This is a genomic window from Pseudomaricurvus hydrocarbonicus (assembly GCF_011602365.1).
GTDB lineage: Bacteria > Pseudomonadota > Gammaproteobacteria > Pseudomonadales > Cellvibrionaceae > Pseudomaricurvus > Pseudomaricurvus hydrocarbonicus.
On the sequence record NZ_JAAONZ010000009.1, the window covers coordinates 1 to 57671 of the forward strand.

A 57671-nucleotide genomic window follows, 5' to 3' on the forward strand; every position below is an offset into this window, starting at 1 on the left:
CGAGACCGATGCAGGTCCGTTCAACGTGACCATCACGGCGACGGATGACGGCGAAGGCACGCTGACCGATACGCAGAACATCCAGGTGGGTGTGAACAACGTGATCGAAAACACCGCGCCGGTGTTGGGTGCGGACGTTGTGACGGCGATCGATGAAAACACGACGGTGGTGGGCACCTACGCGGCGACCGATGTCGATGGAGACAACATCAGCTACAGCCTGAGCGGTGCCGATGCGGCGCTGTTCAACATCAGCGCGACGGGCGAGTTGAGCTTCAAGGTTGCGCCGGACTACGAGACCGATGCAGGTCCGTTCAACGTGACCATCACGGCGACGGATGACGGCGAAGGCACGCTGACCGATACGCAGAACATCCAGGTGGGTGTGAACAACGTGATCGAAAACACCGCGCCGGCACTAACCATAACCCTCATAAACAACTTTATCGAAGACAGCGGTGCGGCCGTGGGCGATGTGGTGGCGAGCTATACCACCAGCGATGAGGATGGTGACACGGTCACCGTGAATCTGAGTGACACCATTCATTACGCGCTAGATGGCGCGGGTAATGTGACCCTGACCGTGGCTGGTTTGGCGCTAGTGAACAGTGGTGCAGATTTACCGGCGTTTACGCTGACGCCAAACGATGGCACGGTGGATGGTGCCCCGGCGACGGCGGATCCTTCGGTGACCGCAGTCAACGATGCCCCGGTAAACACCGTTCCCGGTTCTCAAACTGTCACCGAAGCGACGCAGCTGTTCATTACCGGTTTAAGCACTTCTGATGTAGATGCAGGCAGTAAGGATATCCAATATACCCTGTCCGTAGGCGATGGCACCTTAACGGTTGGGGCTGTAGGAGCAGCCACTGTCGTTGGCAGTGGTACAGGTACGGTGGTAATTGCCGGTACCGTGTCTGAAATTAATGCTGTGTTATCAGCGACTGACAACGTGTCTTACACCAGCAATGATGATTTTGTGGGCGATGAGACGCTGACCGTAACGACCAGCGATTTGGGAAATACTGGTTCGGGTGGTACCAAGACAGATGTGGACACGGTAACCATTACCGTTGAAGAAGATGTGCCGATTGCCAATGATGATCGTCACGGAGATGACCTGAACACGAATGTTGCGACAAGTGGCAACGTGATTGACGGTACCGCCGGAGGTTCAGACGCTGCGGATACGACCCACACTGACGGTCCTTTGGCGATTCAGAAATTTACTTACACAGACAGTGTGGGCAACCAGCAAACCATACAGTTTGGCGTAGACGCAGTCTCAGGGACGGATGCGACACACGGGGATTATTTTGCGGTTCAGACGGAGTGGGGCGCTCTCACTTTTTATGCAGACGGCGAGTATAGTTACGAAGCTTACCAGAAAACGAATTATACCTTTGGGGTAGCTGATACGGACGACGCCGACGTTTATGCCTACTCATCCTTTGATTACACTGCAGGCTTGAGCCTGACCAATGGCATTCCCGATGCAGCGGATACTTTGGCTGCGACGGCTGCTGGTTTGGGCGTCAGCGGAGGCTCCGATGGTGACAGCATCGGCAGTGATGGCACGAGCAATGAATTTATTGTCTTTAATTTAGGCGTTTCAACCACCAGTGCGGTGCTCACCACGTCAAAGCTCGACGGTAATGATAATATCCGGGTCTCGGCTTACGCCGAAGACGGTACTTACCTGGGCTCTGTGTTAGACCCCACAGGCTTTGCTGTCAGTGCCAGTGACTTTACGGCAACGAATGCCAGCGGTTCTGATTTCTATTATCTGGCGATTGGTGCTGCCGACAGCTCGGACGTTTTCTTCGTAACCGGTTTGACGATCACGCCAACCAACATTAACCCCGGCGATATTGTTGATACCGTGAATTACACTGTGATTGATAACGATGGCGATACCGCCTCGGCCGATTTGAATTTGTTGCCTTATACCTCGCCGAATGCGGTGCCGGTAGCGAATGACGATACGGCAACCGTCGATGAAGGCACCACCCAAACGATTGATCTGGTGGGTAATGACACGGATGCGGACGATGCGGTCGATCCGGGTAGTATCGTGATTGTTTCCGGGCCCAGCAATGGCACCATCACGGTCAATAGCGATGGCACGGTGGCTTACAGCCACGACGGCAGTGAAACCACAGCCGACAGCTTTACCTACACTGTCCGAGATCAGTTAGGGCAATTGTCGAACACCGCTACGGTCAATCTGACAATCGCGCCACAAAACGATGCTCCGGTTTTGACCGATCTGGCCAGTACCCTGACTTATGATGAAGGTGATGTGGCCCAGCTGCTCGATAGCACCATCACTCTCAGTGATATTGATGATACGTATCTGGAAAGCGCAACCGTAAAAATCACCGGGAATTATATCAGCGGTCAAGATGTCCTGAGTATCAGTGGCGGCGATCTGGTGACTGGGGTAACCGCAACCTGGGATGCGGTGAGTGGCACACTCACACTGACGGCCGATGCAGCGGATACCATAACAGTTGCGCAGTTTGAGGCAATGCTGGAAGCGATCCTCTACGAAAATACCGCAGTGTCTCCTGAACTGGATAGCAGTGACCGGACGATCAGCTGGACGGTCAATGATGGCGACACCGACAGTAATGTCGGTACCTCTATCATAGAGATTACGGCCTCCACGGAACAACAGATTACGGCAGGGGATGACACGGGATCCGTGGTTGAAGACGTGGACACCGATGCTGTTACCGCCGGTGTTCAGCTGGAGCAGAGCGGTACGCTGAGTACCAATTTCGGTGATTTCAATACGGCAGTAAATTTCACCAATTCAACCCATACCAGTGGTGTTCAACTGGGCAATCTGGTCATCGATGCCTCGGGTAACTGGTCTTTTGATATTGACAATGACGCGGTGCAGTTCCTTGACGAGGGCGAAACCATCGTTGAAACCTATACCGTGCAAACCGCAGACGGGCAAGATACGCAAGACATCACCATCACCATCACCGGTGCCGACGATGTACCTCAAGTCAGCGTCCCTGACAACCAAATCAACATCGCACCGGACAGTACTCATACCTTAAGCGTGGGTGACTTTGGTTTCAGTGATGTGGATGGCAGTGATAAATTGATAAGCATTACCGTGACCAGTCTCGAAACAGATGGTCAGTTAATGCATTTCGATGGCAGTGACTGGGTCGCCGTAACTTTAAATCAGGTCATCAGTGCCGCGGATATTGAAAGCGGCTACCTGGTCTTTTTGCCGGATGCGGGGGAAAACAACAGTACTGCTGGCGATCCAGATTCCTACGCCTCTTTTGGCTTTAGCGTGTATGACGGTACCAGCAGCAGTGACCCGGCAACGATTACCTACAGCGTAAAAAACGTACTCTCGGTGTCAGATCCGCTACCTGTTGATGAAGGGGCATCGGCCGTATTCGTGCTTGAGCTAAGCAGTGTCCGTGGGGCGGATACGATCCTGGACCTCAGTGTCGGTGGTGATGTGACAGCAGATGACTACGAGACGCCTTTACAGTACCGGCTGCAGAATGCGGACGGCTCCTACACAGACTGGGCTGATGTGAGCAGTGATCAAATTACCGTGGGGGCTGGACTGACTAAAGCCGAGGTCAAAGTAAAATCCGTCAGTGATGCAATCGCTGGTGAGTTAGAGGGCTTATCGCTCACGGCCAGTATCAATGGTTCTGCTACGGATATGGCCAATACCTCGGCTACGGGTTCAACCACCATCAACGACAATCCCTCGTTGATCATCAATGAATCTTCCTACATCAGCGAAGGCCAAGTGGGTGTTTTCGAAATCGGTCTGACCGATGTGAAGGCCTCGGCCACCCTGGTGACGATTAGCTTCAGTGGTGCGGCAGAGCTTGGAGTGGATTTTGATTACAGTATTGATGGTGGTACGACCTGGATTACCGCCAGCAGCAGTGTCATTGCGATACCTGCCGATGCGGATTTCATTCCGTCGTTTGACGTCTATGTCCGTACCACGTCGGATGGCCTTGCCGAGCTGGATGAAAAGCTAATCATCAACGCTACAAGCAATGATAACGGCATTGCCAATCAGGGTGAGTCTGTTGTTGCTGTCACCACCATTGTTGATGGTGTTGTGCTCTCCATGGATGAAGACGGTGGCAGTGTGACCACTCCGGCTGACAGCCTTTACGACTATGAATTGTTAGGTTCGGCGAACAACGGCACTGTTGTGGTGAATGCCGATGGCACATTGACCTACACTCCCAACCCTGACTTTTCAGGGACAGACAGCTTTACCTACACCAAAACCAATGCGGTCGGGCAGACCACCACGGCGGTGGCAACGGTTAATGTCACTGCTGTAGCCGATGTACCCACGGTCACTATGAGTATCAGTGAGGCAATACAGGGAGAAGAGTTTACCGACCAAACCAACTATATCGTCAATGGCAGCTTTGAAAATTACAGCGGCACGCCATCGGCTTTGGACGATGGCGATGAAACGGTAGGCCTATTGGACTGGACAACCACGTCTAACGGTAACAATGCCAGCGAATTGGTGAACGGATTTTCCGGGGCGACGGGCAGTTATGTGTTCGATACCGGGGCGGGATCGAACAAAAATGTGACGCTGAGTCAATCCATAAACGGCCTGACGGCAGGGGAAACCTATGTGCTGAGCTTTGATTATGGTATTCCTGCAGGTATAGATGGTGGTTTAAAAGTGATCATGAACGATGGCGTCAGCGATATTGATATCACTGATCTCATTTTTGATGGCACTCAAACTGCTGATGTTGCTATGAGCGGGGTGTCCTTTAGCTTTGTAGCCGGAGCTACCAACAGTATTCGTTTCGAAGCCTATGGCAACAATAACCCAGCAGATGACGCCGGCATATACATTGATAATGTATCGCTTACGACTCAGGATCCGGTACAAACTTACGATTACGCCATTAACATTGATGTTGAACTGAACGATACCGATGGCAGTGAGTTTTTGCAGGATATTTTGATTACGTCAACCGATGTACCGGCGGATGCTGTACTGAAACTTGCCGATGGAACGGCAGTCTCCAAAGTTCTGAATGCGGACGGTATCACTTTTGAATGGCTGGTTGCAGCCGCCGACCTGTCGGGTTTGATTTTAACCCTCAACCAACCGAGTACCGCTGGAAGTTTCAACCTGACGGCAACGGCCATCGCCGAAGAGTTGAGCAACGGAGATGCGGCAGAGGCAAGCGCCACCGTCTCGGCAACGATGCCTCTGGCTGCCGCCAATGACGCCCCCAGAATTGGCGACGGTGAAATCCTGATTTCCAATGAAGCCAGTTTCAGTGGCACGGCCACCAATACGATTCCGACCTACTTTTCAGAAGATGAACCCAATGTCTTCTCCTGGAATGTGGATGATTCCATTCTGCCGAATATGGTCGCCGGTGGTGAGCCGGTGCAGCTCACCTACAGTGTCGACAGCACTGGACTGATAGGCACAGTTACGGGTGAGACCTCAGCCGGTACGGTCTTCACCCTGGTGATCACCCTCGATCCGGTGACGGGTGAGACCTCGGTGAGCTACACCCAGGATGCCGATCTGATCGGAGTGGAAACCGCTGTTGATGGCGGCTTGGTACTGCCGGGTGGTGGCAACAGCAGCGATCTGGTGCTGGGGCTGGAGGACGCCGATGGCAATGTGGTGATGGATGCGGTGCTGACCTCTGAAAACACCATTGAAGGCACCACCAATCATTCGGTGAATACCAACAGTTACTATGCCGGCGTCGACAGTAACAACATGAACCCTGGCGATAAGCTCACTCTGGATTTTGCGGCTGCGGGAATTGCCTACCCCGATGGCAGTGGGAATACCTCACAGGCCAATTATGTGGGTGTTATGAAGATCAAACTGTTTAACTTTGACAGTGCATCCAGCAGCAATCCCGATGAGCTGCTGATTACGGTCACTGAACTGGATGGCGATGTTTACAGCTTTTACATCAGTAATGCCGATCTGGATGCAGAAGGCTTTTATACGATCCAGTCGCCAACCGGTGAGCCCATTACCAAACTGGAATTCCTGGCGGGCAGCTCCAGTTCTTTCAAGCTGGGTGTTGAGTCGGTTACGCAGATCAGCTACGACGTTGATTTCGATATGCAGCTGTCCTATGCCGTGACCGACGGTAACGGCGATACTGATTCTGGGAGAGTTACCGTGACTCTGGATGGGGACGATGCCTTTATCTATGACAGTAATGACCGGTTAATCGATGGCGGCAACGGCGAAGACACCTTGATGTTGATGACTTCGGAATCGATCAATTTTGGTGCTGTGGATGACGACCGTATCCGCAACATGGAGGTGATTGATCTCAATACCGACGCTGATGGTAGCAACAGTGCTCATACTCTCGGAGGACTGACGTTAGCGGATGTCAGCGGTATGACGGATGCGGATAATGAGCTGACAATCCTGGGTGACAGTGGTGACACGGTCGCGTTAGCCGACGATGGTGCGAGTGAGTGGTACCTGGCTGGTACAGAAACTTCCGGGGGTATTAGCTATGATATTTACCTGCACCCTGAGGACAGCAGCGTACCGCTTAAAATTCAGCAGGGTATCGTTGTCACCAATGACAGCCTGGAACTGACAGGCACAGCGGCAAGTGACACTCTGGTGGGAGGCGCGTCTGATGATGTGCTGATCGGTAGCCAGGGAGATGACAGTTTGACCGGAGGCAGTGGCTCGGATATTTTCAAATGGCAGCTGAGTGATCAGGGGGCCGTGGGGACTCCTGCTGTTGATCAGGTGGCCGATCTAATCGAAGGGGTCGATGTGCTGGACATCAGTGATCTGCTGGTCGGTGAAAACACCGACAATCTGACGGATTATTTACACTTTGAGCAGGATGGTCCGGATACCTTGGTGCACATTAGCTCTGAGGGCGGTTTTGCGGGCGATTATGCCACCAACAGTGGTCAAGAGGATCAAACCATTCGGTTGCAGGGCGTTGATTTGTCGGGGTACGGCAGTGATCAGCAGATCCTTGATGCACTGAAGCTGTCCGAGACACTTATTACTGACTAAATGGGGAAACCCAGCTTGGGGCCGGGAGTGGATGTCCTGATTGGTTTAGGGCACCCACGACCAAGCTCGGGGTATGTGGTCCGCGGTTAAATATGAAGCTACTTTCGCTGGCCAAGCGGCCTGTTGGTTGGTGGCTGAGTGAATGGGCTTGTTGAGCTTTCCGTAATGCACCGGTTACGGCTTCAGTGGCAGAACGCGGCCATTAGCGTGTCCTGGAAAACAGGTCTACCAACCGATCATCAATCCAGCTCTGCATTTTAAAATTCTTCAGGAACGCGCAATGTGACCCATAACGTGTCACTTCCAGGGACAAGTTATCAGTGAGCGGTTGCCGCGGCAGCATTTTGACCCGGACGATGGGGTCGTCCTCGCTGGTGATGATGGTGGTGGGAACCGGAAGCTCTTTTAAGCGGTTTTCCCTAAGGTGATAGGCATCGAAATAGCTGCTGGTGTCACTGTATGGGGTGTAGCCGGGAATAAAAAACTCATTCATGTCTTTTAGGGTTTTGACCAGTTTCAACTGGTTTTGGTAGGTATACTCCGGAAAATGGGTGGTCTTCTTGAGCAGCGATTGTTTCCACTTCTTCACAAAATATCGTTCGTAAAAACCTTTACTCAGGGCCTCCATCGTGTCGCTGGGACAGATGACAGGACATACTGCCACGGCCCTGTCAATTCGGTATGCGTTGTTTGTTTGTGCCATGGTGGTACGCAGTGCAAAATTCCCGCCCAGTGAAAAACCTGCCAATGAATAGTGCGTGTGGGGCAGTTGTTGCTGTAAGTCGGTGAGGGCGCCGGTGATGTCACTCAATCGGGTGGAATTAAAGAGTTCCTGGTTCAAGTGGTGGCTGTCGCCGTGATCGCGAAAATTTAACCGAAAAATCGCATGCCCCTGGTCAAACAAGGCTTGTGTTGCGGACAATATGTAAGCGGAATCACTGCTGCCTTCCCAGCCGTGTAGCAGGATGACCAGCGAATCGGTATTTTTTTGCGGCAGATAAAACCCCTGCAGCCGGGCGCTGTCCGGTCCCTGCAAAATGATTTCTTGCGATTGGCTTAACAGCGACTGGGTGCGTTGCTTAACCAGCCATTTGCGCAATCCCACACTGGAAACAATGTTTTGCACATGGGGGTTTCGAAGTCCGCGGGGAGGGAGAAAGGGTTCGACTGCTGTTTTGAGTGGGGATAAATCTGTCATAGGCTTCTGTGAGCGTGTGATTTTTCAGGGAGCTCTGTGCTAGGCTTCACCTATTCAATGCGGGCTCATCGGGAGCCTTGTGTAAAGTATAGAGCACAAGAGCCCACAAGGGTTAATCGCCCGTATGGGGTATTCGCGATTGGGGGTTTATAGAAAGCAAGGGGTTATGGAAGCAGCATTATAACCTGACGGATTGAGCCGACAAACGTTGAGCGGTGAGCTCAGAATACAGCGGTAACGGGCCAGGATCCAGTTTTTAGCTGAACCTGTCAATCACAGAGAGTGTCAAAAACCCTGAGTAGAGAATGGTCTCAAATACAGTTGGTAACAAGCGGAGAGAGGTATGTCGTTGAAAATGTTAAGCCGCCTGATGAGTGTGTTGTTTTTATTGGGTTCCGGGACGTCTGCAGTTGCGGTGGCAGACATTGCCCGCCCCTCCGTCGACAGCGATTGGCAGCAGGGGGCGGTATTGCGTGGCCAGTTGGCCAAAGGGGAGAAACTCTATTTTTTGGAGCGTGAAGTGCCAGTCAGTGAGGACGGTCACTTCGTGCTGGGATTAGGGCGGGATTTCCCTGAAACCGCTCGTCTAAAGGTCGTCGATGAAACAGGTCAGTCGGTGGTGTTTACTTATCCGGTCAAACAGCGGAAATACAACATACAAAAGGTAGAAGGTGTTCCGGCCAGGACTGTCAATCCGGACCCGAAAGATTTGCAGCGTATTCGCCGGGAGTCGGCGCAAACCGCCGCAGCTCGCAAGGTCATCAGTGAACGACAGGATTTCCGTCAATCGTTTCAGTGGCCACTGTTGGGGCGCATTTCAGGCGTATATGGCAGTCAGCGCTACTATAATGGCGAGCCGCGCCGGCCCCATTTTGGGGTGGATGTCGCCAGACCCACCGGTACTCCGGTGGCTGCCCCCGTTGATGGTATTGTGAGATTGGCGCACAAGGATATGTTTTATTCTGGCGGTACATTGATTTTGGATCATGGCCAGGGGTTGTCTTCTACTTTTCTGCACCTCAGTAAAGTTCTGGTGGAAGAGGGGCAGGAGGTAAAGCAGGGTGAGCTGATTGCCGAAGTCGGGGCGACGGGCCGGGCGACAGGTCCGCACCTGGACTGGCGAATGAACTGGTTTGATCAGCGGGTGGACCCGCAATTACTGGTGCCGCCAATGTCAGAAGCGGAATCTCAGGCCAAAACTGCAGGTCAGTGATGTTCTTGTTGACGTGTCTGGTGGGGCAGATAAAGACGCAGACAAGCCTTTGCCGGTTGAGTAAGATAAGCGCCAATAAGCTATTGGTCGCGAATTTAGGTAAAAAAGATGATTGATAAGAAGTTGTTAAGTTTGTTGGTGTGCCCGGTCAGTAAAGCCCCTGTGGAGTATGACAAAGAGAAACAGGAGTTGGTGTGTTGGGCGAGTGGACTGGCGTATCCTGTACGCGACGGTATTCCCGTCATGCTGGAAGGCGAGGCGCGCCAACTGACACTTGAGGAAAAAGAGGCACATCAAGCCAAATCCTAGTTTGTATGGCTCACTCTGAACCGCTTATTTAAGCTGCGAAAGCCTTTCCTGAGCCCCCCTTCGAGCCAAGTTAAGTTACCAAGCTTGCCCGGGGCCAGGTGAGGCAGTAAACATTGATTGATGAGGGATTAAAAAATGACGGATGTCTCCATATTTACACGTATCATGAACGGTGAAATACCCTCTGATAAAGTTTATGAGGACGATGATTGCATCTGCATCAAAGATATTTCCCCCAAAGCTCCGGTCCACCTGTTGTTGATTCCGCGCAAACAAATCCCTCGACTGGTCGATGCCACGGCCGAAGACCAGGCTTTGTTGGGGCAGTTGATGATCAAGGCGGGAGATATCGCACGTGAAAATGGTGTGGGCGACGCCTTCCGACTGATCGTGAATAATGGAGAGGAAGCCGGACAGACCGTTTTCCATCTGCATTTACACATTTTGGGGGGTAAGCAGTTCACCGAATCTCAGCTGGGCTTTTAATCGAGACTCAGATGGATTTTAATTGAGATTAAGCATTATCGGCCCCGGGGATAACCAGGCCGCTATCGGAAAAAGGGGAAATGCGATACTTTCATATTGCTACCCCTTTACCGTTCTCCTCCAGCAGGTTGCACCTTCTCCACGCCATTAGGCCCGATTGTGCCCATCTCTGTGCATAATCGTCGATAGCCTGACAGATGTGGGTAATTCCAGTGTAAAGGACCTTCTTATCATTTTAACGACTTCGTGCAGATTGTTGAATAATGTGCCAACTGGTTATCAATCTCGAAAAGTCGTTGATTGCAGTGCCTGACTAATCGTACCCAGTCACATAAACGTCATTATTCATCTCATATACTCGGGATGCAATTACAATAACGGATGCAGTAAATGAGTACAGTGACACTTAGTCGCTGGCAAAGGACAGCCTGGCAAGCAAAACGGCTATTGATGGCCTCTTACAACAGATTTCAGCTGGACACCTTAACTGTTAATCAGAAGTCTTTAATTCTTCTTATCTCGGTAGCTTTCACCGCTGCAGCCTGGCTGTCGATGGCCTGGTGGCAGGAGGCGGTGAATAAAGCGAGCTCTCAAACCCCCTCGGTGGGATTGGGTGGCTACAGCTTGGTCGGTCCTCCGGTTGAGCTGACGCAAATGAGTTATAACGCCTCGGGAATTACCTATAGCCCGGAAACGGACTCTTTGTTTGCAATTGCCAATAACCCGACTTACATCGTTGAACTGAACAAGCAGGGGAGCGAATTACGCAAGATTCCTTTGCACGGGTACGATGATACCGAAGGTCTGGTGTTTCTCGGTGGGGGGCGTTTTGCGATCCTCGAAGAGGATACCCGCAGTGTGGTATTGGTGGATATCGACCCATCTACGGAGAGTCTAAGCCGTGAGCACGGTAAAATTGTGTCATTCCCGATAACGTATAAGCGCAATAAAGGTTTTGAAGGGGTTGCCTTTAACCCACAGGATCAGAGCTTGTTTGTGGTTAATGAAAGGCAGCCAAGAGCGCTCTACCACATTCAGGGAGCTGTGAATCCGGAGGCGGTCAATTTCTCCATCAGCAGCCCTTGGTCCCTGGAAGAGAACTCGCTCAACAAAAGCGATTTGTCCGGCTTGCATTTTGATCAACGTACCGGCCATTTGCTGATTCTGAGCGACGAGTCGAAATCCCTGACCGAGGCCAACCTCAATGGTGAGTGGGTTTCTCGCCTGTCCCTTTCGAGCTCCAAAGCGGGGTTTGAGCGCGGGGTGCCCCAGGCAGAGGGGGTGACGATGGATGATGATGGAATGCTTTACATTCTCAGTGAGCCAAATCTTCTTTATCGTTTGGCGCCTCCCAGTGCACCGGTTCGCGCCCAAGGTACCTGAAAAACAATGGGTGACGAGCCAAATTCAAGCAAAATCCGGTTAAAACCTCGTTAAAAGTCTCGCAGGGGTCTCGGTGTTTGGGCTGGGTTCTTATATACTTAGGCCCTTTTTAAATCGGGCAAGCTCAGCCATGTACTGTCTTGCTCAATGGCCAGCCATCGGATCGAGACTTTATGAAGAGCGCAGAAATACGCGACGCCTATTTGCAGTTTTTCCAGAGCAAAGGACATGAGATTGTCCCCAGCAGTTCGCTAATCCCCGGAAATGATCCCACCCTGCTGTTTACCAACGCCGGTATGGTGCAGTTTAAAGACGTTTTCCTTGGCGATGATGTGCGCAGCTATTCTCGTGCGACCAGCTCCCAGCGCTGTGTACGTGCTGGCGGTAAGCACAACGATCTGGAAAATGTAGGCTATACCGCTCGCCATCACACTTTCTTCGAAATGCTGGGCAATTTCAGCTTTGGCGACTACTTCAAGCAGGACGCCATACATTATGCCTGGGAGTTTTTGACCTCTCCCGAGTGGCTTAATATCTCGGCCGACAAGCTCACGGTCACCGTATACCAGGAAGACGATGAGGCCTACGCTATCTGGAAAGACCAGGTGGGTGTGCCCGCAGATCGTATTATCCGTATTGGAGATAAAGGCGGCCGTTACCAGTCTGATAATTTCTGGGCCATGGGTGATACGGGCCCTTGCGGCCCCTGTACGGAAATTTTTTACGATCATGGCGAAGACATCTGGGGCGGCCCCCCTGGCTCGCCAGAAGAAGACGGCGACCGGTTTATTGAAATCTGGAACGTGGTCTTCATGCAGTATAACCGCAGTGCCGATGGCCAAATGGCACAGCTGCCTAAGCCATCCGTCGATACCGGGATGGGGCTGGAACGGATTGCGGCAGTCATGCAGGACGTTCATTCCAACTACGAAATAGACATGTTTCAGGCGCTTTTGAAAGACGCCGCGGAAAAAACCGGTACCACGGATCTGGAGAACAAGTCTCTGCGCGTGATTGCTGATCATATCCGTTCGTGTTCGTTCCTGATTGCGGATGGTGTCTTGCCTTCCAACGAGGGGCGAGGCTATGTCCTGCGCCGAATTATTCGTCGTGCGGTTCGTCATGGTCACAAGCTGGGGCAGAAAGCAGCCTTCTTTCACAAGTTGGTTGCCGGCCTGGCAGGCCAGATGGGTGAGGCCTACCCGGAGCTTTACAGCCTGCAAGCGCAGATTGAAAAAGTTTTGCTGGCTGAAGAGCAGCAGTTCGAAAAGACCCTGGACAAAGGCATGTCCGTGCTGGAAGACGCATTGAAAAACCTGAAGGGTGCCGTTGTACCCGGTGACGTGTTATTTACGCTCTATGATACCTATGGTTTTCCGCTGGATTTAACCGCGGATATTGCCCGCGAGCGCGAGCTGTCAGTGGATGAAGCCGGGTACGAAGCCGCCATGGCTGAGCAGCGCGCTCGAGCGCGCGCCGCCGGAGCCTTCAAGGTCGATTACACGGCGGGCCTGAAGTTGCAGGGTGAGACGGCTTTTACCGGCTACAACGCCCTGGTGGGTGAAAGTCGTATTACAGCTCTCTATAAAGACGGTGATGAAGTCAGTGTTTTGGCGGAAGGCGATGAAGGGGTGATTTTGTTGGATAGCACACCTTTTTATGCGGAGTCTGGTGGTCAGGTGGGAGATGCGGGTTATCTGTCATCGGCGGCTGGTCGGTTTGAGGTGCGCGACTGCACCAAACAAAGCAATAATCATTTGCACGTAGGTGTTGTTTTACAGGGGACCTTGAAGAAGGGCGATGTCGTTGCAACCCAGGTGGATCCGGACGTCCGCCAGGCCACAGCCCTGAATCACTCAGCCACACATTTGCTGCACGCGGCCTTGCGGGAAATTCTGGGCGACCATGTCACCCAAAAAGGCTCGTTGGTAGACTCCGAGCGATTGCGCTTTGATTTCTCTCATTTTGAAGCCGTAAAGCCGGACGAGTTGAAAGCCATCGAAGCCCGGGTCAATCAACAGATCCTGGCGAACAGTGCCGTTGAGACCGAGCTGTGCAATATGGAGCGGGCCCAGGAGAAGGGGGCAATGGCTCTGTTTGGTGAGAAGTACGGTGATGAAGTCCGGGTGCTTTCCATGGGGGATGGCTTCTCCGTGGAGCTGTGTGGTGGTACTCATGTACAGCGAACCGGCGATATTGGTCAAATCCGCATTGTCTCCGAATCCGGGGTGGCCTCGGGCGTGCGCCGTATTGAAGCAATTACTGGCAGCAAGGCGCTGGCGTTGTTTGACGAGACAGAAGCTCTTGTGGCCCAGGTCAGTCAGCTGGTCAAGGCGCGTCCCGATACTTTGACTGACAAGGTGACTCAGCTGGTGAGTCACAACCGTCAATTGGAAAAAGAGCTCGAGCAGTTGAAAGCCAAGCTGGCATCCGCTGCCAGTGGCGACATCCTGTCACAGGCCGTGGACGTTAACGGTGTGAAAGTATTGGCCAGCCAGCTTGAGGGTGCAGATATGAAGGCGCTGGACAGCAGTGTGGCGCAACTGAAAGACAAATTGGGCAGTTCGGTGGTGCTATTGGCCAGTCCGAGCGATGAAAAGATCAACCTGATTGCCGGTGTCTCGGCAGACTTGCAGGGTAAGATCTCGGCTGGAAACCTGATCAAGTACTTTGCCCCGCTGGTTGGCGGTAAAGGTGGTGGTAAGCCTGACAAGGCGAAAGGGGCCGGTACCGATGTGGCTGCACTGCCTGAGGCGCTAAAGACTGTAGAGGCGTGGGTTAAAGAGCAGTTAGCCTGATTTACACCTGTTAATACTTCTGGATGGGCATGTCGTTGGTGTCGCTGGGACTTTTTTACTTGGAAAGGTCTCCAGACCATTCATTCTGTTTAACTTTTAGGCCAATTTAGTGTTTAATTGGCGCCCATTTTTTATGTCTCTTACTCGTAAGAGCCCCTGTTAGATTGATGCAGGTCGACAATGAGTTTATTTGTACAAAAATACGGCGGTACCTCGGTGGGTACGGTTGAGCGAATTGAGTCTGTTGCTGAAAAAGTAGCCGGATTTCGTGAGCAGGGCCATGATATGGTTGTGGTCGTGTCGGCGATGAGTGGCGAAACCAACCGGTTAATCGGTATGGCCAACCAGATTCAGGAGACCCCGGACCCCCGAGAAATGGACGTTCTGGTTTCAACGGGCGAACAGGTAACCATTGCTTTGCTGTGTATGGCACTGAAAAAGCGTGGTTGGGATGCTCGCTCCTATACCGGCACCCAGGTGAAAATACTAACCGACAACGCCCACACCAAGGCACGAATCCAGGATATTGATGTCTCAAACATGAGAGATGATCTGGACGCCGGGCGGGTGGTTGTCGTGGCTGGCTTCCAGGGTGTGGACGAGAACGGCAATATTACGACTTTGGGTCGTGGTGGTTCAGACACCACCGGTGTTGCCCTGGCTGCAGCGTTAAAGGCTGATGAGTGCCAGATTTATACTGATGTGGACGGTGTATATACGACCGACCCCCGTGTTTGTGAAGGTGCTCGCCGACTAGAGAAGATCACCTTCGAAGAAATGCTGGAAATGGCCAGTCAGGGCTCAAAAGTCTTACAGATTCGAGCCGTAGAATTCGCGGGCAAATACAATGTGCCGCTGCGTGTATTGCACAGTTTCCAGGATGGACCTGGAACCTTGATCACTCTCGATGAGGATTTTTCCGATATGGAGCAACCAGTCGTATCCGGTATTGCGTTCAACCGTGATGAAGCAAAAGTAACTGTTGTAGGCGTTCCTGATACCCCAGGGGTTGCCGCGCGGATTTTGGCCCCGATAGGGGCTGCTAACATCGAAATCGATGTGATTGTGCAAAACGTGTCAGCAGATGGCACAACCGATATGACCTTTACCGTTCACCGGAATGATGTGGCGAAGGCCAGGGAAGTCTTGGGGAAAGTATGCGCCGATGTGAAGGCACGTGAAGTCATCACCGACGATAAGATTGCTAAAGTGTCAATTGTCGGTGTTGGCATGCGTTCCCATGCTGGCGTAGCATCAAAGATGTTTGATGCATTGGCAGAAGACAATATTAATATTCAGATGATTACTACGTCCGAAATTAAAATTGCTGTCATTATCGACGAGCGCTATTTAGAACTGGCTGTGCGCAGTTTGCACAAAGCTTTTGGGCTGGATGCGATCGAAAGTTAAGCCTCAGAGAAAAAGGATTCATAGTGCTTGGATGGCGTTTTGAGCCAATTTAGACTCATGAATCGCACATTATTGTGATGATTTGTGGTCTAAGGTGCCATTGAGGTCTTTCTTTTCTGAAAAGCTGGACAATACTTACATGAATACTGGTGACTCGTTTATATAAAAAGCCAGGAGTGGTAAGGACTAGGGTAAGAAACCGACAACGGTACCGCCGCTGGTATTGTCCGTTGTACTCACAGGATGCTTGAAGGAGATTTGTAATGTTGATTTTGACCCGCCGTATTGGCGAGACCCTTATGGTCGGCGATGAGGTTACCGTGACAGTATTAGGCGTTAAAGGTAATCAGGTCCGTATCGGGGTTAATGCTCCGAAAGAGATCGCTGTCCACCGTGAAGAGATTTACCAGCGTATTCAGCGAGAGAAAGAAGACCAGGATCAGCAGGATTAATAGGTTTTTCCTGCTGTGAAGCCAAAAGGCCCGCCCTCGCTGCGGGCTTTTTTGTGTCAGTGTTTTGCAGTTTCAACGGGAGGATTTGGGTAACATTTGCCCAAGCCGGGCAGGGTTTGCCCATTCATCAGTGGCGTAGGAATTAATTTCATTCCAAGCCTTTGATTCTCTGAAGAATATGGTATTATGCCGCCCGTTGCTGACGTAGCCGCGAGGTAAAACGTTGTGTAACCTGGAGAAGTGGCCGAGTGGCTGAAGGCGTGCCCCTGCTAAGGGTATATATGGGAAACTGTATCGAGGGTTCGAATCCCTCCTTCTCCGCCATTTAATAAAAAAGGGCTTACCCGCAAGGGTAGGCCCTTTTTTATTAACCGAAGGAAAGAGAGATTTAACAAATTCCTCCGGTTCGACAAATCGCACCGCGATTTAGACTCCGCAGGAGCCCGCAGGGGGATTTACAGCCCACAGGCTGAAAATCATCAATCCCGACGGCTGCGTAGGTGCGGAAGTATTCCTCTGCAAGGGTAGGCCCTTTTTTATTAACCGAAGGAAAGGAAGATTTAACAAATTCCTCCGGTTCGACAAATCGCACCGCGATTTAGACTCCGCAGGGGGATTTACAGCCCACAGGCTGAAAATCATCAATCCCGACGAGTGGTTCAGGCCGGGTGTCCCCTCCTGCAAGACCAAGCCTTTTTCCTTCTCCTGTCGTCCGATCATGACTTCCAGAAGCCGACCTTTTAGTTAGTAGCTCTGCAAACTATGCTCAAATGGGTGTTAGTTCAATGGCTTGAACACTTATGCCTCTATCCGATATTCCAATACCGCAAGTCCAGCCTCTGAACCCGAAGCATTACCGCAACTGCTGAAAACACTTCAGGACGCCAATATCAGGCGAATTACCCGGTATCTCCTTCAGTGGGCAGCTTCATACGATGACACGGCCTGGTGAAGCCTGTGGTGCTCGCTGGGAGGAAATAGATCTGGAACAGGGGACTTGGGCGATCCCGGCCGAGCGAATCAAAAAGCAACGTGAACACCTTGTACCACTTATCCCTCAAGTTCACGAGACCCTGAAAATGCTGGAGCCCTCAGTGGCAAAAGCCCGTTTTTATTCCCCAGTGACATAGATCCACGTAAACACACCAATGCGTCAACGGCTAATGTGCTTTAAAGCGCATGGGTTTCCATGGGCGACTGACCGCTCATGGACTGCGATCTTTAGCCAGTAAAACCTTAAATGAAGAGGGCCTTGATCCTGACGTCATCGAGGCGGCTTTGGTTCATGTCGACAAAAACGCGGTTCGTGCCGCGTATAACCGCGCCGACTACCTAAAACGTGGGCGTACGCTGATGGAGTGGTGGGGCGCCCATATTGAGAGATCAGCGGTGGCTCGTCTGATTCGATCCGAGCCTGAAGTGGGGATTTTCAGTGTTAGTGACAGCGCCCTAAGGGGGCGGTCACCCTTGGGGTGGTGAGCGGCTAAAGTGAATCGCCAGAATGTTGTGGCAAGATCCAATGTATTCTATGGCATTGTAGATCGTCAATTTGGCAGCAAAGATTCCAAGACCGTCTCGTCAGCGATGAGCTGCTGGTCAAAGTGTCATCCGACAAGCCTTGAGTTACAAGGGGCGTTTGGTTTGCGCCGGGAAGAAGCGATCAAGTTCGTTCCCGCATACGCTGACCAAGATAATCGTAGAGGGTTGAAGGCGTCGTGGACCAAAGGCGGTAAAGCCCGCGAGATCCCGGTTCTCACACCTGAGCAACGGTCTGTGCTTGACCGAGCGCATCGCCTGGCCGGATTCGCTGATCCCGGCACAGAACACGTACATACAACAGCTTCGACTGTACGAACGGCACACGGCCATGGCGGGGTTGTCCAAATTGAACGGATTGCGGCATGCCTATACCCAATAGCGCGACCAGCAATTGACGGGCTGGGCTTGTCCGGCTTTGGGCGGTCCTGTGGCGAGCCGTCGGGCACAGGATCATCAGGCAAGGCTCACCGTCAGCTTTGAGCTCGGTCACGCCCACAAGCAGATCAGTACCGTATATCTCGGTCGATAATTACCCTCAAAAACACGACACAGCGACTAGAGATTTACCGTTCTTGCGCAGAAGCCCTTCGGTAATGATGATCGGATTCATCATTACCGAAGGGCCGAATCGTGTGTATCCATCGTTTATTCACAGCGCGGCTGGCCGTCTTGCTCGGCAGTCTGACGGTTGTGGCTGCGAATATGGCAGCCCTTGGCGTCACGCCAACCCTCCCGACGTTCACCCGTGAGATTCAGATCAGTTGTTACACGTCTGCCGCGACGACCCTCGGGCAACGTGACCTGCTGACCGTCGCGGCCACCATTACCCTCCCGAAGGTTGTAGGCAATCTCGGTGAGGTGCTGCACCGGTTTTTACGGGGATCCGGGTATCGCTTGGCCGCCAGCGCCTTCCTGTATGAAGAGGCTCGCGCCATGCTCAGTCTGCCGGGAAAGTTTGTTTGTATATCACTGCCCCCAAGAAAGCCGCCATGCAGTTGATCATCATGGCTTGGGTATTTTATCTGGCGTTGCCGTTCAGTGGGTACCTGTCATGGATCATCTTAGCTTTCGTCGTCGCCTTCTGTGTTGCGATTACCATTACGGTCAGTATTTTCAAAAAGTATCTCTGATCCAAGATGAGATAGATTTGGTGGCCAGTTGATCATTAAGGGTTGATTGTAGAGTTGTTACCGCATAACCGGGTGCCTGCTGACAGGGTGTGAAGGCAGGACGCTTACGCTCAAATTGGTTGTGGAGCTGGGTAATTTGTCTAAAGCCTGTAAAGCAATGGGCGTATATCCCTGATTATTTCATTGTTTGAATAAGAGCTAGTCAGAATAGGACCTTTTTCGGATGTGTGGCTGCGTTGTACCATTCATAAAAGGTATCGAAGTAGTGAGTATGGCGTTCCGTAATATAAACAATGATTTATATTAACTTCCTAAAGCAGAGAATAAATGCCGTAAAACTGGCATTTATTCAGTGTGGAGTGTGGTTCTAGTAATTTATGTTTTAGAGCATGCAGCAACTATATAATTTTAATAATGTAATGAGATAGGGTAAATAATCTATGTTTATAAAAAAAATTACACCTAAAGCGGTGATTTCCACCAGTCTGATTCATATGATGTATTTCGGTATGAATTCGGCGACTGCGCAGACTTCTCAGCTTTCGAAAATTCAATTAGAAGAAATAGTGGTGACAGCTCAGAGAAGGGCTGAAAACTTAAGCGATGTGCCCGTTGCAATTTCGGCATTTACAGAAGATTCTCTCAGCCGGTTGGGTATTGATAATGTGCTGGATATTTCTGCTTCTATACCAAATACCCAAGTATCGGCATCACTTGGAGTTACATCGATCTTTTTACGTGGTATTGGTTCCAATGTGTTAGGAGTTGGAGCTGATTCAAGCATCGCATACCATTTGAATGGTGTTTACGTGGCTAGAGCTCGCGCTCAAACCGGTGGTTTTTTTGATGTAGAACGTATCGAAATTGTACGTGGCCCTCAAGGTGATCTATACGGCCGAAATGCGACTGGTGGATCCGTAAACGTTATTACGCGTAAGCCGACCGAAGAATTGACGGGAGGCTTATCGATATCCTACGGCAATTATAATGCTAGACGCCTTGAGGGCGTTGTCAGTGGCCCCATCGTAGAAAATACTGTACTGGCACGGTTCGCAGGTTTTTCCAGTCAGCGAGATGGTTATGGGGAGAACATCATCACTGGGAGTGAGGTCGATAATCTAGATGAATATGGTGGGCGTTTTAGTTTAGATATCACACCTACTTCAGAGCTTTCAATTGGCCTGGTTGGGGATTATTACAGTGCTGATGACAGTAATGGTATATCACATTATCTTGGCTCGGGTAGGCCTGATGTACAGCTTACGGCGTTGAAGTTCGGTGGAGTTGTACCCGACGATATCCGTGATATAGCTGCTGAAGAAGATGTGGGTCGTGATCTGACAGTCCAAGGTTTATCGGCAACTGTCTCCTATGATATCTCCGATAATTTGACGTTGAAATCGATTACTGGATATCGAGACTCAAAGAGCACAATGAGGAGCAGCATTCCAGGAGGAAGCGTACTAAATGCGATCATAACTCAGTATGAGGAGCAGGATCAAATTAGTCAGGAGTTCCAATTGCTTCTAAATGGCAATAACTGGGACATGGTGTTGGGGGGATACTATTTCAGGGAGAAGGTCATTGGTGATGTTTATTTCCCGCTCTACTTCGCACCAGGTGCAAAGTTCCATCAGGAAGGGGTTGGTGAGACCCGCTCTTACGCAGCATTTGCACATGTTAATTATGAGTTGAGCGATCGCTTTACGTTGATTGGCGGCCTGCGTTACAGCAAGGAAACACGCGAAGCGGATGGTGAATTCACTGATCCGTTTGTGCCGGTTCCAACTGGTGGAGAAAAAGACTGGGATGCGGTTACCCCAAAAGTTGGTATCCAATTTCACCCTAACAAAGACTTGATGCTCTACGCAAGCGCATCAAAAGGTTTTAAAAGTGGCTCCTTTATAATCGGTGCGGATGCTCCTCCGACCGATCCTGAATATCTGTGGAGTTATGAAGTGGGGTTGAAGGCTACATTATTGCAAGACAGGTTGCAGATGAACTTGGCTGCTTTTTATTATGACTATGAGGACCTTGTAGTAACACTGGTGAAAGGAACTCCTGGCGGTGGGACTGTTGTTTCTAACGAGAATGCGGCAGCGGCAACGATTCAGGGTTTTGAAGCAGAAGTGTCTCTGCAGGCTACCGAAGGGTTACGCCTAGATCTTTCATTAGGTTATCTCGATGCGGAATATGATGAATATTCTACCGCGGATCCTGTATATCCCGAGCGTGGTGAGCTTGATCTCTCAGGTAATCGTCTCACCAATTCTCCCAAGCTTACTGCGAGAATTGGTGCTGAGTATCGTGTCGGTAATTTAAGTGTCAGTGGCGATGTGGTTTTTTCTGATGAAGTATACTTTACACCTTTTAATGACAAGTCAAATGCTTATCGACCAAGCTACCAAATGGTGAATTCCCAAATAAAATACGATTTTGAGAGTGGTCTGAGTTTATCGATATTTGGTCACAATTTGACTGACGAAGAGGTTGTTGGAATACAAGCAATATCATCCAGTACATTTGGGTACCCAAAGCTTGGTCCGCTTTATGCCCCTAGAACTTTTGGTGTTAAAACAGAATGGATTTTTTGACTTGTAGTTCGCTGTAATAAGCGGTCTAAGGTTGAATTAGTAGGTCATCAAGCCTCTGTAGTGGTGGTGCTAGAGGCTGATGAGGCTAGGGCGAAAATAGGCTGTTGAAAGCCTGTGATGTACTTTAGCTCCAGCTGGTGAAGACTGATAAACAAATCCAGAACAAAATACAGGCTTGGAATATGGCTGTTCAATTTTTAAAACATGTTGCCCTCGCTATTCCAGAGGCGGATTGTGATAAAGCGGAAGAGTTTTACACAAACTTTGGTCTGGAATTACGGCGGCGGGGGGATCTGATGGCCTTTGCTTGCAAAGGTAGCCGGTATGATGCCGTAATTTTGGTTCCGGGGGCTAATCGCAAGCAGTTGCATCACGTTGCAATGGGCACGGATGAGGGCGGGTTGGCATGGATAAAGCAACGTTTAGCTCTAGAAGAAATCCCATTACTTGATGCGCCTGAGTGTATTGATGCACACGAGATTAGTGAAAATCGAATTTGGTTTCGCGATCCACACGGGGTTTTATTTCAAGTTGCGGTCTGTCCTCCAGAAAAAGCACCGGCACCGGAACCACAATTTCTCATTAATTCGCCGGGACATTTCAATCGTGTAGACGTCGGTGCGTTACCACCAAAATCAGACATTGCCGATGTTTGTCCACGAAAGCTTGGTCATGCGTTGTTATTTACTCCTAGTATTAGTGGTTCTATTCGCTTTCTGACAGATGTTCTTGGCATGCGATTATCTGACCGCTCAGAAGATGCCGTGGCGTTTTTACACTGCCAGGGCGGCAGTGATCACCATGTTTTGGCACTGGGGAGTTCGCATGACATTGGTTTTCATCATGCGAGTTTTATGGTGGGCTCCCCAGACGATGTTGGTGTAGGTGGCCAGCGGATGGTGGATAAAGGCTATGGGCCCAGCTGGGGGTTTGGTCGGCATGCCATCGGCTCGAATTTTTTCCATTATATACGCGATCCCTGGGGGAGTTATGCAGAGTACTACGCGGATATAGATTATATTGCGAACAGTGATACATGGGAGGCCCAAAACTGGCCAATCGAAGATTCACTTCACACCTGGGGGCCTAACCCGCCAGAGGATTTTGTGCACAATTACGAAGCTGGATAATCGTATATTAATGGCCGCTGGTGTAAGGTATTTGGAAAACCAACAAGCAAGCATCGTTCAACGTTTGTTATAAATAGGTAATAAAATGAAGTTAGTACGATTTGAATCAGAATCAGGGCCACGTACTGGTGTGGTTGTTGGTGATGGGATTATTGATTTAACGAAAATTAATGCCCCCTACACTGAGATGATGGAAATAATTGTGGCCGGACAACTGGCTTTGGCTGCGATCGAGGAAGCCATTATTGATGTTGAGCCCCACCGCCAGCTATCTTCCACACGATTATTGGCACCTATACATAGACCCGGAAAATTCCTTGCCATTGGCATGAACTACAAGAAACATCAGGAGGAAGCTGCCAGACTGGGAGTGGCGGAACAGGCCAAACAGGTCTGGTTCAATAAACAAACGTCTTGTATTTCCGGGCCTTATGATGAGATTGATCCGGGTGTTACTGAAAAGCTCGATTACGAAGTCGAACTGGGTTTGGTGATTGGCAAGCCTGCTAAAGGTGTGACGAAAGAGAATGCCCGTGATCATATATTCGGTTATATTGTGGTCAACGATGTCTCTGCGCGTGACTGGCAGTTTCATACACCTACGTTTACCATGGGAAAATCATTTGATACTCATGGCCCCATTGGCCCCTGGATTGTAACGGCTGACGAAGTGGCCGATCCACAAAACCTGAATTTATACTGCCGTGTAAATGGTGATATACGCCAATCCAATAACACTTCGCAAATGGTTCACGACATCGATTCACAAATCGAATATCTGTCGACTGCTTTCACCCTAGAGTCAGGTGATTTGATTGCCACGGGTACACCGGAAGGTGTTGGTGTTGCCATGGTCCCATCTGTTTTTCTACAGCCAGGTGATATTGTTAACTGTGAAATTGACTGTATAGGAAGTATTGAGAATAGAGTAAAAGGTTAGCTCTGATAGAGGGCTTAGCGAATTTATTACGGTAATATATTTTTACTTGTTGAATGGAGAAGTGTTCATAAATAAATGGAATAAATACCGTTTTCTGAATGTTTTTTGTATTTTTATTTATATAAAATATTTGAATAATAAGCTTTATTTCAAGGTTGGAATCCACGTTGTTGGGTCGCCTAATAAAGGACCGGTTATTACGCCACACATAAAAATATCATGTCAAATATAAGGGGTAGATGTTAGGTGGTCTGCCAGAAGGTGAGGTCATGTAATGTCGATCTCTTCGTTAATTTATCACTAAGAATGTCATTTTAATTGTTGGTGATTATGAGTAAGACTAAAGTTGGAAATTGTTGGTCATTTAGTTTTGTAACTAAAGTGAAGTCCGTATTCTCGTAATAAATTATTTTTAAAGACTATATTTGTAAGTTTTTAACGGAGAATCGGCGGTGGTAGAGTTTACAAAAATAACGAAATCTCAAAGGCTTTTAACGAAGGGGGCCGTGTAGTATCAGCTGAAATAAATAGGCTTGAAGTGCATAAAGGATTAAGAGGGGAAATATTCCAATAGCAAATTAATTTGGTGGGGCACTGGCAGTAGGTACTGCCGAGGCTTTCGTAATACCAACCGTTCTATGGGTGGTATATGTCAGAAAATACTGGGCAATTATTTTCTATTTAAAAAAATTGACGCCGGTTTAAGAGGGAAAAAGTTTCGTGAAAAATAAACTAACTCTTGTGAAGGGCGGTTGGATAATAAGCATGGATAAGGCTGTTGGAGATCTCCGTGGCGGTGATATTCTTATTCAGAATGGAAAAATCATTGATATAGGGCATAACATTGAAGCACCGGATGCAGACTGTATTGATGCTAAAGAAATGATTGTGTTGCCAGGCTTTGTAGATACCCATCGCCATACTTGGCAGAGTTGTATTCGTCACAGATATGCCGATATAGATCCTCTAGTCTACTTTCAAGAGGTGCTAGGAGAGATGGGGGGGGGGTTCACAGAAGAAGATGTTTATATCGGAACACTTCTAGGAGCTGTTTCAGCGTTGGAAACCGGTATTACTACAATGCTGGATTGGTCTCATATTCAGAACAGCCCAATACATTCTGATGCAGCCATTGCAGGTTTACGTGATTCAGGCATCCGTGGTGTCTTTGCTCACGGATGGCCGATGACTGAATGTTCGTCTTGGGTTTCCAATAGTCAACGAGGACATCCTGTTGATATACGTCGTTTGCGCGAGCGTTATTTTTCATCTGACGATCAGCTGCTGACACTCGCAATGGCAGCACGTGGGCCGGAGATGGCTGCGCCTGAGGTTTGGATGAGTGATTTACGGATGGCTAGAGAGCTAGGAATACGGTCATCTATTCATATGGGGGCTTATGCTCACAATGCAGTACGTGGTATTGAGAAAATGCACAAAGCTGGTGTATTGGATAATGACATGACATTTATTCATTGTTGCTTTAGTGATGCTGACGAAATTTCCATGATGGCTGATTCGGGAGTAAGCGCGTCCCTGGGGGTACATTGTGAGCTGAACGCTCAAGGTATTGGTGATATTCCCCTTGATCGAATGCTGGCAGTCGGTATAAGACCTAGCCTTAGTGGCGATACTGAAACGAAATGTTCCGGTGACATGTTTACGCAAATGCGTCATACCTTCGCTTATTATCGTTCATGGATGGGAGGGAAGCATTCTCAAATCAAAAATGCGCCTTCAACCATTTCGTTGCGTGACGTATTAGAATTCGCCACGGTTTCTGGCGCGAAGGCCAATGGACTTGAATCAAAGATTGGTTCACTTACACCTGGTAAGCAGGCTGATTTCATTATGATTCGTAGTACGGACCTCAATCTCACTCCTGTATCGGATGCCGTAGGCGCGGTAGTTTTAGCTGCACACCCTGGTAATGTCGACAGTGTCTTTGTCGCAGGTAAGCCACTAAAGCGTCATGGTTGTTTGCTGGATATTAACATTGAAGCTTTGAGAGCACGGGCTAGTCAGTCGCAACAACGAATTCTCTCAATGAAATCCAATATGAGGTAGTGTTATGGTTGGAACTGCACTGGATCCAGAATTAGAGGCAATTGTAAAGATGATGTCTCAGCTCAATGTGCCCCCCCCCTTTTCGGGAACAGCCGAAGATGCGAGGAGGCGGTTTGAAGTGGCGATTATGAGGGCGAGAGACGGGGTTGAATTACCGCAAGTCGGCTCCGCTGAGAATGGTATCGCAGAATACGATAATCAAAAAGTACCCATACGAGTTTATCGGCCTGTTGGCGAGCAAAGGATACTGCCCACGATTATTTTTTTTCATGGAGGGGGTTTTGTTTTAGGTAGCGTTGAACTGATGGATGACATAGCACGTAAGCTTTGCCGAGATGTTGATGCAGTGGTTGTCTCAGTAGATTTTCGATTGGCACCGGAGAATCGCTTTCCGGCCGCTCATGATGATGCGTTAACAGCTACTAATTGGGCTCTAGAGAATGCGTCTATACTTGGTGGCGACCCTAGCTGTGTAGCTGTGGCTGGTGAAAGTGCGGGTGCGAACCTTGCTGCCTCTACCGCAATATCACTAAGTGAGAAGGGCATAACTCTTGCCGCCCAGTTACTGATTGTACCGGGCGTTGATATGGCGCGCGACATTGAAGATCTTGAAGCGGATGGTCGACACTATCCAATGTTGCAACCTTCAGATCTAAAATTGATCACTCAGTTTTACCTTGGAAGTGGATGTTGCCGTGCCGATATTTTTCCGCCGTCGCCTTTGCGTGCAAAAGATTTTGTTGGCTTACCACCTGCTGTAATCGCCGTTGCTGGTCATGATCCTTTATACCAAGAAGGGTTGGCCTATGCTGAACGACTTGTTAAGGCCGGGGTGACCGTAGACCTTCACTGTTTTGAAGATATGTTTCATCCTTTTTTCGGATTTTATGAGGCTTCGAGTTCAGCCCGTAGAGCGAATGATAAAATTTGCCAAGCGTTTTCTGAATTGCTTCGAAAAGTGATTGGGCCATTAGTTTTATGATGAAACGATTATTCTAGGCCTCAAGTTAATCATTAAAAATCAACTCCAATGAGTTCCACGTTGAAATAAAAAAATCATAGGACAAATAATGAAGTGTAGACTACCAGAGTTTGACCAGAAAAACGCAACTGATGAACAAGAAGCTGTCCTTAAGAAAATTTTAAATGGACCTCGTGGTAATTTAGATGGGCCATTTTTGACCTGGATTCACAGTCCAGAGTTGGCGCAACAGGCTCAGGAGCTTGGGGCGTTTTGCAGGTATCAAACCGGACTTTCTATTAAACAGTCAGAATTAGCAATTTTATGTACTGCTGCACAGTGGCGATCACAGGCAGAGTGGTATATTCATTACCCTATCGCACTTCAAGCAGGGCTTGATGCCGATCTTTTGGAGCAAATTCGGATAGGAGAAAAACCTTCTTTCAAGCAGGAGGGGGAGGCGATTATCTGGCGAATTGTCAATGAAATTTATCATCAGAAAAGATTGTCAGATAGCACTTATCATAAAGCCAAATCGCTCTTTGGGACAAAGGTTTTGGTTAATTTGGTTGGCCTTCTGGGATACTACTCGATGGTGGCGATAACGCTAAATTTTTTCAATGTTAGAGCGCAAGGGCAAAATATTCTGCCTTTCTCAGAGTAGTTTATCTTTTGGTGAAATTGTTAATTCTATAATGATTAGTTATGAGAATCGTTAAGATATGGCTAAATTTAAAAGTCATTAAGATGTAATTGTCGACATCTTGATTATAAGAATTTTCTAGGTATGTGTCTTTCGTGTGATTTTTCATGGCTTAATAAAAATTATTAGAATTACCTAGTCTGCCTTTGAATGGGTGCCATTTTTTTAGAGTGCCGATGGCGTAATGATGCCTATTTTTTCTTCGGCGGCTCTCCCCTGTTTTGTGCCCCTTTTTACCTGCAATCTGCATTTCTGAAAGACGCGGGCAGAGCTAGCTCCCGTACGCGAGCATGAATTTCAATGCGCGTAGCAAATTGATGAAGCCTGCAATTAGAAACCTAACCTCCACGGATCGATCAGTTTGTAAATGAGTTGCTTTAAGTGAATCCGCAACATGACGCTCAGAATATACGTCTTGTACCAGATAGTCTCTTTTGAATATATTTTTCCAGATAGTGTTAAAACTACTGCCAAGGAATAATTTCCCGCAATCCTTTCAATGAATAGTTCTTTAGGTGTTTTCCGCTTTTTAACGGCGTATTCGGCTTAGGCAAGGGTCAGATGACTCATGATTTGGTGCCGGGAGGATGGTCGGGTTATTTTGAAATATTTTGGCTATTTATCAAAGGTACCTTAGGTTTAGCTAGGTGTTTATAAGCATAAATCCTATTGGTTCTTATTAGTTCAATATTCTCATAGGCTTTAGTCAGAATTAGATATTTTTCTTAGTATTTTTTCATGTGATACTCGTTTTATCCGATCAAGATGCATTATTAATTTAAAGGAATAGCCTATTTTTTAATACTGTCATGAAATCAATTATTCCAAAATGCTAATTGCTCAATGATAAACGAGATAAATATTTTCGAGGATAGATCCACATGAATGCAGATTTAATTGTAGTTGGTGCAGGCCCATCAGGACTTACGGTCGCTGCTGAGGTTGCGAAGCTGGGACTGAATGTGATCGTATTAGAGCGGCGAGAAGGCGGGCATTCGGAATCTCGAGCTGCTGGACTTGTTCCGCGTGTAACTGAACTGTTAGCCTCTAGAGGTGTTGCTGATCGTTTTTTTAAGGAGTCTAGTGAACAACAAGAGTGGCCCTTTCACCCTGGTCATATTTATGGCGGTGAGAGCGGGATAAAGTGGCGGGATAGTGAGTCTCGTTTTGATTTCTCACTTCGTATTCAGCAATGGCGAACAGAAAAGGTTCTTCTTGGCTGGTGTCTTGATGTCGGTGTGGATGTTCGTTTTGGTCATATTGTTGAAGATTTTGGTGAAGAGGGTGATGGTTACGCAGTGATGGCGCGTACTTCTTCCGGTGAGGAGGTCAGTCTTACAGCGAAGTACTTAGTTGGTGCTGATGGGGGACGCAGTTTTGTTCGGACGAAACTGGGTATACCTTTCATAGGGAAAGATGAGAGCTTTTTGGCAGTTGTTGCTGATGTGGTATCTGATTATCCAATAAAAACCAATACCGTTCATTATTCCGAAAATGGCTGGATTAGTGCTTATCCCATCGACGAAAGTAAGTTTCGGTTTATAGGCGTTCACGCAAAACTAGGTTCTATTGATGTTTCACCGGCCAAGGGTAGTCCGGTTACTGTTGATGAAGTAAAACGCTATTTATGTGACTTACTCCCTGACATCGTTAATGTCGATGATATGAATATTAAGGGCTTATCTTGGTCAAATCGTTTTGGTGATGCATTGCGTAGCGTATCGACTTTTCGCTCTGGGCGCGCGTTTCTAGTTGGTGAGGCTTGTCGGATTCATTATCCAGCAAGTGGTGTTGGTATGAACTTCTGTTTGCAAGATGCTTTCAACTTAGGCTGGAAATTGGCCTATGTGTTGAAAGGCTACTCAGATCCGTCATTGCTGGACAGTTTTGAGTCGGAACGTAAACCTGTTATGGACAGATTTTTGCAGAGTATAGACTCACAATGTACGTTACAGTTTACCTTTACCGAGGGCGGAAAGGCGCATAGAGACCATTTTCGGGAGTATCTACTACCATTACCAGAAGTTAAGAAACATTTTGTGCGAGAGCTCAGCGGCCTGACCCATCCTTATGACTCAGAAAAGGGCTCCCATTTACTCAGTGGCGAACGTCTTCCCGATTTTGATCTCATTTTAAGAGATGGAAGATGCAGCTGGGTGGGTAACGAGTTGCATGATTCAGAATTTGTTCTTTTGGATCTAAGCGGTGAAAATGTATTTCAATCTTTGAATGTTGAGGCAGTAGCTCCCGTCAGAGTTGTCTGCGGGCATGGCAGTATGCTACCTGAAGTGATGATTGGGGTTAAGGCATTACTGATACGCCCTGATTCTTATGTTGCCTGGGCTACGGATACTACCCCGTCGTTAACTGAAGTTGAGGAAGTTTTGTCCAAATGGATTCGATTACCCTAACTATAATACTTATTGAATAATATAGACGCAATTGAGCGTGCTTAAATTATAGGGGCGGAATCACCAGAGTAAATATCTACGCAGTATCTGTGAATGTTGAACATGGTAGGCGATTTATATCTGAGCTAATAGGGTTGTTGCTTCAATTATTTGGAAGGTTGCGTGTCGTCTATAATCTGTCCAGTATGTACTTTAATCAACAATCGAGAAATCCCTTGGGCAACAACAGAACTGGAATACACTCAGTTGACCATTATTGCGGTAACAGAAGTGTGTGGTTAAGTCTATGTTGAAACCTTAGACTTTTGACATTCAAGAATTTGCACACTTGTATTTTTCTCAAATTATATGACTAAAGGAACAGAAAGTTGACAAATCAGAAAATAGCTGAATTTCGGCGAGGTTGGCCGATGCTGATGGCTTCGACTGTAGGTATCGGGCTGGGTGTGTCCAGCCTGGCCATCTACTCTGCCGGCCTATTCGTCCACGATCTTGGCAACGACATTGGCTTGACTACCGCTATGTTTGGTCTTGCATTCTCACTACTTGCTTTTGGCACAGCGCTAGCGATACCCGTCGTTGGATATGCTATCGACAAATTCGGAGTCAAGAAACCAACGATTGTCGGAGCGCTGGGTTTGGCTGTCGGATTTTTCGCGATGGGAACTGTCGTTCATACCGTGCCGGCCTACCTCGCCACCATGGGACTGATTGGCTTTTTCGGCGCGAGCTCTGGTCCTATTGCGTTTGCACGTGCTGTAAGTAGCTGGTTCGATCAGGCTCGCGGGCTAGCTCTTGGCATCGCGATGATGGGTATGGGGCTTGGTGGTGCAATCATTCCAATAACAATAGGCCGAGTTATCGATATTTATGGCTGGCAGAATGGTTACCTTGTTCTAGCTGCCATGGCGGCATTAGGTATTCTTCCTACTCTGCTTTTCGTTAGTGAAGCGCCTCCTCCTAAAAATGAATCACTTGTCGACAGTGTTTTAATTGAGGATAAAAAATCCTTTATTCCTCTACGGGGAAATATTTTATTCTGGCAATTAGTGGTTACCTACGGGGTGTTGGCAGTAGCATTCACCGGATTGATTCCCCACTTTGTACCCATGCTTCGCGATTCCGGTATGAGTGCAGCTGATGCCGCGTCTATTTTTTCTCTGGTTGGAATTTCTGTCATTGTCAGTAGGCTGGCGATTGGTTTCCTCTTGGATATAATCGAGCCCACACGGTTGGCAGCTTTCTTATGTATATTGTGCGCGATTGGAGTTGCTGCTTTGTCTGTCGGGGGGGTTGTTTATGCTCCTGTAGCTGCAATTTCAACGGGATTCATGCTGGGGGCTGAATTGGATATATTGGGCTATATCATTTCCCGCTACTTCGGCCTCGCTGCATTTGGGCGAGCGTATGCTGGCCCATTTACAGCGTTCCTCATAGGCGGTGGCCTCGCACCAATTTGGGTTGGGACTGTAGCCGAACAAGCCGGTAGCTATACTCCTGCGCTCACTATTATCACAGCGCTGACGCTGCTGTGTGGGGTTGGATTCCTTTTCCTTCCCTCTGCGCGTAAAACGAAGACCCAGCTACCTGGAGGTAATTGTGTCAAACCGGGGACCTCGCCAAAAGCCAGCTGTGAGTCGGACCTTTAGCCGCTCGGCATCTTAAATATCCAACAGGGCGGTCGGATAACCAGGCTTAGCCTGATCGCACCTGAGATCCATACTCTCGAGCGAGATGGGTGGGAACTTAATGGATTTATATGGGCGCTAGAGCCCACTCAATTGCTATGTTCTTATTAAGCCAGAGTGGTACGGATGATAGGAGGGGGAATGTTTATGAAGCACCAATCTGCTACTTTTCGAACCCCGATCTACTGGCACTTTAATGTCAGGACGCATCAGAGAGAATGACACCTAGCATTACGTCATTGGAAATGGCATAACTTCAACCGAGCCCGAGCAAGCAAAAAGCTCGTGTAGCTGTGGTTTGGAGCGAATTGCAATTGTTTTTGGCTGTCGGCACCTCTACACGGATTAAGGTTGTACTGGCTCGACATGGCGCTGCAGAAAATCGATCAGCAGCCTTGTGCGATTGAGGACGTGCCGATTCGGATACAGCAACCACAAGCACGGTCTACCTTCGTTTGAGTATACGCATCTATACTCGGGCATTAGTTCCACTAGACGACCAGCAGCAATGTCATCTTTCACCAGTGGCTTACCCAGGCGTGCAATGCCCATCGATTCTCGTGCCATATTGAGTAATACAGCGTAGCTGTTTGCTTCGACAAAGGGCTCGATTGATTGCCCCACTAGTTCTTTTCCGAATAGGAAGTTCCAGCTGCGAGGTTCGTCGGAAAAATGCACCAAACAATCATGTTTCTCTAATGCTTCAGGGCTCAAAGGATAGCCTCGTCGTTTCAAGTATGCTGGCGTTGCGCACAGAACCCGCTCGAAAGGCTGTAGGGGCTTTGCGATTAGGCTGCAGTCTGGGATGCGCCCTGCATGAACTGCTAAGTCGTAATCATCTTCGATTAGGTTGACCAAAGTGTCTGTCGTGGTGATCGAAAGTCGAATCAGTGGGTACTCTGCGCAAAAGCGTGCTAGAAAAAACGGCAAAAATTCGCTAGCAGCGTATTGAGTGGCGACAAGGCGGATCAACCCCGATGGTTTTTTTTGAAGTACTGCGATCTCATCCAACATCTTAGATTGTGCCTCTTGAGACCGACGCGCCCATTCCAACGCAATGCTTCCTGCTTCGGTGATCTTCATGTTTCGCGTAGTGCGTTCGAATAACCGCGTACTTAATGCCGATTCTAATTTCGCGATTTTTCGGGTGGCGAGTGAAGGAGACATATTTAATACCCGTGCAGCTGAAGCGATGCTGCCATGTTGCGCTATCATTACGAACAGTTCGAGAAGTTCAGGGGATATTGATGAACCTTTTCTTGTCATGAGAGTATTACTTTTATAATGAGTTGTTGAAAGTTCTAAACTATTTCAGATTAGGAATTGAATTCTTTAAATGATGACGCACGTATTTTTGACGTGGCGTCTACATCTTGATTACTTTCGAGTATACTTAAACATGCTCACATGTAAAGCGTTCATGGATTTGTCAAAACTAAGTCGTATGTCACCATTATTAGAGGTTGGAAAATCTAGATTAACGTTAGAAGATATTTTTCCAAATATAAATATTGTATTTTTATCGAAGTGTCGGAAGGTATTGATTTTTGGGGATTTTATGAAAAATATAGGTGAAATTTACGAGATTTTTTTTTCAGACTGGAGGTGGGTTGGTTAAGGGGTTTTCAATCAAAGATCATATTCACAAGCTACTGGTTATTCCTTGAAATTCAGTGTGTGAATATGTAGGTGTTCTTAAAGGAAAATCGGGATGCGGATATTTAGGAAATATTCTCAGGTATAACGAGATTTTAATGGTCGTCATTTTTGGGAAAGATGGAGCAGTATGAGTACTGTCGGATTTAATGAGTAGATGATCCTGAGTATATTAAGAGAAAAAGCTGAATGAGAAAAGACAAGGAGATATTCTTCACCACAGGGAAAGGATTTTTATTAATCGAAGGAAAGAGAGTTTTAACGAATTCCTCCCGTTCGACAAATCGAACCGCGATTTAGACAACCGCTGGTGACCCGAATTCGAATGCCTCATTTTTATGGTGGGTTGGCGTGCGCGTCAGCAGTATGGCAGCGTGGCAGTCAGGCGATGGACGAGTACTTTCAATTGATCAGTGAGCGTCTGACACATCAGGCGTGGTGGTACGGTGATGACTGGTCGGTGATGGATGCTACCTCTACTGGTGTTTTTGGCGCGTGGAAGGCGCACATTATGACGTCAGTCGTTATCCGGCGTTTGTCGATCACGCCCGACGTATGTCCGAACGCCCCTCAGTGAAGCGTGCTTTGGCTCGTGAACAAGCCGCAGAAGAGACTCTGAAGTGGGAAGGCCTGCTGTTCACGCCGCCGCCAAGCCCTGTGACGCGTTAAACAAACCACGGTTTGACATTTTGGCCTTAGCCGTTGTGTGTTGATGAATGGCCAACGGTTCGCAATGATGGACAGTTCACCGTGAATGATCGTCAGCAATAGCGAGTGACGAACAAATAACCACTAATAATAGCCTTATCGGAAAGGTAGTCATGAATAAATGTATCTGGATAGTCAATGTCATTCTTTCTCTGTTTCTAACCTCAGCCTTTGCAGAGTCACGGCGTCCCAATGTCCTGCTGGTGGTAGCCGATGACCTGGGTTATACCGATCTGGGCAGCTTCGGTGGCGAAATTGAAACCCCCAACCTCGACGTGTTGGCAAAATCTGGCCTGCGTTTGAGTCAATTTTACACTGCGGCTACCTGCTCCCCGACCCGGGCCATGTTGATGACCGGTGTGGATCACCACAAGGTTGGTCTCGGTACTATGGCTGAAGCCTTAGCGCCTAATCAACGGGGTAAACTGGGTTATGAGGGTCATCTGAATGACCGAGCAGCCTTTCTCCCGAATGTTTTTGCTGACGCAGGTTACCGCACATTGATGAGTGGTAAGTGGCATCTGGGGCACGACGAAGCCCACAGCCCCACGGCGAGGGGGTTCCACAAGTCCTTCGCATTGTTGGATGGTGGTGCGGGTCACTTTTCCGATCTCGGCATCGCTTCCATGCACGCCGCATACCGGGAAAATGGTGAGCCGGTAACGCTGCCGGACGATTTTTATTCGTCGCGTTTTTACACTGACAAGATGATTGAATACATCGAAACGGAGCGAGAGAGCGGCAAGCCTTTTTTTGGTTATCTGGCCTATACCGCTCCGCACTGGCCTCTGCAAGCGCCAGACGCCTCTATTGCCAAGTACAAAAACCGTTACGCTCAGGGGTATGACCAACTCCATCGTCAGCGCGTGAAAAATGCCAAAGCTCTGGGGCTCACCTCCGATGCCGCGGCGACGGCGCCTCGCCAGCCGGGTCAAAAGCCCTGGCAAGAGCTGACTCAGGAAGAACAAAAGATTGAGCAGCGAACAATGGAAATCTACGCTGCCATGGTCGATGACATGGATCGACACTTTGGCCGACTCATCAATTACTTAAAGGATATCGGCGAACTGGATAGTACGATCATTTTCTTTATGTCGGACAATGGTGCAGAAGGGGCCAATCTGGATAAAAAGTACAAACGGTTCCGCCAGCATGTCGAGACTTGTTGTGATAACCGCTACGAGAACATGGGCAAGGCCAATTCCTATCTGTTTCAGGGGCCCAATTGGGCGCGCGCTTCTGTGGGGCCCGCTCGTGATTACAAAGGTTCGGTCTCGGAAGGTGGGATACATGCCCCCGCGTTTGTCTGGTATTCCGGCATGCAAAACGCGCACAGCATTTCGGATCAATTCGTGACGGTTAAAGACGTGCTGCCAACTTTGCTTGACCTGGCCAGCATTCCACTGCCTTCTGGCAAAGAATTGTCGGTGGAAGGGCGTTTATTTTTGACATCGTCTCAAAATGTCAGTGCCGATATGGGCTGGGAATTGTTTGGCGGTAAAGCCTACCGTCAGGGACACTGGAAGTTGGTACACCGCTCGCCAATGCAAGGTGGCAAAGGTTGGCAATTATACAACTTGAAGAACGATCCGCTTGAACAGTCTGATCTGTCTGAACAACACCCACAGAAATTACAAAACATGATGCAGCTCTGGCAGGATTACGAAAAACGCAATCAACTTATATACCCAACATTCAAACATTAACTTGAGGTAAACAGATGTGACTTTCCGCTATACATCGTGTGGTAACTGGCCACGATCAAGACGGTAATGCCTACGCTGTATTCAACGGCGATTTACCCCATGTGGAAGAAATTACAGCAATTCCCGGCACCGTCTTTCACGAAGTCTGGAGTACCGAGGGGACTCCGGCCAGGGTTGATAGCGGCGCAGATCTCACGAAAGGCCCCCTGGTGCTGCCTCCGCACGCTTCGGGAACTCGAATTCATTCCACCTGATAGCCAGGAGTTTTAGGATCACGGGGCCGAGAGGATGGCAGCGGCGTTCTCACAAATTGGCGACGAGGCTGCCTCTACCGTCAAAACCGATTCACCGCATCCCTTAATGCACCGCACTGAGTCCGTCGATTACGGCGTGGTGATTGAAGGCGAAATCACTCTGGTGCTCGATAAGGAAGAGGTGTTGTTGAAACCTGGCAGTGTCGTGGTTCAGCGAGGTACCAATCATGCCTGGGCCAATCGCACGGACAAGACCGGTCGCATGATGTTTGTGTTGATTGACGGTCGTTACGATCCTGGCATTGCACAATTACTGGTCAAAAAGACTTAAAGTGCTGCCGGCTTATCTGAATTGATCAATAACAGCGCGTTTTGCGCGGCCGTCATTCTTCAAATGTCGCTACTGATCAATGCAGCGCCAGAGTCAATGAGTGTAGGTTCCATGCATGATTAGGCCCGGGCCCCTCGCGATATTCAATATCAAGGCTGTGGCGTGTTTATTAAAACACTGGTGTCATTGCTTTGTCATTTGACCAACCAGTGGGCTACAGCATTTTATCATTACGCTTAGGCCTCATTTCGTTCATACACAGTTACAGGTGATCATCGCAAAGTCATCAGACAGCGAGTCAACTCGTTCGCTGCCTGATGACTCATTTTTGGGGGCCATCGGAGGGTTTATTGGCAATTCAGGTGGATTTAACCGTGACAGGATGACGTCTTTGACTGACTCGGGTTGCTCCATCGTGGTCAAATGGCCGGAGTTTTGGATACTGAATACCGGCGGCGCGCCCGGGGCCAATTTGGCCATGTCGTGATGACGCTCCAGTGGACTCCAGGTGTCCTGATTACCGCATATAGAACACGTCGGGCAGGTGAGGGCACTCGCTGGCATCGGTCGGTGGATTAAGGCGTGTTGCTGGTGGGCAAACTGCTCTTGTGTCTTGCGCTCAATCATATCGAGAATCGCGTCGCACAGTTTCTGATCCTGCAAGTGTTTCGGCAAAACCATACCCGTATCCATGGCTCGCATGCCATCATGTTTGCCTGCTCCACCAGCGTTATGCGCCCGGCAACTTCTTGCTGTCCTTGTTGATTCTTGGGCCAAGGGCAATTCATCCGTATCCATTAATATAAGTGCTGTAACGCGCTCAGCGGCCTGCCTGACCACTTCAAGGGCGACTCGCCCGCTCATCGAGTGTCCGATAACAATGAATTCTTCTGGCGCCTGGCTGAGGACAACCCCGGCCATTTGGGCAATACTGTCGACATTGCCGTAATCCATAATCAGGGTTTTGTAGCCTGCAGCCAGCAACGCCTCTTGCTGCCCCCGCCCAATTGACGTGATCACAAATAAGACCGGTTAATACTGAATAAGGCATGCCGTTCAGTCAGCAACCATTGATCGGACGTGCGCTGCCAGGCATCGTGGTATTCCTCCCTGAACAGCACGTTGTACTGACCAGCCGGTTAGCGTTGTTTCCTGGCCGCTTTCCGTTGCGGAATACAAGGTGACATAACTGACAGAGTGGGCGACACCTGCCTCCAGCGGGGTAATATGGACATTGGAAACCAGGTGGCGACTTAACCGATCTCTGGGGTTGTTCTGGTAGGCGGCAATGATGGTTTCCCGCCCGCAGACCGGATCACGGTGATAATTGAACACAAAAAAGCTGATAAATTACAATGAGTTATAGGTATCAATCCAGCATCGCAGAACCTGACAGGGCTTGTCACCATGGTGTTTTTGCCGCTGGCGAAGTGGAGGAGGTCGACAGGCTGGCGTTTGGCGGTGTGAACGCCAGCCAGGGCATGGGATTCCACAAATTCATGTTAGAGGGTGAGTTCTCAGTATTTGCGATGAAGTTGCCCTTGGTACGGCTAGTCTCGGTCGTTCAGTCTGTCTAGCCCCTGGCGGCCACTCTGTTGGCATGACTCACCCCATAGTTAGTAGTTAGTAGTTAGTAGCTAGTAGATATGAAGGTAATAGGTATGAAGGGCAGCACAAACGTAACCAGAGTGACGGTCTTGATGGTCAAATTCCAGCAATATTTGCAGTCACTTGCTCAGGTTGATGGGCCGTGCCGTGAATTGTTCCTGTAAGGATTGGATCGGGGAGGCGATTACAGGTTCCCGGCCAGAGCGCCGTTGGGGAACCGCATAGTTTGGGATGAAGCCCTGCCTCAAGTTGCGATATTCGGATTCGATATCAATAGTGAGGGGGAATGCGTGCGGCGGATCGACGGTCTCCTTGGCATGCACCATACTTTGACAAGTTTATGAATTCTGCAGGGCTTTCGGCAACGTCCGGAACCTGCCATTGAGAGAGGTGATAGATGAACAGTGTCGTCGACGCGTTGATAGAGCGCTTGGGTGAAAATGAAATTGTGATGGGTGATAAGCTGCACGAGCGAGCCACCAGTTACTGGAATCCGGCGCCCACCCAGGCCCTGCTGCTGCTGCGTCCCCGTTCTACGGAAGAGATCAGTGACATTCTCAAAATTTGTCATGCACACGACCAGCATGTCGTGGTGCAGGGCGGTTTGACCGGCATGGTGGAAGGGCAGGTGTCCGGTGAGCAGGACGTTATTATTTCATTGGAGCGTATGAACGCCATTGAGGCCATTGATCCCATTGGTGGTACGGCCACCGTGCAATCCGGTGCGGTGCTGCAAACGTTTCAGGAAACCCTGGAGCAAGATGGTCTGCTGTTTCCCCTGGACCTCGGCGCCCGGGGCTCCTGCACCATCGGCGGTAACATTGCCACCAACGCCGGTGGTATCAATGTATTGCGCTACGGCATGATGCGCGATCTGGTACTGGGGCTTGAGGCGGTAATGGCCGACGGCACCATCATCTCTTCCATGAATCGGATGCTGAAAAACAACGCCGGCTACGACCTGAAACAACTGTTCATTGGGACTGAGGGTACTTTGGGGGTGGTGACCAAGGCGGTGGTGAAAGTGTTTCCACAGCCACGCAGTCGTCATTCGGCCATGGTGGCCATGGAGAACTTTGACCAATTGACCGGTTTTTTGAACCGGCTGCGTGTTGAGCTGGCGGGCGAGCTGAGTGCCTTTGAGGTCATGTGGGGTAATTACTTCCACGCGGTGACGGCCCCGGGCTGGCACCGCGCGCCCATGAGTCGCGATTACCCGTACTACGTGATGCTTGAGGCCGAGGGTACCCAGGTCGAAGAGGATGCAGCGAAATTCAACCGGGTTATGGAGGGGGCGTTTGAAGAGGGGCTGATTGTCGATGCGGTAATTCCCAAGTCCGAGACTGAACGCCGGGCTCTGTGGGACATTCGTGAAAACTTTGAAGCCCTGCTCGAGCGTCCTCCGTTCTACCTCTACGATGTCAGTCTGGTCATTCCCGACATGCAGGCGTATGTGGATCGACTGACTGCGAATCTGAAAGCGCGCTGGCCGAACAGCGAGTGCATTGTATTGGGCCACATCGCCGACGGTAACCTGCACTTGTTTGTGTGCCCCGGTGAGCCGGGTGACTGGCACTATGAAAGTGACAGCATTGTCTATCCGCTGTTGCAGGAGTATGGCGGTTCTGTGTCGGCCGAGCATGGTATCGGTATCGAAAAACTCGATTGGCTGGGGTACAGCCGCACAGAGGCTGAGATTACTCTCATGAAACAACTCAAAAACAGCCTGGATCCGAAAGGTATCTTAAACAACGGGCGGGTTGTTCGCGCTTAATTAGCGTTTAAGCCGCTTTTCATAAATGGTCACGGCCTGTAAACCGTGACCCTGTACCGACCACATTCCATGTTGCTATCTACGGCATGCTCGGTTGCTTAACGGTAATCGGCGATCGCGTAGATCAGTTGCTGATCTTCATCGATAGAGGCATTAGGGAGAGGTTTACTCGTGATCGGGGGCTTTGTCGTAGGGCCCCGTCTCAGTACGCCCGTTGAGGTTGTCATCCTCTGCTTCCTGCTCTTTGCGCTGCGCTTTTTGCCACTCCCGGGGGGACACGCCTAGCCAGCGTTTAAAATGCCGGCTGAACACGGCCACTTCTGAATAACCCAATTGCAGTGCCAGGTCGGTGATGTTGACAGATCGGTAGCGCAAGTGCTGCTCGGCCAGGCCCTGGCGGGTGTCTTGTAAAATTTCACGGTAGGAGGTGCCTTGCTGTTTGAGTTTCGTTTGCAGGGTCCGGGGGTGCATGCCCAGTGAGGCGGCCACCTGTTCAACGGTACAGTCACCGCTGGGTAACAGCCGGCCAATGATGTCTTGTATTTGATTTTCGAGGTTGTCCGGGTAGCGGTTTTGTAAGTGATGGAGATACTCCAGAAAGTGTTTGTTGAGGGCGGTCTGGTCCTGATGGTTTTTGGTGTCCAGTTTGTTTTTAGGAATAAGCAGGCCGTTAAAGGCCTGGCCAAACTTGATGTTCTGAAACAGTGACTGCTGAGCCGTGGACAGGGTCTCTGGTGCCGGTTGCATGAAGTGCAAGGTAAAGGCAAAGCGATCACTGTTGAGCATATCGGCGACAAACGTAACCAAATGCCCCACGCTCATTTGAATCAATTGGTGGATGCCTCTAGGACTGTGGAGATTCAGAGCCAGGGCGAGTCTGACCAGGTCTCCCTGCGGTTCTGTTTCCATTCGAACGCCGGAAGCGTGCAGGTAGAGGTACTGGTTCGCGCTGCTAAGCGCTTCCCCAACCGTAACCGCCCGGGATACAAGCACTGGCAGATCTCCCAGCACGTTGGAATTTTGCCGTTGAGCCAGCTGTAGGCCAAACAGCGGTGAGTTGCATCGATCACTACAGAGCTCCATGAGTTCTGCTACTTTGTGGTAGGCAATGTAGGTGTTTGGATTTCTGAATTGCGATTGCCGTAAACCCAGGCTTTGGATCAGTTCAATCGGGTTTGCCCCCATGTCGTGAATCAGCTTCTCGATACCATCAACGGCTCCGCTTCTTACCAAATACATGCGTTAATCCTGGTGGGCTGTGGTTTACTCGTAAAATATCAATTTTTTATCGTAAAAAGTCAAGTTTTTAGGGGCGGGGCTGATTATAGTTTGAACAAGCTAAACAAGCTAAACAAGCTAAACAAGCTAAACAAGCTATCAAGATAATAAGATAATAATAGTCATCAGAGAGGTTATAATGCGTCTAACCAATAAAGTCGCAGTTCTTACCGGCGCCTGTGGCGGCATCGGTCTCGCCATTGTCAAAAAACTGGTATCTGAAGGTGCCAAGGTCCTCGCAGCCGATATGTCGGCAGAAGGTCTGTCCGCCATTGAGCAGGAATATGGGGACTCTGTTGCAACTCTTTCCGTTAACGTAACTGACTACGATCAGGTTGCAGGCATGATTGATCACGCCTGCGAACATTTCGGACGTGTTGATATCGTCATTAATAACGCAGGTATTGGCAACGCCAAAATGCTGCTCGATCACGACCCTGTGGCCGACTTTGAAGGCGTGACGGCTGTTAACCAGAAAGGTGTCTATTACGGCATTCTGGCTGCCGGCAAAAAATTCAAACAGCAGGGCACAGCAGGGGTTATCCTTAATACCTCGTCTGTCTACGCCACCATGGCGGCCGAGATGACCTTTACTTATAACGTCAGTAAGGCGGCGGTGGATATGATGACCAAAGCGGCCGCGTTGGAATTGGCGCCGCTGAATGTGCGTGTGTGCGCGGTGGCGCCGGGTCGCGTTGACACCCCGATGTTGCGCCAATATGAGGCTCTGGGTCTTTGGGACCACATTCGCAAAGAGCAGATGCGCGCTACCTTTACCCAGCCCGAAGAAATTGCCAATGTCGTGGCCTTTTTGGTCAGCGACGAAGCCAATTGCATTAATGGGTGTACGGTTGATGCCAGTGATGGCTTTAACAGTTTTAAGTACCCTTTGCTGAACGCCTGAAGTTTCCTGAATTCCTGATTATTGAAAAATTGCTAAGGTTTTCAGGGCTGCCTGTGCCTGAATACATTAGTTCTTCAAATAAAAAGCCCGTTAAAAAGAGAGAATCGATTATGGCCTTACCTGACGTAATTAATCATCAAGATCTGTTGTTAACTCTGAATACAAATGAAGAGAAAGCCGTTATTAATGCACTGCCTGGCGTGGACGTTTGGCCACTGTTCCTGGATGTCGAAAACGGTACCTGGGTGATTCGCGCAAAATTTAAACCCGGTACCACCTTGCCCAAGCACTTTCACACCGGCGTTGTGCATTTTTACACCACGGCAGGTCGCTGGCATTACCTTGAGTACCCCGATCAACCACAGACGGCCGGTTCTTACCTGTACGAGCCAGGCGGCTCCATTCACACCTTCCATTGCCCGGCAGACTCTGAAGAAGGTGCCGACGGTTTTTTTGTCATCACCGGTTGTAATGTGAACTTTGATGAAGACGGGAATTTCATGAACATCATGGATGCCGGCTGGATCGAAAAGGTGGTTGTGGAAGTGGCAAAAGCGCAGGGTATTGACAAGCTTCGCTACATCAAACCCAAGGCCGGGGCAGGCTTTTCAGACGAGTAAATCTCGTTTCAAGAAAATTTTCTCGCGTTCTTTCCGCCTGATATAAATGCTAAAGAGAGCGACACGGCTCAGGGGTCTGGGCTGTGTCGAAGGTAAATTATAATGACACAGATGAATTCTTTGGTGATGAGAGATGGTGCTATTCATCTCGAAACTACGGATGTTCCTGTACCTGCATCCGGTCAAGTGTTGGTCAAAAGTCTGGCTTGTGGAATCTGTGGGTCCGATCTACACCTTACCCGACACTACAAAGAAATTTTCGAGTTTTACAAATTGCTCGGGATGATGAGCGATCAGCAGGATGAACATACCAGCATTATGCTGGGGCATGAGTACTGCGCTGAAATCGTGAGTTATGGGCCAGAGACTCAGCAAACTTTACCGCTGGGCAGCAAGGTCACCTCGGTGCCATTTCTGATGACGCAGAATAATGCCGCTATTGGTGTGACACCCGGCCTGTCAGGTGCTTATTCTGAATACTTTATTATGGATGAGGTGCTGTTGTTACCAGTACCTGATCACGTACCGGCGGCAGCGGCAGCTCTGACTGAACCTTTGGCTGTGGGTCTGCATTCGGTTAATCGAAGCGGAATTGAGGCTGATGATGTTGCTCTGGTGACGGGGTGTGGTCCCATCGGTTTGGCGGTTATTTCAGCGCTGCATCAACGTGGGATTAAAAATATTATTGCGTCAGACATGCAGGCTGAAAAATTGGCGATGGCTGAATCTTTTGGTGCGCAGCATGTCGTTAATCCGAAAGATCAGGATGAGATGCAGCTGGCTGCAAGCGTGGCCGGAGATCGCAAGGTTGTCATTTTTGAATGCATCGGTATCCCGCGTATCATCAAAGACTTTATTGAGCGTTGCCCCCCTAAATCAACTTTAGTGGTGACAGGTATTCATACCTCAGAGTCATCAGTGAATTACGCCTACGCCACGGTCAAAGAGCTGGACTTGAAGTTTTCCTATTACTACACGCCGGAAGAGTTTGCTGAGTGCCTGTCCGCTATTGCTGATGGCAAAGTCCACTGGCAATCGTTATTGACCGCCAAAGTGGGTATTGATGGCGTTAACGAAGCCTTCGAAGTGTTGTCAGGTGGTAGCGATCAAATCAAGGTAATCATTGAGCCTTGGCGAACAGGGAAATTAGAAGCCCAGTAGTCGACTGGTTGGAAGCTTCACCCTAACAACGATTCCATATTTAAGCATTACCGAATTGAAACTGTGAAAATGGTTTCAAGAGGTTCGCTCGTTCTGAGAGCGGGCCTCTGATTAAAGCTGGCAGTTAAACTGCCATAAATAATAATGTTAAAAAACCACAATAAAAGCAGGAGAGATTGATGAAGCCCTTACAGGTATCCGCATTAAGTGTTGTCATTGCTGGCTTAACCAGTGGTTCTGGTTTGGCGATGGCTCAGAGTTTAGCGTTAGAAGAAGTGGTAGTAACAGCGCAAAAACGCGCCGAAAGCCTGCAGGACGTCCCTATTTCAGTCAGTGCCATGTCCGCTGAAAAAATGGCTAATTCTGGTGTTCAGGACTTCGCAGATGTGTCTGCCTATGTGCCTAATTTTTCCGTTTCCAAAGACCCCATCGGTGACAAGATCAGTATTCGTGGTATTGCCTCCGGTAACCAGGCGGGCTTTGAGCAGTCCGTGGGAACGTTTGTGGATGGCGTCTACCGTGGCCGTGGTGTACAAATCCGTAACGCATTTATGGATGTGGAAATGGTCGAGGTCCTGCGTGGCCCGCAGGGGACCCTGTTCGGTAAAAATACCATTGCCGGTGCCTTGAATATTCGCTCTGGCCGACCCACAGAAGAGTTTCAAGCTGAATTGTCAGCGGCTTATAACGCCGACTTTGGTGAAACCGATCTTCAGGGGTACGTGTCCGGCGCCTTGGCGGATACTGTTCGCGCGCGTCTGGCGGTGATGGACAGCCAAATGGACAAAGGCTGGGTCAACAATGGTTACTACGATAAAGACGGTCCGGCGACGGACGAACAAGCGGCACGTTTGACCGTTGAGTGGGATGTCAGTGACTCAACCATGATGACCTTCCGCTACGAAGACTATCAATTCGATAATGACGCTATGGGCTTCACCATGATGGAGTCAGGTAATTTGGCTGCGTTTGGCTCGGTCAACAGCCGTTCGGACTCCTCCATTGGCAATTCTGGTCCGGTCATGAACTTTGGTTCCGACAGTGCTATCGAAGGTGACAGTCAGGAAGCTTCAATCACGTTGGAAAGTGATTTTGATAAGGGTACTTTGACTGCTATTTTGGCCCATTCTCAATATCAGTTTGATCGTTATCTGGATGCTGACTTCTCGGCGCTGAATGGCCTTCGTTTCGATGATACCGAAGATTTTAAACAGGATAGCCTGGAAGTTCGTTTTGCTTCTGAAACAGGTGGTGATTTTGATTACATCGGTGGCTTCTTTTACCAGCAACAGGATATGACCGTTGATGGGTTGTCATACTTTAACCTGCCTACCTTGCAAGCCGTATTGAATGGTGGCTGCGCTGCGAACCTGGGACCCGCTTACTCCGGGACTTATGTCGCGGGTGACGCATTTGCAACGGCAACTAATACCGCTGCTTTTGGCAATGCTGCATTGGCTAATGTGTGTGCTCAGGCGGCAGCTTTTGATGGTGTGACCAACGGCGTAAATCGCTACGCCAAATTGGAGCAAGACACTGAAACCCTGGCTGTTTTTGCGCAGGGAACCTGGACGCTTACTGAGGCGGTTCGCCTGACTCTCGGACTTCGCTATACGGAGGAGAGCAAAGAGGCGGATCAATCAGTGAATGCGGCTGATTTTGGTAACCGTAACACCTCAGCAACGTCTGATCCTTTTTCAGTCGCCCTGGCTCAGACGGTAGGTGAATTTACCACTCACAGTTTCTCTGCTGATGATCCTGGCATGACTCGCGACGAAGAAAGCCTGACCTGGTCGGCCAATCTGCAGTGGGATGTCAGTGGCAACACCATGGCGTACGCGAGTGCCTCTACCGGCTATAAGGCGGGTGGTTTCAACTCATTTTACATGGGCCAAACTCGAGGCGCGGGTGCTGATTCCAGAGATGTGGGTTTTGATGAAGAGGAAGTGCTGACTTTTGAAGTCGGTGCCAAGATGACGCTGCTGGACGGTGCCGCTGAAGTGAACATTGCCGCGTTCAAAACACAATATGATGGTTTGCAAGCGTCTATCTTCAGTGGCGGTACTACCTTTGAAGTTCAAAATGCTGCCCAGGCCACTTCACAGGGTGTCGAGATTGATGGTCGCTGGCGTGCCACTGAAAAGCTGACTTTACAGGGGTCATTGGGCTGGATTGATTTCGAGTATGACGATTTTGTGAATCAGGCTTGTACCAATGACCAGTTCATCGCTGCGCGGCAGGGCGCGTTTGATGCGGCGGCTTCGGATGCCGAGAAGGCGTTGATTGCACTGGGTTACAACAACGGCAGTTGCGCGGCGCAGGGCGTGAACGACCTGAGTGGCAAGACATCGGCTCATACTCCGGAATTCTCTGCCACCATGGCCTTTAACTACATGGACCAGATTGGCGATTATGAATACGTGGCCAACCTTGATTTCAATTACATGGATGAAGCCTATCGCCAGGACGATCTGGATCCTCTCGGTCTGGATGACGCGAACCTGAAAGTGAATGCGTCTATTACGTTCGGTCCGCAATCGGGCAGCTGGGATGTATCACTGATCGGCAAGAACCTGACCGACGAAGAAACCTTCACTTACATCAACGATGTGCCATTGTTCAATGGTTCACACGATATGAGCCCTAACGCGCCTCGCTCTGTTGCGGTAAGAGGTCGTCTACGCTTTTAACCGTGAGTAAGTTCATCTCCTATCTTTAGGGGCCTTCGGGCCCCTTTTTTTATGGTTTTTTTACTGAACACGTCTCAACCCGGCCCTTACACGGGGATGAATCTCTTCTAGTGTCTTGCAAAAATAGCCACACCACCGACGTAGGTCTGCTCCACCTCGATATCCTTTATGCTTTCTGGATTAACCAGCGGGCTTCGATTCAGCACCACCAGATCGGCCAGTTTGCCCACTTCCAAAGAGCCCACTTTATCTTCCTGAAAAATCTGCCAGGCGGCATCGATGGTGACGGCGCGCAGGGCACTCATAGGGTCAATGCGCTGCTCTTCACCAATGACCTGACCGCTGCTGGACAGGCGATTGACGGTGGCCCAAACCATCAGCATGGGGTCCATGGGGACCACCGGGGTGTCCAGGTGTACACTGAATGTCAGATTGCGTTGCTGGGCCGAATGTGTCGGGCTCATGCGCATGGCGCGCTCGGGGCCCATAAAAATGTCCCGATGGCGATCGCCCCAGTAGTAGGTGTGGGCAGAAAAGAAGGAGGGGGTAATGCCCAGGCGCTTCATCGCATCCAGCTGGTCGTCGCGGGCCATCTGCGAGTGAATCAGGATCATGCGCGGGTCGTCTACCGGATGCTTTTTCTGGGCCTGGTCGAAGGCGTAGATGATGTCGTCAATGGAGGCATCGCCATTGCCATGAATGGCCAGCTGGTAGCCAGCGCTGTGAAAACGCTCCACCCAATCGGTGAGTTTTTCCCGGCTCAGGTTGGGGTAGCCGCGGTACTCTTCATTGCCGCGGAAGGGTTCGTGATAGGGGTGACTCAAGTAACCGGTGAAGCCCTGGATACTACCGTCGTCGACGATTTTGATGGTGCGAGCGTGAACACGATCGCTGTTGTAGTCATCGAGATTCAGCTCGCCGGAGAGAATCTGTTCGCCCAACTTGTCGTAGAAGGGCCACAGCTCCAACCGGAAGGGAATCAACCCCAGTTGGCTGGCGCCATATATGCCTTTCAGCATCATGCCATCGACGCCGCCGCTCTGGGCGGTGGTGACCCCCTTGCTGGCGTAATCGTCTACCGCCGTGGTCAGCAGCTCGTAGAATTCCATGGCCGAGATGTCCAGGGTCCTGAAGGCCAGGGCTTGGGCTGCGGTTTCCTCTAACAGACCGGTCAGTTCACCGCTGTCATCTTTCACAATCACGCCGCCGTCCGGGTTGGGTGTGTCGCGGTTGTAGCCCGACATTTCGAGGGCCAGGCTGTTACCCACACCCATATGACCAGAGACGTGGGTGATATAAATCGGGTGCTCGGTAGAAACCGCGTCCAGTTCCTGGCGGGTAGGGTGGCGGTGTTCGGCCAACAGGGTATCGTCGTAGCCAAAGCCGGTGACCCACTGGCCGGCTTCTTTTCTGGCCAGACGTTGGCGCAAGCGATCCTGCAGCTCGGGGATGGTGGTGATGTTACCGACCGGTGGGCTGCTGAGATCGGCGCTGATGACGGTGACACCAGAGCCTGGGAAATGTCCGTGGGCATCGATGATACCGGGCATCAGGGTCTTGCCCTCAAGGTCATGCACCAGAGTATCCTTGTTGATAAACGCTTTGATGTCTTCATTGCTGCCGACAGCAACAATTTTATTGTCGGCCACGGCGATGGCCTGCGAGATGGTATTGTCTGCATTCATGGTTAATACCTGACCGTTCAGAAACACCTGGCTGGATGGTGGAGACGGCGGACGACTGAGTAAATACAGGCTAAGGGCCGCGGCAGCTACCAGTATGAGGGCAGTAGCGAACAGATATTTCAGGGTTTTTATCATCACAGTTCCTTATGGTTCAGAAAAGACATCGAAGAATAATTCAGCAAAGGCTTTAAAAAGACTTTCACATTTTCTATCTTATAGTGCGCTGTGGCTATGAATACTGCCAGATGGGGGTGACCGAGCAGACCAGTTAAAAAGCCACCAATAGCCGGCGTGAAAGAAGCGATTACAGAAAGGGGATGCCCAAAACCAAAAAAGGCCTTTCAAAGGAAAGGCCAAAGATTCTCCCAAAGGGAGTGTAGAACGAGAGTTCTTTTATGCTTACTGCATTAGAAGTTTGACCAGGTAACCGTCACCCCGTAAGTGCGTGGCATGGCCGGGACATGAATAAAGCCAAAGGGTGGTGCCTGATAATTATGACCGTAATATTCCTCGCCCATGAGGTTGTTGACCCAGCCAGCAACTTCCCACGTTTCATCCGCAGAGGTGTAAGCCAAACGGGTATTGAACACCCGATACTCTGGAATGGCCGCCAACTCATAATTGGCGGTATCCTGGAAGGCTTTTTCCTTATGAATGTATTCCAGTCGGGCATCCATAAAACCACCAAAGGGCAGTTCTTTTTCGTAAGACGTTACCAGAGTGTAAGCATTGCGGGGCGCGTTGCGCAGTGCATTTCCTTCATCCTGCTTCAGGTTGCCTTCCAGTTCAATATACTCTGTATCGAGGAAGGCGTAGGTACCGGCCACTTGCAGGTTCTCAGTTAACGCAAAGGTGGCTTCCAGTTCGATCCCTTCAGAGAGAGCTTTACCGGCGTTTTTGGTCACCAGCGGAGGAAAAGCGCAGCCACCACAATCAAATTGCTGCAGGACTTGCAGATCTTCGTAATCAGTTCTGAAAATTGCACCGTTCAAACGCAGGCGGTTGTCCATCAGCATGGATTTGAAGCCCAGTTCCATGTTCAGAGCGTTTTCTTCGTTGAAGGCTTCATCCAGCGGTGATCCCAGGGCGGATGCGTAGTTAAAACCACCACTTTTGAAGCCGGTAGCGGCGCTGGCATAGACCATTGTGTTGTCACCCAGGCTGTAGTTTGCCACCACTTTGTACGTGGGAGCGCGCCAGGTTTTCTTCTGGTTTCCCGTGGTTAAATCGCTGGAAATTGGGGGGGCGGCGGGGTTATCCAGGGCAATCATGGTGCCGATGTTGGTGTAGTCTTTCGATTCCTCCGTGTAACGCAGGCCCAGGGTCAGATCCAGTTTTTCCGTAACCGAATAGGTGGCCTGGCCAAAGATGGCCACACTGTCGGTGTCGTTGTACTGATCCGCCAGGTCGTTGGCGGGGTTGTAGGCCAGCGCTTGATCACCAACCACGTTAGCCAAAAAGGCGGGGGCATCAATCAGGGTACCTTCGCCGCGGTGGACGCTTTCCTGGTTGTAATAAACGCCGGCCTGCCAGACCAGGTTGTCGGTATCGCCACTTAAGCGAAATTCCTGACTCATCAAGCGCGAGTTTTCATCGGCGTAAGAGATAAACCCCAAACCGGCAAAGGGGCCGAGCGATGCGGTGGACATGGGGCCATAGGTTTTGAAAATGTCGGAGCCAATGCCCCCCATGCCCACATTGTAAAACGCTGACTTGGATTCCTGATAGGCCGTCAGGGAGGTCAGTGTTGCCCAGGACAGATCCCAGTCCAGTTGCAATGAGGCACCCTGCGAATCCATCTCCGTGGAGCCTGCATCGCTGGCATAGTTTTCGTAGAAGTCGGCGTACGGCAAGCCGTCGGCGTGGGCCGCAGCCAGAGTAGCCCCAATAATGGCAAAACCGGCTTCGATTTCTTCAGCGGCGACCGATGCCGCGCCAGAGCGGCGGTCGGTTCCATAGTTCAAGGTCAGCAGTGCTTCCAGGGAGTCGGTAGGCGTCCACAGCAGTTGACCGCGCAGGCTGGTACTGTCCAAATCGCCCTGCTCAACACTGGAATCGACCACGCTCTCTACGTAGCCGTCGCGCTGCTTGTCGTTAACGCTGATTTTACCGGCCAGAGTATCGGTCAGGCCGCCGGCAACCATCCCTCGATAGTTTTTCAAGCCGTAGTTACCCGCTTTCATTTCCAAACCGGCTTCAAATTCATTCGAGGGTCTTTTGGTGGTGATGTTGATGGCACCGGCAATGGCATTTTTACCCCAAAGCGTACCCTGTGGTCCGCGCAAAACTTCAATGCTTTGAATGTCATACAGTTCAGTGGCGCTGCCAGCACTGCGGTTAACGTAAACACCGTCAATGAACATGGCCACGGACTGCTCGCCGCTGGCGGCACCATCACCGTTGGAGCCAATGCCGCGGATGTAAAGTTGGGGCTGGGTGGGATTGAATTCACCCATGCTGAAGCCTGGCGTGCGAGCTGCAATACCGTCAACGCCGCTGATGCCCGCTTTTTTGATCATGTCTGCGCTCATGGCCGTGACTGCAATGGGCACATCCTGCATGTCCTGAGCGCGCTTCTGTGCGGTGACGACAACTTCTTCCAGTGCCATGCCTTTGCCTTCGGCAAAAGATTGAACCGGCACTGCGACAGATGCCAGAACGATGGCCGTAGCCAGTGGGTTGGTATTCAGTCTCTTTTTCATGGTGGCGACCCTTGCTGTTGTTTAAAGATGTTTAAAACATGTCTCTGAGCTTGGGTACCGATCTCTTTGGATCGCTATAACTAAGGTGTTTCTTTTTCTGTTGTGCCTAAACTATTGGATTTTTCCAGTTAATCCAAAGACCAGTTTTAACCCTCTGAGCAGACCAGTGAACGGGCGCACCATAATGGTCTGGTTGTGGTGCAAAAGCTGGTCTCCCTGCCTCATTTTGAGGCTTTTTTTTGAGGGGGCTAGATTAATGGGTTGATGCGTGTTTAACGTTTGTCTTGGTTTAGGCGGCAGGCGCTAATAAAACCCGCAGTAGAAAGAGTTTCTTAAAAATGAATTTTGAAAAATGATTTCCCGCGTGTACTATCGCCCCCTGTTTTCGTCAGGGCTGACCCGTGTTTATTTTCATAGTCGGTGCGCCAGATGAAAAGACCCGCCTTATTTCAGACAAGCTTGACTTCATAAAGATAATGGTTGAGATCATCGTCTTTAACATTGCTCGACACAGCCTAAAGCTGGAGTGATTCATTTGGGTAATCTGGACGTTTCTTAGCATGTTGTTTTTATATATAAATTGATTTGGTGTAATGACTGTATGGTCGCTGGGGGTTATTGTGAAGCGGGTTAATGATTATTTAAAATCGTCAAACAAGGTGGTCCTAAGTAAAAAGGTCGCACCTGTTCTGGTGTTAATGGCATCGAGTATGTTGGCTTTTGGTTTGATGGCAACCGGGCCTGAATTGGAAGTCAAACCCGTCAAAAAAATTCTTCCCGTGGTGAGGATTAAAACCGTAGAGCCTAGTCGAGAAACGCTTCTGGTCTACTCTGAAGGCGTTTTATCCCCCAGTGCTGAATCAACTCTCGTGCCTGAGGTGGATGGTCGCGTTGTTTGGGTGAACCCAAACTTCAAGGCGGGTGGATATTTTTCGGAAGGGGAAGAATTGTTTCGGATTGATGGCCTCGATTACCGTTCAGAATATGAAAATGCCAGGGCTAGACTGGATAAAGCGCTGGTGGAATTTGAATTTTCTGAATCCGAATTTAATCGCAGCAAGGTGCTGAACAAAAAAAACCTGATCAGCGCATCCAGTTTTGATGACATTTTTCGGCGCTTTCACATGTCTTCCGCAGAAGCCAAATTAGCTCGTTTGACGCTCGAACAGGCAGAGCGCAACTTAAGTCGAACTATCATTAAAGCGCCATACTCGGGCAGGGTTCGCAGTGAGAAAGTGGAATTTGGTCAATTTGTACGTCGTGGCGATATGGTTGCTGAAATCTATGCTGACCAGGTGATAAAAGTTCGGCTTCCGGTTCCAAATCGCCAAATGGCATTTTTGGGCGATCCGGGGGTGGCTGGCGGCTTTACTGAAAGCAAAAGTCTCTCAGACCCAAAAAGTAAGCAGGCTAAAGGTTTGCCGGTGGTCAATTTTTCAGTGGAGTACGCAGGACGCCTTTATCAATGGCAGGGGCGGTTGGTGCGCCATGAGGCCGAACTGGATGAACAGTCAAGAATGATTTACGGCATTGCTGAAATGACTCGCAATGAGTTGCCCGCTAACCTGCCGATGGGGTTGTTCGTCAAGGCAGAAATTGAGGGGCGTTCAATGGAAAACCTGGTGCGTTTACATCGTGGTGCGATTCGCCACGGCTCAGAGGTGGTCGTGGTGGATAAAAATAGCCGCCTCAGAGTTCGCCCCGTTACCGTGCTCCGTCATCAGGGAGATGAGTCCATAATATCTTCAGGCTTGAATAAAGGCGATAAGGTTTGTGTGTCCCCGGTGACGATAGTCGTGGAGGGGATGCAAGTGGAAACATTGGACGATGGTGAGAACCCCTTGGAAATGGTGTCAGACGTTATTTCTGAACGGGAAGCTTCTGAACCCAGAATGTCTGAACGGAAGGTTTCTGTGGCCAGCGAGGATCTGATGTGAGTGGGATAATCGCCTGGTTTGTCGATAATCGAGTGGCTGCCAACCTGTTGATGTGGGTTATGGTTGCCGGTGGTCTGTTGGTGGCTCCCATGTTGCACCGGGAAGAGTTTCCCAATATGGATATGGACATCATCAACGTTGAAGTGATTTATCCGATGGCAAGCGCCGAAGAAGTCGAGAAGAGTATTTGCATTAAGTTAGAGGAAGCGGTATCGGGGACTGAGGGTGTAAAAAAAATACGCACAACCGCCGCTCAGGGACAGTGTACGCTCAGTGCAGAATTACTGACGGGTGCAGATAAATCGCAGGTGTTACGCGATTTTAAAAACGATATTGATAAGCTGGATAGTCTCCCGGAGGACGCAGAGCTGCCCGTAGTATCAGAGCATAAAATGGTCATGGCTGTTTTGCAGGTTGTCATATCGGGTGATACCGATGAGCATTCCATGAAAGCCATTGGTGACCAAATTAAAGACGATATATCGGATTTATCGGAAGTCAGTCAGGTCAGTTTGATCTATCAAAATCCTGAAGAAATCTCTTTGGAGATCTCGGAAATCAATTTGCGTCGACATGGGCTGACGTTACATCAGGTGGCAGAGAGTATTCGGGAAAATTCTATAAATTTGCCCGGTGGGATGGTGAAAACTCACGACGGGCATGTGCTTTTAAAAACACAAGCGCAGGCGTATTGGGAAAATGACTTTGCTGACCTTGTGATTCTGGCAAAAAGGGATGGTACTCAGGTTCGTCTCGGGGATATTGCTCATATTGTTGATGGCTTTGAAGACAGGGAGGTGGCCGCTCGTTTTGATGGTGCTCGGGCGATGATTGTCGATGTTCGACGGATCGGAAAAGAAGACATTATTGATGTTTCTGACGCAGTTAAGCGGTATCTGGATGAGGCACAAAGTTGGTTGCCGGAAGGAATAGACATCACCGTGTGGCAAGATGAGTCAGAAGATTTACGAGGCCGCATGCAAGCGCTGAGTGACAATGCCATAAGCGGTATGATGCTGGTCTTTATTGTCTTGATTCTGTTTATGCGGTTGAATTTGGCCGTGTGGGTCTGTGCGGGTATACCCATTGCGTTATTGGGCGCCCTGTTGATGTTTCCCGTTTTCGATATCTCCATTTCCACTGTGTCGACGCTGGCAATTATTCTGGTCTTGGGGATTGTGGTGGATGATGCCGTGGTAGTGGGCGAAAGGGTGTACGCCTATCAGCAACTGGGAGCTTCACCAAGAGATGCCGCCATTGCGGGTACACAAGAAGTCTCGATACCAGTGATCTTTGGTGTGCTAACCACCATCGTTACCTTTATTCCGATGCTGAGTGTTACTGGCCCCTTGGGGGGCATGATCGCTCCCATTGGACTGGTGGCCATACTGGCGTTGATTTTCTCTTTGATTGAGTCTCAGTTGGTGCTCCCGTCGCATTTGGCGAGCCACCCCGCTAACAAAGACAGCCGCTTTGCCTGGGTGAATAAATGCCAGACAAAAATTGATCAGTTGATTGCCGCTAATTTGATGAAATTCGTGGAGCAGCGGTATAAACCTTTTCTGCAGAATGTCATTGCCTGGCGTTATACCACCTTGAGCGCAGCTGTCGGCATCGGCATTGTGACAGTCGGCATGTTGGCGGGCGGGCACATTTCAGCTCAATTTTTTCCGCCTATGCCCGGTGAGCGTTTGTATGCCTCGGTGACCTTGCCGCAAGGCATTGCGGTGGAAGAAACCCAAAAAGCGATTGATCAACTGGAGGTTGCGGCTCAACAATTGACCCAAGAGTTGGATGCAGCACGCGGGGAGGGTGAGCCGGAGTCCCGGGTTAAACACATTCTGGTGTCGATGGGGCAGGAAGTCGGTAAGGGCAGTACTTCTCAAGCTAAATGGGTGGGTGGTCACTACATCGATATGGCTATTGAGTTGAACCTGCCGGAGGATTATGCCGGAGTCTCGCCTTCTGAATTTGCCAGCCGCTGGCGTGAGCTGACCGGGGCAATCCCAAATGCCGTCAAGCAGACCTTTGATGCCAACGCTCTGGAAGCCGGCAACGCCATTGAAGTTCAGGTTCGGGGCAAAGATCTTGAGCATATGAAAGCGGCTGCAGCCGAAATAAAAGAGTATCTCTACGCCACGGCGGGTGTCTTCGATATTTACGACAGCTTTGAGGGCGGTAAACAGGAAGTGTCTTTGGCGCTGTTACCCCAGGCCAGAAATTTAGGCTTAACCACCCGGGATCTGGCTCGACAGGTGCGCCAGGCGTTTTACGGGGAAGAGGTTCAGCGCATTCAACGGGGCGAGGATGAGATCAAAGTTTTCGTGCGTTACCCGGAAGCTGAACGTCGCAGCCTGGGGAATCTTGAGCAGATGCGCATTCGTACCAGTGACGGAGTGGAGGTGCCGTTCAGCAGCGTGGCACAGGTGGTTTCCCAGCGAGGCATCTCCAGGATTAATCGCGTGGATGGCCGGCGGGTCGTATCGGTGGTTGCGGATGTCGATCGCTCCCAGGTGACACCGGATTACGTTTTAACCGCCCTGACGAGTTCGTTATTTCCGGAGTTGGAGCGCCGCTGGCCGGGCATCGACATCAGTTTGGCTGGTGAGGCTGAAAGTCAGGGCGACGCGTTTGCCAGCCTGGGCTTGATGTGTTTGATTTCCTTGTTTGCCGTATACGCTCTGTTGGCCATTCCCCTTAAGTCTTACCTTCAACCGTTGGTGGTGATGTCGGTGGTACCTTTTGGTGTGGTGGGAGCAATTTGGGGTCACGTGCTGATGGGAGAAGCCTTTGTTTTCTTTTCCATCATTGGCGTAGTGGCATTAGCCGGTGTGGTGGTGAACGCTTCCCTGGTGTTGGTCGATAAGGCCAACCGGTTACGTAAGGAGGGGATGGCTTTGGAGGAAGCCTTGGTCGAAGCGGCGTGCGAGCGTTTCAAACCGATTATTCTCACCTCGTCGACAACATTTATAGGTCTGCTACCGCTGATGTCATCCTCTGAGTGGTCCACTAAAATCTTTGTGCCGATCTCAATTTCCCTGGGGTGCGGGGTTCTGTTCAGTACTTTGATTTCTCTGCTACTGGTACCTGCGCTCTACCGGATGCTCGAAGATCGCTTTGTGGTGTCACATTGGTGGGGCTTACAGTTGCAGCGTCTGGCTAATGTCAGGGCTCACGAAAACATCTGAATTGTCAGGGTTGAATTGCGGTCAGGGCGCCCATGTGTATGATGCTGGGCGCTGATGATTGACATACCTGGGTTGCGTGGATTATGAGGTTCGCGATCGGCATTGAATCAATTGTTGTTCAATCGAGTCCCAGTTAACCGATTCAGTATGGATCATTTCCAAACGGCTGCCTTCGGCCGAGGGGATTTCCTCTGCAGAGACGGTGGTGCGCATGCGGTTGAGTAACAGCCACCGCGAGGTACAGCGCATCACGCCTTTTACACGGGGAATATCTAACGACTCTACCCAGCTGAGCAGCTTCGTTTCATCAAAGCTCCAGTCGTCCGGAAATTGCCAGCCACAGCTGAAACCAAATTCGGCCGAATTTTCTTTTCTGGTGAGATCAGTGACAGCCGCAGGGGGGGCGTCACCTGCGTGTGCTGCCGGGGTGATGTGTTTGGGGTTCAGTGCGGCCGAGTGCTGTCGAACCGCGGGCACACTTTTACTGCTCTGGTGGGGGACGGTTAGCCATGTCCAGTCCACGTGACCGTTTTCCACAGTGGCAAAGTCAATGCTGCGCCCCTGACGTTGACGAGAGGCTTGTAACGCCTGGCAAAAGCGCTCAAAACCCTGCAGCTGTTCCGGCGTTGCCACATCCGCCTTGGTGAGAATGATCCGGTCTGCCAAATCAATTTGGCTTTGAAAGGCGGGCAGGCGGGTGAATTTTTCGTCGCAGATACTCCAGGGGTCCACCATGCAGACAATGGCCTGCATATTGAGCAGGGTTTGGTACTCAGGCCCGGAAAATTGTTTGACCACTTGCTGGGGATGCGCCAGGCCGGTGGGTTCAATCAGGATACGATCCGGTTGATGGTCGCGGATTAACTGATTTAACGCGACCTTGGAGGGCAGGCCAACCGCGCAGCACATGCAACCTCCCGGTACTTCTTTAACGGCAATGCCATCAGCGGCCAGGAGTGCGCCATCAATTCCCACTTCGCCAAATTCGTTGACCAGTACGGCCCACTTTTGATCGGCGGGTTTGGTTTTTAGCAGATGACGGATGGCGGTGGTTTTGCCGGCACCAAGAAAGCCGGTGATGATGTTAGTGGGTATGTTGCTGAGTATTTTTTTCATGGCTTACAAGTATTTGATATCGCGAAAGTGATTGACCAAGTGTTCCACGAACAAGCGAACTTTGGGTGAGAGATGCCGGTTGCTGGGGTACACGGCCCAGACGGCGGTATCGGTTGGCTGGAAATCCACCATCACTGGAATCAGACGGCCGGCCTCAATGTCTTCGTGGACGTAAAACTCTGGCAGTTGGGTTAATCCCAGCCCTGCTCGCGCGGCGGCCAGCAGAGCGTGGCCATTGTTGCTGTGCCAGCTGCCGTCCACTTTCATGTCGATATGGTGACCATCTTGTTGCCGAAAGCGCCAGGTGGGTACCGAGCCGACCAGGCAATTGTGCTTCTTCAGGCTCGACAGGTTTTCGGGGTGCCCATAGCGGTCAAGGTAGTCGCGACTGCCACAGATAATCAGCTGGCGGCTTGCTATCCGCCGCGCGATCAGGGAAGAGTCTTTCAACACACCGGCGCGTATGGCCAGGTCATAGCCTTCATCGATCAGGTCTACCTGGCGACTGGTGAAGTCCAGGTGACACTGCACGTGCGGATGGAGCTTCATGAATTCCGCCGCGGCAGGGGCGATGTACTGCTCACCAAAAGCCCCGGCGACGGTCAGGCGCAGTGTTCCGCGGGGTTTTTCCTGCAAGTCGAGCACCGCTTGTTCGGCTTCTTCCAGTTGTGACAGCACATTTTTGCAGCGCTCATAATAAGCCTGGCCAGTTTCCGTCAGGGACAGACGGCGGGTCGTGCGGTTGAGCAGCTGTACGCCGAGGCGGTTTTCCAGCTGACCAATCTGACGGCTGACGTGAGACTTGGACAGCCCCAAAGCCAGTGCTGCCGCCGAAAAGCTGCCACCGTCTACTACGTTGACTAAAATTT

At 50.0% G+C, this 57671-nt stretch carries 40 protein-coding genes and 1 tRNA gene (1 of these 41 running past the window's edge); 31 read left to right on the forward strand and 10 right to left on the reverse strand.

Going from position 1 to position 57671, the window contains the following annotated elements; genetic code table 11:
- The first annotated feature begins 25 nt into the window (after positions 1-25).
- Positions 26-7072, forward strand: coding sequence for an Ig-like domain-containing protein (locus G8770_RS12465; RefSeq protein WP_208022231.1), 7047 nt, complete (start codon positions 26-28; stop codon positions 7070-7072).
- A gap of 202 nt (positions 7073-7274) precedes the next feature.
- Here G8770_RS12465 and G8770_RS12470 read toward each other — a convergent pair whose 3' ends face one another.
- On the reverse strand, positions 7275-8270 hold the full coding sequence (locus tag G8770_RS12470) for a YheT family hydrolase (protein ID WP_167187019.1): 996 nt from the start codon (positions 8268-8270) through the stop codon (positions 7275-7277).
- Between the two features lie 343 nt (positions 8271-8613).
- Here G8770_RS12470 and G8770_RS12475 point away from each other — a divergent pair, with 343 nt between their 5' ends.
- The 11 genes from G8770_RS12475 to G8770_RS24670 all read left to right on the forward strand — a co-directional run bounded on the left by G8770_RS12475 (position 8614) and on the right by G8770_RS24670 (position 18340).
- Positions 8614-9483: a M23 family metallopeptidase gene (locus tag G8770_RS12475; RefSeq protein WP_243760473.1), complete on the forward strand. Its 870-nt coding sequence runs from the start codon at positions 8614-8616 to the stop codon at positions 9481-9483.
- A 108-nt stretch (positions 9484-9591) separates the two neighbouring features.
- Positions 9592-9792: a Trm112 family protein gene (locus G8770_RS12480; protein ID WP_167187022.1), complete on the forward strand. Its 201-nt coding sequence runs from the start codon at positions 9592-9594 to the stop codon at positions 9790-9792.
- A 135-nt stretch (positions 9793-9927) separates the two neighbouring features.
- Positions 9928-10278 (forward strand): histidine triad nucleotide-binding protein, encoded by a 351-nt coding sequence (locus G8770_RS12485; RefSeq protein WP_167187025.1) that lies wholly within the window; start codon positions 9928-9930, stop codon positions 10276-10278.
- A gap of 390 nt (positions 10279-10668) precedes the next feature.
- Positions 10669-11661 carry an SdiA-regulated domain-containing protein gene (locus G8770_RS12490; protein ID WP_167187028.1) on the forward strand — a complete coding sequence of 331 codons (993 nt, stop codon included), beginning with the start codon at positions 10669-10671 and terminating at the stop codon, positions 11659-11661.
- A gap of 173 nt (positions 11662-11834) precedes the next feature.
- A complete protein-coding gene (alaS, locus tag G8770_RS12495) occupies positions 11835-14459 on the forward strand; it encodes an alanine--tRNA ligase (protein WP_167187030.1) in 2625 nt (874 codons plus the stop codon).
- Positions 14460-14639: 180 nt separating this feature from the next.
- A complete protein-coding gene (locus G8770_RS12500) occupies positions 14640-15869 on the forward strand; it encodes an aspartate kinase (RefSeq protein WP_167187032.1) in 1230 nt (409 codons plus the stop codon).
- 263 nt (positions 15870-16132) lie between these two features.
- On the forward strand, positions 16133-16321 hold the full coding sequence (gene csrA / locus G8770_RS12505; protein WP_167187034.1) for a carbon storage regulator CsrA: 189 nt from the start codon (positions 16133-16135) through the stop codon (positions 16319-16321).
- Positions 16322-16555: 234 nt separating this feature from the next.
- Positions 16556-16645, forward strand: a tRNA-Ser gene (locus G8770_RS12510).
- Positions 16646-17256: 611 nt separating this feature from the next.
- Positions 17257-17451, forward strand: coding sequence for a tyrosine-type recombinase/integrase (locus tag G8770_RS24660; RefSeq protein ID WP_243760475.1), 195 nt, complete (start codon positions 17257-17259; stop codon positions 17449-17451).
- A gap of 49 nt (positions 17452-17500) precedes the next feature.
- Entirely contained in the window at positions 17501-17800 is a 300-nt protein-coding gene (locus G8770_RS24665) for a tyrosine-type recombinase/integrase (protein ID WP_425050413.1), read from the forward strand.
- 105 nt (positions 17801-17905) lie between these two features.
- Complete coding sequence (locus G8770_RS24670) at positions 17906-18340, forward strand: integrase domain-containing protein (protein ID WP_425050445.1); 435 nt, start codon at positions 17906-17908, stop codon at positions 18338-18340.
- 165 nt (positions 18341-18505) lie between these two features.
- Here G8770_RS24670 and G8770_RS12520 read toward each other — a convergent pair whose 3' ends face one another.
- On the reverse strand, positions 18506-18727 hold the full coding sequence (locus tag G8770_RS12520) for a hypothetical protein (RefSeq protein WP_167187036.1): 222 nt from the start codon (positions 18725-18727) through the stop codon (positions 18506-18508).
- Positions 18728-18819: 92 nt separating this feature from the next.
- Between G8770_RS12520 and G8770_RS12525 the strand changes: the two genes are divergently transcribed.
- The 9 genes from G8770_RS12525 (at position 18820) to G8770_RS12565 (ending at position 31445) form a co-directional block, all read left to right on the forward strand.
- Positions 18820-18990, forward strand: a complete 171-nt coding sequence (locus G8770_RS12525; RefSeq protein WP_208022233.1) for an IncC plasmid conjugative DNA transfer DtrJ family protein — start codon at positions 18820-18822, stop codon at positions 18988-18990.
- Positions 18991-19430: 440 nt separating this feature from the next.
- Positions 19431-21584: a TonB-dependent receptor gene (locus G8770_RS12530; RefSeq protein ID WP_167187038.1), complete on the forward strand. Its 2154-nt coding sequence runs from the start codon at positions 19431-19433 to the stop codon at positions 21582-21584.
- Positions 21585-21766: 182 nt separating this feature from the next.
- Positions 21767-22714 (forward strand): VOC family protein, encoded by a 948-nt coding sequence (locus G8770_RS12535; RefSeq protein WP_167187040.1) that lies wholly within the window; start codon positions 21767-21769, stop codon positions 22712-22714.
- 85 nt (positions 22715-22799) lie between these two features.
- Positions 22800-23654: a fumarylacetoacetate hydrolase family protein gene (locus tag G8770_RS12540; protein WP_167187043.1), complete on the forward strand. Its 855-nt coding sequence runs from the start codon at positions 22800-22802 to the stop codon at positions 23652-23654.
- A 720-nt stretch (positions 23655-24374) separates the two neighbouring features.
- Positions 24375-25721: an amidohydrolase family protein gene (locus G8770_RS12545; protein ID WP_208022234.1), complete on the forward strand. Its 1347-nt coding sequence runs from the start codon at positions 24375-24377 to the stop codon at positions 25719-25721.
- Between the two features lie 4 nt (positions 25722-25725).
- Positions 25726-26703, forward strand: a complete 978-nt coding sequence (locus tag G8770_RS12550) for an alpha/beta hydrolase (RefSeq protein ID WP_167187046.1) — start codon at positions 25726-25728, stop codon at positions 26701-26703.
- A gap of 88 nt (positions 26704-26791) precedes the next feature.
- A complete protein-coding gene (locus G8770_RS12555) occupies positions 26792-27346 on the forward strand; it encodes a carboxymuconolactone decarboxylase family protein (RefSeq protein WP_167187049.1) in 555 nt (184 codons plus the stop codon).
- Between the two features lie 920 nt (positions 27347-28266).
- The gene (locus tag G8770_RS12560) at positions 28267-29796 is read left to right on the forward strand and encodes an FAD-dependent oxidoreductase (protein ID WP_167187052.1); all 1530 of its coding nucleotides are present in this window, start codon (positions 28267-28269) and stop codon (positions 29794-29796) included.
- A gap of 368 nt (positions 29797-30164) precedes the next feature.
- Positions 30165-31445 carry an MFS transporter gene (locus tag G8770_RS12565; protein ID WP_208022235.1) on the forward strand — a complete coding sequence of 427 codons (1281 nt, stop codon included), beginning with the start codon at positions 30165-30167 and terminating at the stop codon, positions 31443-31445.
- A gap of 384 nt (positions 31446-31829) precedes the next feature.
- On the opposite strand, the gene G8770_RS12570 is transcribed toward G8770_RS12565, so the two are convergent.
- Positions 31830-32750, reverse strand: coding sequence for a LysR family transcriptional regulator (locus G8770_RS12570; protein ID WP_167187055.1), 921 nt, complete (start codon positions 32748-32750; stop codon positions 31830-31832).
- A 715-nt stretch (positions 32751-33465) separates the two neighbouring features.
- Between G8770_RS12570 and G8770_RS12575 the strand changes: the two genes are divergently transcribed.
- From G8770_RS12575 to G8770_RS23905, 3 genes are all read left to right on the forward strand, one after another.
- Entirely contained in the window at positions 33466-33717 is a 252-nt protein-coding gene (locus tag G8770_RS12575; RefSeq protein ID WP_167187058.1) for a hypothetical protein, read from the forward strand.
- A gap of 244 nt (positions 33718-33961) precedes the next feature.
- Entirely contained in the window at positions 33962-35554 is a 1593-nt protein-coding gene (locus G8770_RS12580) for an arylsulfatase (protein WP_167187060.1), read from the forward strand.
- A 288-nt stretch (positions 35555-35842) separates the two neighbouring features.
- Entirely contained in the window at positions 35843-36139 is a 297-nt protein-coding gene (locus G8770_RS23905; protein ID WP_208022236.1) for a cupin domain-containing protein, read from the forward strand.
- A 252-nt stretch (positions 36140-36391) separates the two neighbouring features.
- Here the strand turns inward: G8770_RS23905 and G8770_RS12590 are convergent, their stop codons facing one another.
- Together G8770_RS12590 and G8770_RS12595 are read right to left on the reverse strand one after the other, a co-directional pair.
- Positions 36392-37159 carry an alpha/beta fold hydrolase gene (locus G8770_RS12590; protein WP_167187062.1) on the reverse strand — a complete coding sequence of 256 codons (768 nt, stop codon included), beginning with the start codon at positions 37157-37159 and terminating at the stop codon, positions 36392-36394.
- Between the two features lie 36 nt (positions 37160-37195).
- A complete protein-coding gene (locus G8770_RS12595; protein ID WP_167187063.1) occupies positions 37196-37474 on the reverse strand; it encodes a nuclear transport factor 2 family protein in 279 nt (92 codons plus the stop codon).
- Positions 37475-38144: 670 nt separating this feature from the next.
- On the opposite strand from G8770_RS12595, the gene G8770_RS12600 reads away from it, so the two are divergent.
- Entirely contained in the window at positions 38145-39521 is a 1377-nt protein-coding gene (locus G8770_RS12600) for an FAD-binding oxidoreductase (RefSeq protein ID WP_167187065.1), read from the forward strand.
- Positions 39522-39686: 165 nt separating this feature from the next.
- Here G8770_RS12600 and G8770_RS12605 read toward each other — a convergent pair whose 3' ends face one another.
- Complete coding sequence (locus tag G8770_RS12605; protein ID WP_167187067.1) at positions 39687-40760, reverse strand: helix-turn-helix domain-containing protein; 1074 nt, start codon at positions 40758-40760, stop codon at positions 39687-39689.
- Between the two features lie 178 nt (positions 40761-40938).
- Between G8770_RS12605 and G8770_RS12610 the strand changes: the two genes are divergently transcribed.
- The 4 genes from G8770_RS12610 to G8770_RS12625 all read left to right on the forward strand — a co-directional run bounded on the left by G8770_RS12610 (position 40939) and on the right by G8770_RS12625 (position 46174).
- Positions 40939-41703, forward strand: coding sequence for an SDR family NAD(P)-dependent oxidoreductase (locus G8770_RS12610; protein WP_167187069.1), 765 nt, complete (start codon positions 40939-40941; stop codon positions 41701-41703).
- Between the two features lie 110 nt (positions 41704-41813).
- A complete protein-coding gene (locus G8770_RS12615; RefSeq protein WP_167187070.1) occupies positions 41814-42323 on the forward strand; it encodes a 2,4'-dihydroxyacetophenone dioxygenase family protein in 510 nt (169 codons plus the stop codon).
- 102 nt (positions 42324-42425) lie between these two features.
- Positions 42426-43484: a zinc-binding dehydrogenase gene (locus G8770_RS12620; RefSeq protein WP_167187073.1), complete on the forward strand. Its 1059-nt coding sequence runs from the start codon at positions 42426-42428 to the stop codon at positions 43482-43484.
- A gap of 179 nt (positions 43485-43663) precedes the next feature.
- Positions 43664-46174: a TonB-dependent receptor gene (locus tag G8770_RS12625; protein WP_167187075.1), complete on the forward strand. Its 2511-nt coding sequence runs from the start codon at positions 43664-43666 to the stop codon at positions 46172-46174.
- A 107-nt stretch (positions 46175-46281) separates the two neighbouring features.
- On the opposite strand, the gene G8770_RS12630 is transcribed toward G8770_RS12625, so the two are convergent.
- Positions 46282-47994, reverse strand: a complete 1713-nt coding sequence (locus G8770_RS12630; protein WP_167187078.1) for an amidohydrolase — start codon at positions 47992-47994, stop codon at positions 46282-46284.
- A gap of 272 nt (positions 47995-48266) precedes the next feature.
- On the reverse strand, positions 48267-50561 hold the full coding sequence (locus G8770_RS12635; protein ID WP_167187081.1) for a TonB-dependent receptor: 2295 nt from the start codon (positions 50559-50561) through the stop codon (positions 48267-48269).
- A 620-nt stretch (positions 50562-51181) separates the two neighbouring features.
- On the opposite strand from G8770_RS12635, the gene G8770_RS12640 reads away from it, so the two are divergent.
- Positions 51182-52498 (forward strand): efflux RND transporter periplasmic adaptor subunit, encoded by a 1317-nt coding sequence (locus G8770_RS12640; RefSeq protein ID WP_167187084.1) that lies wholly within the window; start codon positions 51182-51184, stop codon positions 52496-52498.
- Positions 52495-55686 carry an efflux RND transporter permease subunit gene (locus G8770_RS12645; protein ID WP_167187087.1) on the forward strand — a complete coding sequence of 1064 codons (3192 nt, stop codon included), beginning with the start codon at positions 52495-52497 and terminating at the stop codon, positions 55684-55686. Before G8770_RS12640 ends, G8770_RS12645 begins: the two co-directional genes overlap by 4 nt.
- Before the next feature lie 81 nt (positions 55687-55767).
- On the opposite strand, the gene G8770_RS12650 is transcribed toward G8770_RS12645, so the two are convergent.
- Positions 55768-56802: a CobW family GTP-binding protein gene (locus G8770_RS12650; protein WP_167187090.1), complete on the reverse strand. Its 1035-nt coding sequence runs from the start codon at positions 56800-56802 to the stop codon at positions 55768-55770.
- 3 nt (positions 56803-56805) lie between these two features.
- Positions 56806-57671: the 3' portion of a LysR substrate-binding domain-containing protein gene (locus G8770_RS12655; protein WP_167187093.1), read on the reverse strand. The gene runs 22 nt beyond the window's last position; the window shows 866 of its 888 coding nt (coding positions 23-888); its start codon lies off the right edge, out of view; its stop codon occupies positions 56806-56808.

What these genes read in the sequence shown, in the direction of transcription:
- G8770_RS12575 (WP_167187058.1), top strand. Translation starts at nt 33,466, where the DNA reads ATGCCTCATTTTTATGGTGGGTTGGCGTGCGCGTCAGCAGTATGGCAG.
- G8770_RS12620 (WP_167187073.1), top strand. Translation starts at nt 42,426, where the DNA reads ATGACACAGATGAATTCTTTGGTGATGAGAGATGGTGCTATTCATCTC.
- G8770_RS12615 (WP_167187070.1), top strand. Translation starts at nt 41,814, where the DNA reads ATGGCCTTACCTGACGTAATTAATCATCAAGATCTGTTGTTAACTCTG.
- G8770_RS24660 (WP_243760475.1), top strand. Translation starts at nt 17,257, where the DNA reads ATGACACGGCCTGGTGAAGCCTGTGGTGCTCGCTGGGAGGAAATAGAT.
- G8770_RS12560 (WP_167187052.1), top strand. Translation starts at nt 28,267, where the DNA reads ATGAATGCAGATTTAATTGTAGTTGGTGCAGGCCCATCAGGACTTACG.
- G8770_RS12580 (WP_167187060.1), top strand. Translation starts at nt 33,962, where the DNA reads ATGAATAAATGTATCTGGATAGTCAATGTCATTCTTTCTCTGTTTCTA.
- G8770_RS24665 (WP_425050413.1), top strand. Translation starts at nt 17,501, where the DNA reads ATGGGTTTCCATGGGCGACTGACCGCTCATGGACTGCGATCTTTAGCC.
- G8770_RS12475 (WP_243760473.1), top strand. Translation starts at nt 8,614, where the DNA reads ATGTCGTTGAAAATGTTAAGCCGCCTGATGAGTGTGTTGTTTTTATTG.
- G8770_RS12540 (WP_167187043.1), top strand. Translation starts at nt 22,800, where the DNA reads ATGAAGTTAGTACGATTTGAATCAGAATCAGGGCCACGTACTGGTGTG.
- G8770_RS12605 (WP_167187067.1), bottom strand. Translation starts at nt 40,760, where the DNA reads ATGTATTTGGTAAGAAGCGGAGCCGTTGATGGTATCGAGAAGCTGATT.
- G8770_RS12530 (WP_167187038.1), top strand. Translation starts at nt 19,431, where the DNA reads ATGTTTATAAAAAAAATTACACCTAAAGCGGTGATTTCCACCAGTCTG.
- G8770_RS12610 (WP_167187069.1), top strand. Translation starts at nt 40,939, where the DNA reads ATGCGTCTAACCAATAAAGTCGCAGTTCTTACCGGCGCCTGTGGCGGC.
- G8770_RS12650 (WP_167187090.1), bottom strand. Translation starts at nt 56,802, where the DNA reads ATGAAAAAAATACTCAGCAACATACCCACTAACATCATCACCGGCTTT.
- G8770_RS12555 (WP_167187049.1), top strand. Translation starts at nt 26,792, where the DNA reads ATGAAGTGTAGACTACCAGAGTTTGACCAGAAAAACGCAACTGATGAA.
- G8770_RS23905 (WP_208022236.1), top strand. Translation starts at nt 35,843, where the DNA reads ATGGCAGCGGCGTTCTCACAAATTGGCGACGAGGCTGCCTCTACCGTC.
- G8770_RS12485 (WP_167187025.1), top strand. Translation starts at nt 9,928, where the DNA reads ATGACGGATGTCTCCATATTTACACGTATCATGAACGGTGAAATACCC.
- G8770_RS12630 (WP_167187078.1), bottom strand. Translation starts at nt 47,994, where the DNA reads ATGATAAAAACCCTGAAATATCTGTTCGCTACTGCCCTCATACTGGTA.
- alaS (WP_167187030.1), top strand. Translation starts at nt 11,835, where the DNA reads ATGAAGAGCGCAGAAATACGCGACGCCTATTTGCAGTTTTTCCAGAGC.
- G8770_RS12480 (WP_167187022.1), top strand. Translation starts at nt 9,592, where the DNA reads ATGATTGATAAGAAGTTGTTAAGTTTGTTGGTGTGCCCGGTCAGTAAA.
- G8770_RS24670 (WP_425050445.1), top strand. Translation starts at nt 17,906, where the DNA reads ATGAGCTGCTGGTCAAAGTGTCATCCGACAAGCCTTGAGTTACAAGGG.
- G8770_RS12500 (WP_167187032.1), top strand. Translation starts at nt 14,640, where the DNA reads ATGAGTTTATTTGTACAAAAATACGGCGGTACCTCGGTGGGTACGGTT.
- G8770_RS12490 (WP_167187028.1), top strand. Translation starts at nt 10,669, where the DNA reads ATGAGTACAGTGACACTTAGTCGCTGGCAAAGGACAGCCTGGCAAGCA.
- G8770_RS12570 (WP_167187055.1), bottom strand. Translation starts at nt 32,750, where the DNA reads ATGACAAGAAAAGGTTCATCAATATCCCCTGAACTTCTCGAACTGTTC.
- csrA (WP_167187034.1), top strand. Translation starts at nt 16,133, where the DNA reads ATGTTGATTTTGACCCGCCGTATTGGCGAGACCCTTATGGTCGGCGAT.
- G8770_RS12600 (WP_167187065.1), top strand. Translation starts at nt 38,145, where the DNA reads ATGAACAGTGTCGTCGACGCGTTGATAGAGCGCTTGGGTGAAAATGAA.
- G8770_RS12470 (WP_167187019.1), bottom strand. Translation starts at nt 8,270, where the DNA reads ATGACAGATTTATCCCCACTCAAAACAGCAGTCGAACCCTTTCTCCCT.
- G8770_RS12635 (WP_167187081.1), bottom strand. Translation starts at nt 50,561, where the DNA reads ATGAAAAAGAGACTGAATACCAACCCACTGGCTACGGCCATCGTTCTG.
- G8770_RS12535 (WP_167187040.1), top strand. Translation starts at nt 21,767, where the DNA reads ATGGCTGTTCAATTTTTAAAACATGTTGCCCTCGCTATTCCAGAGGCG.
- G8770_RS12625 (WP_167187075.1), top strand. Translation starts at nt 43,664, where the DNA reads ATGAAGCCCTTACAGGTATCCGCATTAAGTGTTGTCATTGCTGGCTTA.
- G8770_RS12550 (WP_167187046.1), top strand. Translation starts at nt 25,726, where the DNA reads ATGGTTGGAACTGCACTGGATCCAGAATTAGAGGCAATTGTAAAGATG.